This is a genomic window from Caulobacter sp. RHG1 (genome assembly GCF_013181195.1).
In the GTDB taxonomy this organism is placed as follows: Bacteria; Pseudomonadota; Alphaproteobacteria; order Caulobacterales; family Caulobacteraceae; genus Caulobacter.
This window is the reverse complement of the sequence record NZ_SMZP01000001.1, coordinates 1-54854: the sequence shown is the minus strand read 5'-3', so window position 1 is coordinate 54854 and position 54854 is coordinate 1. Positions and strand designations below refer to the sequence as shown.

Sequence of the window (54854 nt, the reverse complement as noted above, 5' to 3'; positions counted from 1 at the left end):
CTCGGCGTAGCTGTGGATGGCGGCCAGATAGGTGTCCTGGTCCATCGGCGGGAAGCCGATCCACAGGCCAAAGCGGTCGGAGACGCTCATCTCCTCCTCGGCGTTCTCGGCGGCGGCGATGGCGCCCTGGCTCTCGACATGATCGCGCGGCATCAGGTGACGGCGATTCGAGGTGGCCACGAACAGCACGTTCTCGGGCGGGCCCGAGACGCCGCCCTCCAGCGCCGATTTCAGGGCCTTGGCCGCGGCGGCGCCGTCCTCGAACGAGAGGTCGTCGCATAGCACCACGAAGCGTTCCGACCGCGTACGCAGCAGATCGAACAGCGGAGGGAGGGCGGCGACCTCGTCGCGATCGACCTCGACCAGCTTCAGGTCTGGATACTCATTGGCCAGGGTGACGAAGGCGGCCTTGGTCACCGAGCTTTTGCCAGTGCCGCGCACGCCCCACAGCAGCACGTGATTGCAGGGCAGGCTCACGGCGAAACGGCGCAGGTTCTCGACGAAACGGTCCTTCTGGCGATCGATGCCGACCAGCAGGTCCAGCGCCAGCGGATAGTCCGGCGCGGCCACGAAGGCGCCGCTGACCGGCTCGTGCCGGAACAGGCGCGCGCCCGAGAAATCGGGGGCTGCGGGCGGCGGCGGCGCCAGGCGCTCCAGGGCGTCGGCGATACGGGCGAGCAGGGGAGCGGTCGCGTCAGTCATGGCCCGCTCATACCGGGCGCGGTCGCATTGCAAAAGGGGAGGCGAACGCATAGCTTCCGCCGACTTGGCGCGACCCTATCTAACGGCGGCGCGCCGCACGGAATTTCTCGGAGTCCCTATGAACAACCTCAACGCCCAGATCATTCAGCTCGCCCCCATCCTGCTGATGGTCGTGCTGTTCTACTTCATGCTGATCCGTCCTCAGCAGAAGCGCGCCAAAGAGCACCAGAACATGCTGGGCAACCTGAAGCGTAACGACACCGTCGTGCTGTCCAGCGGCATCATCGGCAAGGTCGCCCGCGTCGAGGACAAGGAAGTCGGCGTCGAGATCGCCACCGGCGTCACCGTCAAGGTGGTGAAGGGCATGATCACCGAAGTTCGCGCCAAGGGCGACCCGGCCCCGGCCAACGACGCCAAGAACTAAGCGCTACAGCACAGCTCCCCTGCGAGGCGTCCGTAGCGGCGTCGCCTGAAAAGTCACCGATCCATGCTGACCCTCTCCCGCTGGAAGATCATCGCCGTCACCCTGTCGGTGATCTTCGGCATTCTGTTCTCCCTGCCCAACGTGCTTACTCAAAAGACGTTGGACGCTCTGCCAGGCTGGCTGCCGCACCAGAAGCTGAACCTCGGCCTCGACCTGCAAGGCGGCTCGTACCTGCTTTACGAGGTCGACACCGACGCGCTGCATCGCGAGCGTCTGTCGAACCTGCTGGAGGACACCCGCACCCAGCTGCGCACCGCCACCATCCCGTTCGGCGAACTGGCGCAGCAGGGCGAGGTCATCAGCGTCCGCATCGGTGACGCCTCGCGCTACGACGAGGCGCTGACCGTCCTGCGTCGGAACCTGGGCGCGCCCCTGGCCGGCGCCATCGGCGGCAAGGACGTCACGATCAACGGTCGCGGCGACCAGCGCATCGAGGTGAGCTTCGTTCCTGAAGCCGCCCGCGCCGACGCCGCCAAGGCCGTCGACCAGTCGATCGAGACCATTCGTCGCCGGATCGACAGCCTGGGCACCAAGGAGCCCTCGATCAACCGCCAAGGCACCAACCGGATCATGATCCAGGCGCCCGGCGAGAGCGATCCGCAGAAGCTGCGCGACATCATCGGCAAGACCGCCAAGCTGACCTTCCAGATGGTCGACGAGACGGTGACGGCCGAAGACATCCAGGCTGGCCGCATCCCGCCTGGCTCGGAACTGCTGCAGAGCGAGGACGGCTACGCCCCGGTCTATGTGGTCAAGTCGCGGGCTGTGGTCTCGGGCGAAGAGCTGACCAACGCCTCGCAGAGCTTCGACCAGAACGGCCGTCCGGCCGTCGCCTTCGCCTTCAACGGCTCTGGCGCGCGCAAGTTCGGCGACGTCACCCAGCGCAACCGCGACAAGCGCTTCGCTATCGTGCTGGACAAGAAGGTGATCTCGGCCCCGGTGATCAACGATCCGATCACGGGCGGCAACGGCATCATCACCGGCAACTTCACGGCCCAGAGCGCCAGCGAGCTGGCCCTGCTGCTGCGTTCGGGCGCTCTGCCCGCGCCTCTGAACGTCGAAGACCAGCGCACCGTGACCGCCGAACTCGGCGCCGACGCCGTGCGCGCCGGCTCGATCTCGCTGGCCATCGGCGCCTTGGCGATGTTCGTCTTCGTGATCCTGGCCTACGGCCTGTTCGGGGTGTTCTCGGCCGTCGCCCTGGTGGTCAACGTGCTGCTGATCATCGGCATCATGTCGTTCAGCCAGGCGACCCTGACCTTCCCCGGCATCGCCGGCCTGATCCTGACCCTGGCCGTGGCCGTCGACGCCAACGTTCTGATCTACGAGCGGATGCGCGACGAATCCCACGCCGGGCGAACGCCCATGGCGGCGGCCGACTACGGCTACAAGCTGGCCCTGACCTCGATCCTGGACGCCAACATCACCAGCCTGATCTCGGGCCTGATCATGTTCAGCTTCGGCTCGGGCCCGGTGAAGGGCTTCGCCTGGACCCTGGTGATCGGCGTGTTCACGTCGCTGTTCACCGCCATCTTCATCACCCAAGTGCTCATCGGTTGGTGGTTCAAGACCGCCAAGCCGAAGAAGCTGCCGATCGCATAGGAGATCCGACCATGCGTTGGCCCCTCATTCGCTACATCCCGCGCTCGACCCACTACCAGTTCGTGCGCTGGGCGCCCGTCGCGGCTGTCTTCTCGGCGATCCTGATCGTCGGGGCGATCGCCTCGCTGTTCTTCCACGGCCTGAACCTGGGCATCGACTTCAAGGGCGGCGTCTCGCTGGAAATCGCCATGTCGCGGCCGATCCCCGAGGCTCAGCTGCGCGCGGCGGTGGACAAGATCGGCGTCCATGACGCCCAGGTCCAAGGCTTCGCCAGCCAGCCCAATACGGCGATGGTCAAGTTCCTGCCTGCCGAGGGCGAGGCCGCCTCCGTGGCGTCCAAGCACGTCGAAACCGAACTGGTGAAGCAGTTCCCCGACCTCAAGGTGACCAGCCGTTCGGAAGTTGGCGCCAAGGTCTCGGGCGAGCTGCTGATGGGCGGCTTCAAGGCCCTGGGCATCGCCCTGGCCCTGACCTTGGGCTACATCTGGTTCCGCTTTGGCCTGTCCTACGGTTCGGGCGCGGTCGTGGCCGTGATCCACGACATCGTCCTGGTGCTGGGCGTGCTGTCGATCGCCGGCATCGAGTTCTCGATGACCGAGATCGCGGCCCTGCTGACGGTCATCGGCTATTCGATGAACGAAAAGGTCATCACCTTCGACCGCCTCAAGGAAAACCTGCGCAAGTACAAGACCACGCCGCTGCGCGACATCATCGACCTGTCGGAGAACGAGCGTCTGTCGCGGACGATCATCACCGGCACCACGGCCTTGCTGGCCCTGGGCGGTACGATGCTGTTCGGCGGTCCGGTGCTGTTCCCGCTGGTCTTCACCATGGTCATGGGCATCATCATCGGCACCTATTCGTCGATCTATATCGCCCTGCCGCTGATCCTGGTGTGGGGCGTCAAGCGCAACGACGACGACGCCGCGCCGATCAGCTTCGGTCAGGCCTCGCGTCCCTGATGCGGCAGCCGCCGTCCATCGACGCGTGGGGCGGCGGCGGCTTTCGGGTCGCCGGCGTCTGGCGGCCCGGCTCGCTGCTGGTCATCGACGACCAGCCGCAGGACTGGGCCGCGACGTCGCTCGCCGACCTGACGCCGGAGTCCTTCGCCGAGGTCTTCGCCGCGCGCGGGGCGGTCGAGTTCGTGCTGCTGGGCACGGGCTTGGTCAACGCCCTGCCGCCACGCCCCGTCCGCGACGCCATCAAGGCCGCGGGCCTGGGCCTGGAATTCATGAGCACCGAGGCCGCGGCGCGGACGTACAACGTGCTGGCCAGCGAAGGCCGCAGGCTGGCGGCGGCGCTGATCGCGGTTTAACGGTTCGGGCTGTTTTGCCCGACTCTCCCAACCGGCCTATGCTCCCCCTAAAGACCGTCGAGGGGGAAACCGATGTCCGGACTGCTGTCCAATTTCCGCAACACCATCATCGTCAGCTTCGTGCTGGCCCTGGTCATCGTGCTGGGCTACGGCCACGGCCCCCAGGGGCATGACGCCGTCTACTTCCAGGCCGTCTTCCGCTGGCTGCACGTCTGGTTCGGCATCCTGTGGATCGGGCTGCTGTACTATTTCAACTTCGTGCAGATCCGGGTGATGCCGCAGATCCCGGCCGAGCTGAAGCCGGCGGTCAGCAAGTACATCGCGCCTGAGGCGCTGTTCTGGTTCCGCTGGGCGGCCCTGGCCACCTGGATCATGGGCGTGATCCTGGCCTTCAGCCGTGGATATCTGGCCGAGGCGGCGACCCTGGGCCTGTGGGGCGGTTACACCCCTGGCGTCGACATGGGTTTCACCTTCATCGGCACCGGCATGTGGCTGGCCACCGTGATGTTCCTGAACGTCTGGGGTGTGATCTGGCCGAACCAGAAGCGCGCGCTGGGCATCATCGAGGTGGACGCGGACGCCAAGGCCAAGGCGGCCAGGACAGCCATGCTGTTCAGCCGCATCAACACCCTGCTCAGCATCCCGATGCTGGCGACCATGGCGATGCACCAGACCATCTTCGGCTAAACAGCGCCGCGAAATGCTGTAAGGGGAGGGCCCGTCCCGCTGGGGGCGGGCCTTTCTGTCTTTCGAAGCGCCATGGCCGATACCGAAACCCTCGACGACCTCGTCCGCCGCGTCGATCCGGACCGCTGGCTGGCCAGCCGGTTCATCGGCGACGCGGCTGCGCGGACCGACGTCATTGCGCTCTTCGGCCTGAACTACGAGCTCGCCCGCGTGGCGGGGGGCGTCTCCAACGCCCTGATGGGCGAAATTCGCCTGACCTGGTGGCGCGAGGCCATGGAAGAGATCGCCGCCGGCAAGCCGCCGCGCAAACATCCCAATGTCGAGGCCCTGGCCGCCTCCAAGTTTGACCCCAACGCCCTGGCGGCGCTGTCGGAAGCGCGCTTCACCGATCTGGACGAAGGGCCGCTGAAGGACGAAGCGGCGGTCATGGCCTATGTCGACGGAACGGCCGGCGCGCTGGCGGTGCTGGCCGCGCGGCGGCTGGATCCGAGCGCGGACCCGCACGCGGTCAAGGGCGCGGCGCGAGCCTGGGGACTGTCGGGTCTGTGGCGGCTGAAGCAGGCCGGTCGCTCGCTGCTGCCGACCGACTGGACGCAAGCTGACGTCCAACGTCGGGTCGAGGATCAGCTGAAACTGGCGCGCGCCGAGGTGAAAGGGCTGCCCGTGGTGGCTTTCCCGGCGGTGGCCCCGGCGGCGCTGGCGCGGGCCTATGTCGGTCAGCGCGTGATGGGCGAACTGGAGAAGAAGGCCCGGCTGACGTTGGCGGTGGCGACGGGAAAGCTGTAAGCGCCCCCTCTATCCGACTTCCCCGGCGAAAGCCGGGGCCCAGCTGCAAGAGCGCCCGCGATCCGGAGAGGTTCGCGGGCGTTTCTGCATGCGCTTCATAGCTTTATGATCTGGGCCCGGCTTTCGCCGGGGAGATCGGATTTTGAATGGCAGGGTTCACTTCCCCGGACGCTTGTTCCCCGTCCATTGGTCCAGCCAATCCAGCACTTCCTTGTGCCACTGGACCGAGTTCTGGGCCTTCAGCACCCAGTGGTTCTCGTTGGGGAAGTACAGCAGCTTGCTGGGCACGCCTTTGCGCTGGAGGGCGCTGAACGTCGCCAAGCCCTGTTCGACCGGGATGCGGTAGTCCAGCTGGCCCTGCACCACCAGCTGCGGCTTGACCCACTTGTCGACGTGGTTCGCCGGATTGAAGGTCTCGTAGGTGGTGTTCGGCTGCCACGGCGTGCCGCCATTCTCCCACTCGGTGAACCACAGCTCCTCGGTCGCATAGCCCATGGCGCGCGTGTCGAAGACGCCGTCGTGATTGACCAGGCACTTCCAGGGCTGGTTCCAGTTGCCGGCGATCCAGTTGACCATGTAGCCGCCGTAGGACGCGCCGAGCGCGCAAGCACGGTCGCCATCCAGGAACGCATACTTGGACAGAGCCGCGGCCCAGCCCTTCTGCAGGTCTTCCAGCGGACGGTCGCCCCAGTGCTGGCTGATCGCGTCGGTGAATGCCTGGCCGTAACCGGTCGAGCCGTGGAAATCGACCATCACCACGGCGTAGCCGGCGTTGGCGTAGACCTGCGGGTTCCAGCGATACGACCAGCTGTTGCTGAACGAGCCCTGCGGGCCGCCGTGAATCAGGAAGGCGACCGGATACTTCTTCGAGGCGTCGTAGTTGGCCGGCTTCAGCACGAAGCCGTGGACGGTCTCATCATTCCAGCCCTTGAAGTTGAACTGCTCCGGCTCGCCCCAGGCGACGTCCTTCAGGGCCTCGTTGCTGACGCTGGCGATCTTCACCGGCGGGCCCTTCTTGCCAAGCAGGAACAGCTCGGATGGGCTCTTCAGCGAGTCGGAGGCGTAGACCACGCCCGCGGGCGAGACATCGAAGGCGCTGACATGGCCGTCGCCCGTCAGGGCGGTGACCTTGCCGGTCTGGACGTCGATGGCGAACAGCTTGCCTTGGCCCACGTCCAGCGCCGTGGCGTAAATCGTCTTGCCGTCGGCGCTCCAGGCGATGGAATCGGCCGAACGATCCCAGGTCGGGGCCAGTTCGCGAGCCTTCTGGGCGACCTCGTCATAGATCATGATCCCGAAGCGATCGGCTTCGAAGCCGGGACGCTTCATGGCGCGGAAGGCCGAGAATTTTCCGTCCGGCGAATAGACCGCCGCCGTGTCCCAGGCCTTGTTCTTGCCCGTGTAGTTGGTCGGCTTGGCCGAGCCGTCCAGCGGGACGCCCCACATGTCGTAGTTGGTGGTCCAGGCCTCGTCCTTGCCGGCGACCTTGGCCGAGAAGGTCAGCATCTTGCTGTCCGGGCTGATGGTGAAGTCGTCATCGCCGCCATAGGGCTTGGTCGGCGTATCGCCGTCGAAGCCCTTCATCAGGTCGATCGGCTGGCCGGTCGCCACGCCGTCGGGGCCCAGCGTCCACGCGAACAGGTGGTTCTGGGTTCCGTCGGCCCACGTATCCCAGTGGCGCACGAACAGGCGGTCATAGACGACGCCGGTGGCCTTGGTCGCGGTCTTGGCCGCCAGGCGGGCCTCGGTGCAGGCGAGGTCGGCGCAGTCGGGGAAGACCGCCTGGCCGACCACGATCGTCTTGCCGTCCGGCGCGACGCGGAAGGCCTGCACGTCGAACGGGGCGTTGGTCACCTGGGTGGCGGTCTCGCCCATCACGTCGGTGCGGAACACCTGCTCGGTCCCGCTCGCGCGGCTGGATGAGAAGTAGATGCTCTTGCCGTCGGCGCTCCAGCGGCCGCTGGAGGCGCCGCCGTCGGAGATGGCCAGCCGTCGCGGCGCCATTCTGGCCTTCAGGTCGGCGATCCACAGCGACATGGTCGCCCGGTTGGCCGGATAATCCAGGGTGCGTACGGAATAGAGCACGTAGCGGCCGTCCGGCGACACGCGCGGATCGCTCAGGCGGTCCAGGCTGGCCATGTCCTTTGCGGTGAAGACATGAGCTTTCTCGGGCGGCTTCTGAGGCGCTTGGGCGGAGGCGGCGCTGGCTGCTGCGGCCAGGACGACGACAGAGGCGGCGAGGCGCAAACTCTTGATCATGAAACCGAATTTCCCGGAAACAGTTATCCCTTTGGCGGCGGAGCGTAGTCCTGCTTCCGCCCTCCCGCTAGGGGAGCCGGGCAAGAGATTCCCGACCGCGGATCGTCGAGCGGCGTTCCGTTTCCGCGCGTACGTTTGCGTGACAAAAGCGTAATGAAGTCAGCTTCTTAGCGCGTAACAATCCGAAACAGACTTTGCTTTGCCGCGTCGCAGCATCACGCCTAGTGCTAGGTCGGGGCGAAAGGGCGACCGTAGAGTCGTCCATCGAACGATAAGGGTTTCTTGTGTCGGCTTCGGGTTATTTTCAGCACACGGTCGCAGGGCCGGTGATCTTTGCGGGGATCGGCCTGCACACGGGTGCGCACGTGCGCGTCTCCGTGCGCCCGTCGGCGCCCGATGCAGGGATCGTCTTTGTGCGGACCGATGTGCATGACCGTGACAATCGTGTCCCCGTCACGCCTGAGTCGGTCTGCCAGACCCAACTGGGCACCGTGATCTGCAACGGCGACGACGTTCGCGTCTCGACCATCGAGCACTTGATGGCGGCCCTGGCGGCCCTGTCGATCGACAACTGCATCGTCGAACTAGACGGCCCCGAAGTGCCGATCATGGACGGCTCGTCCGAGCCCTTCGTCCAGATCCTGGACCGCGCCGGCCGCCGCAAGCAGGAAGCCGTCCGCCAGTACATCGAGATCCTGGCCCCGATCACGGTCGAGGAGGGCGACAAGCGCGCCAGCCTGCTGCCATCGGACCGGTTCGAAGTCGCCTTCGAAATCGCCTTCGGCTCCAAGGCCATCGGCCGTCAGATCGTGGATCTGGCGATCGACGAAGAATCGTTCCGCGCCGAGCTCTCGGATTGCCGCACCTTCGGCTTCGTCCGCGACGTCGAGGCTCTGCGCGCCATCGGTCTGGCCCGCGGCGGCTCGATGGAAAACGCCGTGGTCATCGACGGCGACCGCGTGCTGAACCCCGAAGGCCTGCGTCGTCCGGACGAGTTCGTGCGCCACAAGGCGCTGGACGCCATCGGCGACCTTTACGTGCTGGGCAAGCCCATCCTGGGCCGGTTTGAGGGCGTCCTGGCCGGTCACGGCCTCAATAACGCCGTGGTTCGGGCGCTTCTGGCGCAACCGCGCGCCTGGCGCCTTCGCGCCCTCGCGTCGGAACTAGCCGAAGCGGTTTGATCCTAAGCGTTCGAGAGTCGGGGCTCGGCGTTCGCATTTGCGCCTTTCACGGCGTGGTGTAGAAGCCTTCCACGGCGCAGGGGCGCGCGTTTGCTTCGAAGGTGAGACTCGGTGCTTCGTAAATTCTCGGGACGTTCGGCCGTCACCATCGCCGTCATGGTCGCCGCCGTGTCGGTGGCCGGCTGCGTCGGCAAGTCCAAGAAGCCGACCCTCGCCTATGAAGAGCGCCCCGTCGAACTGCTGTACTCCACCGGCGCCGATCGCCTGGACCGCGGCAACTGGAACGAGGCCGTCGACTATTTCCGCGAAGTCGAGCGCCAGCACCCCTATTCGGAATGGTCGCGCCGCTCGATTCTGATGACCGGCTACGCCCACTACCAGGGCAACCAGTACAATGAGGCCATCGGCGACGCCGATCGCTTCATCTCGCTGTACCCGGGCAATCCGTCGGCCCAGTACGCCTACTATCTGAAGGCCATCTGCTATTTCGAGCAGATCGTCGACGTGAACCGCGACCAGGCCGCGACCGAGCAGGCCCTGGCCTCGCTGCGTGACGTCGTCCAGCGCTATCCGAACACCGAATACGCCACGGACGCTCGTCTGAAGATCGACATGGTCAACGACCAGCTGGCCGGCAAGGAAATGGCCATCGGCCGCTGGTACCTGAAGAGTGGCAACACCCTGGCTGCGATCGGTCGCTTCAAGACCGTGCTGGACCGTCACCAGACCACCTCGCACACGCCTGAAGCCCTCTACCGTCTGGTCGAGGCCTACATGACCCTCGGCCTGCTGGACGAGGCCAAGCGCAACGGCGCGGTTCTGGGCTACAACTTCCCGGGTGATCGCTGGTACGTCGACGCCTACAAGCTGCTGAACGACGCGGGCCTGCGCCCGGCCGTCGAGCCGCTGAAGGCGGGCGCCAAGCGCAACGCGCTGGAACGCGTCCTGACCCGCGACAAGGACGCCACCCTGGCGCCTCCCGGCGAACGCAAGGCCAAGAAGGGCCTGATGGGCGTTCTAGGCATGTAGTTTTGGCGATGGAGCGAGTTTGTACTCGCTCCGTTCTCAAAGCCTCTTTGAAAAACTCTGATTCCCGGCGATCTTGCGAACCATGCTGATCGGCCTATCCATCCGTGACGTCGTGCTCATCGAGAGCCTGGACCTGGCCATCGGCGAGGGCCTGACCGCGCTCACCGGCGAAACCGGGGCGGGCAAGTCGATCATTCTCGACGCCCTGGGCCTGGCGACCGGTGCGCGCGCCGACGCGGGTCTCGTCCGTCGCGGCGCGGCGGGTCACGCCTCGGCCACGGCGATGTTCGCCCTGCCGGCCGACCACCCCGCCTTTGCCTATCTCGACGACAAGGGCCTGGCCTACGCTCGCGACGAGGATCTTGTCCTGCGCCGCCAGCTGTCGCCCGACGGCCGCTCCAGGGCCTTTGTCAACGACCAGGCCACCAGCGTCGGCGTGCTGAAGGATCTGGGCGCGCTGCTGCTGGAGGTCCATGGCCAGCACGAGACCGTCGGCTTGCTGGACCCCAAGACCCATCGCAATCTGCTGGACGCCTTCGGCGGCGTCAGCGTCGGGGCCGTCGCCTCTGCCTGGAGCGCCTGGCGCGCGGCGCGCGAGAAGGCGGAGGGCCTGCGCGACCTGGCCAGCCGCGCCGCCGCAGAGACCGAAGAGCTCACCTTGCGCCTGTCGGAGCTGGACCGCCTCGACCCCCGCGAGGGCGAGGAGGAGAGTCTGGCCGAAGAGCGGGCGCTGCTGAGCTCGGCCGAAAAGGTCATCACCGACGTCGCCTCGGCTCAGGACGCTCTGGGCGGAGAGTTCTCCGGCAAGCTTGCCCAGGCCTATCGCGCCTTGGAGCGGGCCCGCGATCGCGCCATCCAGGCCGGCGCGCCCAGTGACGGTGCGGCCATGGTCCGGCTGCAGGCCGCCTGCGACGCCGTCGACCGCGCCCTGGTCGAGGCCCAGGAAGCCAGCGCCGCCATCGACGCGGTGGCCGAGAGCTTCGAATTCGAACCCGATCGCCTCGAGAAGACCGAGGAGCGCCTGTTCGCCCTGCGCGGCATGGCCCGCAAGCTGAACGTGCTGGTCGAGGACCTGCCGGCCAAGCGTGCCGAGTTCGCGGCCAGCCTGCAGGCCATCGAGACTTCCGAGGAAGCCTTGAAGGCCGCCGACACCGAAGCCGCCGAAGCTCGCGAGACCTATCTCTACGCCGCCGAGGCTCTGTCGGCCGAACGCCGCGCGGCCGGCGACGCCCTGGCCGGCGCCGTCGAGGCCGAGCTGGCGCCTTTGAAGCTGGAGAAGGCCAAGTTCCGCGTCGCCGTGGAGCCGGTGGCCGAGGATCGCGCCGGCCCGACGGGGCTGGACCGCATCGCCTTCGAGATCGCCACCAATCCCGGCGCCCCGTTCGGCCCGATGGAGGCCATCGCCTCGGGCGGTGAGCTGGCGCGCTTCGCTCTGGCCCTGAAGGCTGCCCTGGCCGGACGCGGCGGCGGCCCGCAGCCGCTGATGATCTTCGACGAGGTCGATCAGGGCGTCGGCGGGGCTGTGGCTGACGCCGTGGGTCTGCGCCTGAAGCGGCTGGCCGCTAACGCCCAGGTTCTGGTCGTCACCCATTCGGCCCAGGTCGCCGCGCGCGGCGACGCGCACTGGCGCATCGCCAAGTCTGGCGACGACGCGGCGATCCGCACCCGTGTCGAGCCGCTCTCGCCGGCCGAGCGCGAGGAGGAGATCGCTCGCATGCTATCGGGGGCCGAGGTCACCGAGGCGGCTAGGGCCGCCGCTCGGGCGCTGATGGCCTAGAGCCCTTTCCGATCTGATCGAAACGATCAGTCGGACAAAAAGGGCTCTGAAATCAAAAACTTGGAGAATTTTGCTGATCCATTCGGATCGGAAAATGCTCTAGGCGCCGACCGGCGTCGCGCGGATCGCCACCGGATTGGCGGTCTGCCGGGCCTTGATCCACCGCTGCAGGGGCGCATCGACGAAGCGTTCGAAAAGCCAGGCGGCGACGATCGCCGCCGGAATGGCCATCGCCCACAGGATCCAGCTGGCGGCGGCGGGCAGGGCGATCTTCTGTTCCAGCAGGCGCGCCAGGCCGAACCAGACCGCGGCGGTCAGCGAATTGGTCAGGAACAGCGAGAACGATAGCTTTCCGGCGACGCCGGCCCAGCGCCAGGCCTTGGGCTTGGACGCTCCGGCCGCGTAGATCAGGAAGCCCAGCAACGCCAGACTGAAGTGGTCGAAGTTCCCCAGCGCCTGGATGCCGATCACGATGGCCAGGGTCGCCACGGCGAGCGGCGCCGCTTGGCGGCGGGCCAGCGTCGTGACGGGCAGGCGGGCGATCAGCAGGCCGATCATGAACAGCGGCACGCCGCGGATCAGGCCGTAGCGCAGCGGCAGCTGGTAGCTGTGCACGCCGAATACCTCCAGCGCGGCGAAGTCGATGGCGACCCAGGCGCAGACGCCCATGGCCAGCAGCTGCAGCGGGCGTTGGCTGGCGGCGACCTTGCGCCAAACCATCGGGAACAGGGCGTAGGCGACGATCAGCGCCGACAGGGTCCAGGTCGGCACGTTCCATCCAGATGTCCCCGGCACGAACCAGGCCTGGACCAGGAAAATCTGCGGCAGGAGCTGGTCCCAGGCGAACCACTGCGGGTTCTGCGGGGCCAGGCCGATGGCGCTGGTCGTGACGAAGAAGGCGACGAACAGCGCCAGCATGACCAGGTGCGCCGGCCAGATGCGCATTACCCGGCGTTTCAGGAAGGTGAGGGCGCCGACGTCTGCGCCTTGCATGCGCGGGCCATAGGCGCGCGCCAGGACGTAGCCCGACAGCATCAGGAAGAAATCGGTGGCCAGATAGCCGCGCCCGAAGGCCGGCGAGATCGTGAACAGCGACACCGGAGCGCGCTCAGCCACATGGTAGAGCACGATAAACAGCGCCGCCAGGAAGCGCAGCGCGTCCAGCGGCCCGTCGCGAGACAGGATGGGCAGGGCGGCGGGACCTGTGCTGGACTTGAACATGGCGGGCTCCTTCCTGCGTCATATCGCAAGGTGGGCGCCAGATTTGCTAACGTGCGGAGACTTCCCGTCTTCCCGGATTCGCCCTGTGTCCCAACTTCCCGTCGCCGACCTCACCGAATCCCAGGCCGTCGAGGAACTGGAGCTTCTGGCCGATACCCTGGCGGCGCACGACATCGCCTATCACCAGCAGGACGCGCCGACGATCGACGACGCCGAGTACGACGCCCTCAAGCGCCGTAACCTGGACATCGAGACCCGGTTTCCGCACCTGGTGCGCGACAACTCCCCGTCGCTGCGCGTGGGCGCGGCGCGGGCCGAGCAGTTCTCGCCGGTCGAGCACGGTGCGCCGATGCTCAGCCTGGACAACGCCTTTTCCAACGACGAGGCGACCGAGTTCGACGCCCGCATCCGGCGGTTTCTCCGGCTTTCGCCGTCAGACACCGTCGCCTATACGGCCGAGCCGAAGATCGACGGCCTGTCGGCTTCGTTGCGCTACGAGAAGGGCGTGCTGGTTCAGGGCGCGACGCGCGGCGACGGCCGAGTGGGCGAAGACGTCACTGCCAATCTGCGCACCATCAAGGACATCCCCCAGCGCCTGAAGGGGGCGGGTTGGCCGGACGTGATCGAGGTGCGTGGCGAGGTCTATGTCGAGCTGGAGGCCTTCGCCGCCTTCAACAAGGCCGCCGAGGAAGCCAGCCAGCGCACCTACGCAAACCCGCGCAACTTCGCCGCCGGCTCGCTGCGTCAGATCGACCCGAAGGTCAGCGCCCAGCGGCCGCTGCGGTTCTTCGGCTATGCCTGGGGGCTGGCGTCGGAGCCCTTTGCCGACAGCCAGTGGGGCGCGCTGGAAAAGCTGGCCGAATGGGGCTTCGTGACCACGGCCCCGCCGGCCCGCCGCGTCGAGAACGCGCAGGGGCTGTTGGATGTCTATGCGGCGTTCGAGACCCTGCGTCCGATGCTGGGCTTCGACATCGACGGCGTGGTCTACAAGGTCGACGATCTGGAACAGCAGCGTCGCCTGGGCTTCGTCTCGCGCTCGCCGCGTTGGGCCATCGCCCGCAAGTTCCCCGCCCAGCGGGCCCGCACCCTCCTGGAAGCCATCGATATCCAGGTCGGCCGGACTGGCGCCCACACGCCGGTCGCGCGGTTGAAGCCGGTCACCGTCGGCGGCGTCTCGGTGACCAACGCCACCCTGCACAACGGCGACGAGATCGCCCGCCTAGACGTCCGGATCGGCGACACTGTCGTCCTGCAGCGTGCCGGCGACGTGATCCCACAAATCGTCGAGGTCGATATCGCCGCGCGTCCCGACCCGGCGCCTGCGCCTTACGAATTCCCCCATGTCTGCGAATGCCCGCTGAAGACGGCCCTGGCGCGCGAGGTCAACGCCTCAGGCCAGGAGTCGGTCGTGCGCCGCTGCACCGGCGAGTTCGCCTGTCCGTTCCAGCGGGTCGAACACCTGCGCCACTTCGTGTCCCGTCGCGCCTTCGACATCGAGGGCCTGGGCGAGAAGCAGCTGCAGGCCTTCTTCGACGAGGGCTGGATTACCGAACCGGCCGATATCTTCAAGCTGGCCAAGGACGAGGAAAAGCTGGCGGCCCTGCGCGAGCGCGACGGCTATGGCGAAACCTCGATCGCCAACCTGGTCAAGGGCATCAACGACAAGCGCAGGATCGGCCTGGACCGCATGATCTACGGCCTGGGCGCACGCGACATCGGCGAGACGACCTCGACGGTGCTGGCCCGCAACTTCGACCGCTTCGAGGATCTGCAAGCCGCCGCCGAGGCCGCCGCCAAAGGCCTGCCGGGCGAGACCTATCTGGAGCTCTCCACCGCCCAGGGCGTGGGGCCCAAGGCCCTGGACCTCTTGGTCGAGGCGGGGAGGGGGGGGCTGATCGCCGATCCCTGGCCGGAAGCGCAGGACCTGGAGATCAAGATCGGCCACGCGGTCCCGAAGCTGACCAAGCCAGCCCGCGCAGCGCTAGCCCAACGCTATGGAACCTGGGACGCCTTCGCGGAGGGCTTGGCCGCCGCCGCCTCTGGCGCGCCGGGCGACGACTACCTGCACCTGGCCGCCGTTGATGGCGTGGGTCCTGTGGCCGCTCAGTCCCTGGCCCGGTTCTTCGCCGAAGAGCACAATCGCCAGAAGGTCGCCAACCTCGTCGCCGAGCTGGATATCCAACCGGTCGCCAAGCCCAAGACTGACACCGCCGTGGCCGGCAAGACCATCGTCTTCACCGGTTCGCTGGAGAAGATGACGCGCGACGAGGCCAAGGCGCAGGCCGAGGGCCTGGGCGCCAAGGTCGCCTCGTCGGTGTCCAAGAAGACCGACCTGGTCGTCGCCGGCCCCGGCGCGGGCTCCAAGCTGAAGACGGCCACCGAGCTGGGCATCCAGGTCATGACCGAGGACGAGTGGCTGGAGATGGTCGCCAAATGAAGGTCATCGCCCTCGATTTCGAGACCGCCAACGAGCAGCGGTCCAGCCCGTGCTCCATCGGTCTGGCCTGGATCGAGGACGGGGAGGTGGCGCGGATCGAGCACCACTGGATCCGCCCGCCCGGCAACCGCTTCGCGCGGTTCAACATCGGCTTCCACGGCATCACGCCCCAGCATGTCGAGGACGCCGACGAGTGGCCAGACGTGCTGGAGCGCCTGCGGCCCGAGCTGGAGGGGGCGCTGGTGCTGGCCCACAACGCCTCGTTCGACATCAGCGTCATCCGCCGGACCTGCGAACACTACGGCGTGGCGCCGCCCAGCTTCGACTATCTGTGCACGGTGCAGGTGGCGCGCGGCGTCTGGCCCGACCTGCCGTCGCACAAGCTGAACGTGGTCTGCGGCCATCTGGACGTTGACTTCAAGCACCACGACGCGGCCGGCGACGCCTATGCCTGCGGGCGCGTGGCGCTGGCGGCGACGTCGCTGAACAGCCTCTCGCATGTCCGGGACCTGCCCGGCAGTCTGGGCATGACGGTGGGGCGGCTCCAGCCTGACGGATACACGCCGCCGCGCCGGGCCCGCGTCTTCTGAATCTCGGCCTCGTTTTCGCCGTGGCCCTTGTCCCAGATGGCGGGATGACGCAACGAATGGGCTTAAACGCGCATTCGAATGCGTGAGACCGACTAGGGAGTTACCGAATGATCCGCACCGCCATGATCGCCGCCGCCTTGAGCGTGCTGGCCGTTCCCGCCTTCGCTGCCGACGTCACCGGCCTGTGGGCCACGCCCAGCAACGGCGGCCAGGTCGAGATCGCCCGCTGCGGCAACAGCCTGTGCGGCAAGCTGGTGACCTCCACCCCGATCAAGGCCGACCCGGCCCGCAAGGACGTCAAGAACAAGGACGAGGCCCAGCGGGGCCGTCCGCTGAAGAACCTGCAGATGCTGTACGACTTCACCGGCGGCCCGACCAAGTGGACCGGCGGCAAGGTCTACAACCCCGAGGACGGCGGCACCTATTCGGGCACGATCGAGCTGGTCAGCGATAATGAGCTGAAGCTCAAGGGCTGCATCGTCGCGCCGCTGTGCAAGACGCAGAAGTGGACGCGTTTGAAGTAGTTCGGACCACTTGCCCCCTCCGCGCTTCGCGCTCCTCCCCCGAAGGGGGAAGACGGATCTGTCTGCCCCCATCGGGGGCGGAAGACCGCGAAGCGGTCAGGTGGGGGCAAGTAACGCCTAAAGCGCCGCGCAAACCTCTTCCAGCCACGCCCGGACGTCAGCCTCGACCCGCGGCCCGATCTCCTGCAGCACCCGGGCGTGATAGGCGTCGAACTGCGCGACCTCCTCGGCCGTCAGCAGCGCCTTGTCCACCAGCCGCCGATCGATCGGCGCCAGGGTCAGCGCCTCGAACCGGTGCATCGGCCGGTCGCCGCCGGCCACCGGCTCGGCCGGCATGACGACCTCCAGGTTCTCGATGCGGATGCCGTACTCGCCGTCCTTGTAGTAGCCGGGCTCGTTCGAGACGATCATGCCGGGCTGCAGGGCGATGACGTTCGGGGCCTTGGAGATCCGCTGCGGGCCCTCGTGAACGCCCAGATAGACGCCGACGCCATGGCCAGTGCCGTGATCGTAGTCCAGGCCGTGCGCCCACAGCGCCATCCGCGCCAGGGCGTCGATGGCCGAGCCGGTGGTGCCGGCCGGGAAGCGCAGGCGGGCGATGGCCAGGTGGCCCTTCAGCACCAGGGTGTTGCGGTTGACCATCTCGGGCGAAGGCTCGCCGATCGCCACCGTGCGGGTGACGTCGGTAGTGCCGTCCAGATACTGACCGCCGCTGTCGACCAGCAGCAGCGAGCCTAGAGCGGCGCGCTCGTTGGAACGCTCGGTCGGGCGATAGTGGGGCAGGGCGCCATGGCCATTGGCTGCGCCGATGGTGTCGAAGCTGAGATCCTTCAGCACGCCGGTCGCCTCGCGGAAGCTCTCCAGCTTGGCGACGGCTTCCTTCTCGTCGGGCGGATTGACCTGGCCCTCGGTGGCCAGCCAGTGCAGGAACCGGGTCAGGGCCGCGCCGTCGCGCTTATGGGCCTCGCGCGTGCCGTCCAGCTCGATGTCGTTCTTGCAGGCGCGCGGCAGGGTGCAGGGATCCATGGCCCGCACGACCTTGGCGCCGGCCGCGGCCAACATGTCGAAATACCAGGCCGAGGACTGGGTCGGATCGACCAACACCGCCTTGCCCGACAGCTCGCCCAGCGCCTCGGCCAGCTTGTCCGGCGTTTCCAGCGAGACCTGGTTGCCCAGCCAGGCGGGCAGGGCTTCCGAGACCTTGGCTGGCTCGACGAACAGACGGGCCGTGCCGTCGGCGTTGAGGATGGCCTGGGCCAGCGGCAGGGGCGAGCGGATGACGTCGCCGCCGCGCACGTTGAACAGCCAGGCGATCGACGACGGGGCGGTGATCACCGTGGCGTCGGCCCCCAGGGCCGAGACCACGTCACCGACGCGGGCGCGCTTTGAGCTGGACTCCTCGCCGGCATATTCGACGAAGTGCGGCACGACCGGGGCCATGGGCTGGGCGGGACGGGCTTCGCCCCAGGCCTCGTCCACGGGATTGGCGGCGACGGGCTTGAGCACCGCGCCCGCGCGGGCGGCGGCGGCCTTCAGGCCCTCCAGAGCGGCGGGGCTGTGCAGGCGGGCGTCGTAGCCGATGACGGCGCCGCGCTCGGCGGTCTCGAGGTAGGCCGGCACGCCGCCTTCGACGAGGTCGCGGATCTCGAACACGCCCTGGTCGACCTGCTCGCGGACCTGCAGGGTGTAGCGGCCGTCGACGAATACGGCGGCGCGGTCCTTCAGGATCACGCCCGCGCCGGCCGAGCCGGTGAAGCCGCTGGCCCAGGCCAGGCGGTCGTTGGCGGCGGGCAGATATTCGTTCTGGTGCTCGTCCTCGTGCGGTACGAGGAAGCCGTCCAGCCCCTGCGCGGCCATGGCGGCGCGGATCAGCGGAACGTGCTTGGGCCCGAAGGACGGGTCGGTGGATTCGTCGAAGGTCTGGCGCATGGCTACCGATTTAGGCCGCCATGCGCCGACTGAAAAGTCCTACGGCCGTTGCAGGACCAGCGTCGCCCACGCGTCGCGGTGGATGCGGGTTACGACCTTGAAGCCGCGCGACAGGTAGGCGGCCTTGACCATGCGTTCCTGGGTGCGCAGCAGGCCCGACAGGATGACCGTGCCGCCCGGGACCAGGGCGCGCTTGATGTCCTGGGCCAGGCTGATCAGCGGGCGGGCCAGGATGTTGGCGAACACCAGGTCGTAGGGCGCGTTCTCGGCGACCAGCTTGTTGGACAGGCCCGAGGCGTGGACGAAGCGGGCGTTGGCCTTGTTGACCTGAGCGTTCTCCTTGGAGATCCGCACGCTGGGCTTGTCGATGTCGGTGCCGACGGCCAGCTTCGAACCGGTGCGAGCGGCGGCGATGGCCAGAAGGCCGGTGCCGGCGCCGACGTCCAGAACCTTGTTGAACTTGCGGGCCTTGATCAGGCGGTCATAGGCCTGCAGGCAGCCGACGGTGGTGCCGTGGTGGCCGGTCCCGAAGGCCGCGCCGGCTTCGATGCGCAGGTTGACGGTGCTGGCCGGCAGGCGGCCGCGGTCATGCATGCCGTAGACGAAGAAACGGCCGGCGCGCACGGGCGGCAGGCCCGACAGCGCCATGGCTAGCCAGTCGGCGTCGGCGAGGGTGTCGCGATTGACCTTCAGGTCGTACTCGCCCAGCAGCGCCATCAGGCTGGCGTCTTCCTCGTCGGTCGTCGGGAAGGCGTCGATGCGCCAGATGCCCTTGTCCTCGTCCTCTTCCAGGATCGAGTAGGTCGCGCCTTCGAGGCCGGGATGGTTGTCGATGGCGTCGGCGGCGGTCTCGGCCTCGACGCGCGAGCCGCGGGCGACGATCTGTTGGGGCGTATAGTCGGTCATGCCGCTCCGTTAGCGGCAAAGTCGCAGAAAAGCGAGCCTTCAGCGCGTGGTCATGCCGGTGGCGGCGGCGTCGGCCATCTCCATCGTGGCGGGCTGCGGGGAGCGATCCTCGGGCAGGGAAACATCCAGGATGTCGCCACGTTGTGAGGCCCAACGCGGGGCGGCGTCAACCTGAGGGGGCGGCGTGGCCGGGCCGTGGGCAGCGGGGACGTAGGGCGGGATCTCAGGCTCAGGCGGCAGCGGATATTCGGCGAACTCCACCGGCGGAGGAGGCTGCTGGCTCTTCACGAAGTCCTGGCCGATGACGTAGTCGGGGATCTTGCCGGTCGGCCAGGAGGTCGGCTCGGCAGTGTTCTCGTAGGACGCCATCACCGGCGCCATGTCGGGCGTCGGGCCAGTGGTCTGGGGGCCGGTCTGCATGGCCAGCCCCGCCAGCGCACCGACGAAGGCGCAGGCCGGGGCGCCGTAGGCCACGGGACGGGTGAGGGCGAAAGCCTTCAGGCTGGCGAGGATGTTTTCGATCCGCTGGTCCATATCGGCATAGCGCACGAAGGGGCGGTTTGGTTCTGCGCTCAGGTTGCGAGGCGGTGCGTCCTTCGAGGCCCACTGCGCGGGCGCCTCAGGATGAGGAGCTTTGTACTGAATTCCTCATCCTGAGGTGCGAGCCGTAGGCGAGCCTCGAAGGACGCACAGCCTCAAGCCTTCTCCACGAAGCTATCGATGACCTTCTTCTCGCCCGCCTTGTCGAAAGCCACGGTCAGCTTGTTGCCTTCGATACTGGCGACCTGGCCGTAACCGAACTTGACGTGGAAGACGCGATCGCCGCGTGAATAGGCGCTGTTGGTCGGGGCTGAGACCGCCACCAAGCGACCTTCGCCCTCGATCGGCGCCGAGCGGGCCGCCGAGCCGCTGCGTACGCCGCGCCAGGCGCTGCCCTTGTCGGCGACGCCGGCCGTGCGTTCCTGCGCTCGCTTCCAGCCTGGGCTGTCGTAGCTGCCGCCCTGGAAGGTCGAGCCGCCGGTGTCGTCCCAGCGCGAGGCCGCCGTCGACTGCATGCCGGGACCACCGCCGTAGTAGCCGGTCTCCGAGCCCGCATCGACGTGGGCCAAGGGGAGTTCGTCGACGAAGCGGCTGGGCAACTGGCTGGTCCAGCGACCATAGACCTGACGGTTGGCCACGAAGCTGATCCGGGCTTCTTCGCGGGCGCGGGTAATGCCGACATAGGCCAGCCGGCGCTCTTCCTCGAGGCCCTTCTCGCCCTTGTCGTCCATGCTGCGCTGGCTGGGGAACACGCCTTCTTCCCAGCCTGGCAGGAAGACCAGCGGGAACTCCAGGCCCTTGGCCGAGTGCAGGGTCATGATCCAGACGGCGTCGCCGGTGGCCTCGCGGTCCAGGTCCATGACCAGCGAGACGTGCTCCAGGTAGGCCTCCAGCGTCTCGAAGGCGGCCATCGACTGGACCAGTTCCTTCAGGTTCTCCAGGCGGGTCTGGCTGGTCGGACCCTTGTCCAGGCGCAGGGCGTCGGTATAGCCGCTCTCCTCCAGCACCGTCTCGAGGAGACGCTGGTGGTGGATGTTGCCAATCATCGAGCGCCAGCGGTCCAGGTCGCGAATGAAGTTCGACAGCGCCGTGCGGGTGCGGGCCGGCAGTTCGTCGCTGGCGATGATCTGGCGGGCGGCCTCGACGGTCGAGATCCCGCCCAGCCGCGCGATCTGCAGCAGCTTCTGCACCGAGGTGTCGCCGATGCCGCGCTTGGGGGTGTTGACGATGCGCTCGAACGCCAGGTCGTCGTCCGGCGACTGGATCAGGCGCAGATAGGCGTGGGCGTCGCGGATCTCGGCCCGTTCGAAGAAGCGCGGGCCGCCGACCACCTTGTAGGGGATCTGCAGCAGCACGAACCGCTCTTCGAAGGCCCGCATCTGGAACGAGGCGCGCACCAGAATGGCCATCTGGTTGTAGCGACGGCCGTCTTTCTTGGCGCGCTCGATCTCGTCGGCGATCATGCGGCTCTCGGCCTCGCCGTCCCAGACGCCGCTGACCTTGACCTTCTCGCCGCCCTTGGCCGGGGTCCACAGTGTCTTGCCCAGGCGTCCCTTGTTGGCGGTGATCAGACCAGACGCCGCCGCCAGGATATGTTCGGTCGAGCGGTAGTTGCACTCCAGCCGCACGACCTTGGCGCCGGCGAAGTCGCGCTCGAACCGCAGGATGTTGTCGACCTCGGCCCCGCGCCAGCCATAGATCGACTGGTCGTCGTCGCCGACGCAGCAGACGTTCTGCCGGCCCTGGGCCAGCAGGCGCAGCCACAGATACTGGGCGACGTTGGTGTCCTGGTACTCGTCGACCATCACGTATTTGAAGCGGCGCTGGAAATCCTCCAGCACGTCGGGATTGCCCGTGAAGATGGTGATGTTGTGCAGCAGCAGGTCGCCGAAGTCGCAGGCGTTCAGGATGCGCAGGCGCTCCTGGTACTGGCGATACAGGCTGATGCCCTTGCCGTTGGCGAACTCGCCGGCCTCGCTGGTCGGCACGCGGTCGGGCGTCCAGCCGCGGTTCTTCCAGGTGTCGATCAGGCCCGAGAGAATGCGCGGCGTCCAGCGCTTGGCGTCGATGTTCTCGGCCTCGATCAGCTGCTTCAGCAGCCGCTCGTTATCGTCGGTGTCGATGATCGTGTAGTTCGACTTCAGCCCCACCAGCTCGGCATGGCGGCGCAGGATCTGGGCGGCCACCGAGTGGAAGGTGCCCAGCCAACGCAGGCCTTCGGCCTCCGGGCCGATGATGTGGGTGATCCGCTCGCGCATCTCGCGGGCGGCCTTGTTGGTGAAGGTGACGGCCAGCATCTCCCACGGGCGCGCCTTACCGGTCGCCAGGATGTGGGCCAGGCGAGTGGTCAGCACCCGAGTCTTGCCAGTGCCGGCGCCGGCCAGGACCAGCAGCGGGCCTTCGGTGGTCACCACGGCTTCGCGCTGTTCGGGGTTCAGCCCGTCCAGATAGTTCGGCGCGGCGTGCTCGCGGGCCGGCGGCTGCGGCCGGGCCAGGTCGGAGATGCGCGGGGAGGGGAGGTCGCCTGGGAATCCAGCCGAGTCATCATCGGGATACATGGAACATATGTAGCACAAACTGTGCGGGGCTTAAGCCCCAGAGCGCGCGGAAAAGGAACTTCCCCGCTCGCGTACCGTTGATCCGCCATTGGAAACATAGCCGCAAGGCGGGAGACCTCTCATGGCTGAAGGAACCAGCAGCAACAGCGGCGGCGGCAACAGCGGCCTGGCGTTCATCGTCGGCGGCCTGGTAGTGATCGTGGCGGTGCTCGCCTTCTTCATGTTCTCGGGCGGCCTGACGCAGAAGAAGAGCGTCGACGTGAACATCTCGGCCTCGGCGCCGAAACTCCCGGACGCGCCGAAACTGCCCGAGGCGCCCAAGGCCCCGGAAGGCTAGGGCGATGAAGACGCTCGCGCACGATCACCGGCATTCGGGCCATAGCGGCGGCGGGTTTCTCGCAGCTCTGCTGGTGGTGGCCCTGCTGGCCGGCGCCGTCTGGGGCGCGTGGCGGCTGGGCGTGATGGCCGGCGACAAGGTCGAGTGGCGTCAGCGCTTGCCAGAAACGCTGAGCCTGCGCCGTGGCCCGAACCCGCAGCCGGCGCCGCTGCCGATCCAGCGTCGACCGGGCGTAGCGCCGGAGATGCGGAACTAGTTCATTTCGCGGGGATGGGCGAGAGTCGCTCTTTCCAAGGCAAATACCCGACAGGCCGACGCCAGCGGTCGCTCGCCACGATCGGTGTCGATGCGCTGCACCAGGGCGGCCAGACTCAGGCCGTCTGTCGCCGCCGCTCGGTCCAGCACCGCCCAGAACTCAGGCTCCAGCGCCAGCGAGGTGGCGTGGCCGGCCAGGTTCACCGAGCGTTTCTTCAAGCCCGCCATCAGTCTTCGCGCTTGGCTCCGTCGAGGTCGCGCTTCAACTTGTCCGCACGCGCGGCGTCCAAGGTCTTCTCGCCCTTGGTGCGGCCGAACTTGGCGCGGTTCTCGGCGGCGCGGGTTTTGTCGTCGGCTTTCGCCTTGGCCTTGCGGGCCTGGTTCAGATTGACGATATCGGCCATCGGTTAGCCCTTCGGCTTCGGCGGTGTGGCCGGACGGATGATCAGCGTCTCCTGCAGCTTCAGGGTTTCGCCCTTCTTCAGGATGAACGGCGCGCGGCCCGGGAAGACGCAGTTCTGCATCGACAGCTCCTTGCGCAGGATCCACTGGGTGATCGGCTGACCGTTCGCCTTGCACGCCAGACCGAGGCTCCAGGCCGGACCTGTACCGGCCGGCCAGGCGAAGCCCATCGACGAGCCGGCCGTGACGGCGGTGTTGGTCGCCGTCACCGTCTTGCCGGCCGAGGCGAAGGTCAGGTTCTGCGGCTGGACGAAGCGCGCCGAGAACCCGCCATAGCCCTTGACGTCGTCGCTGCCGCCCAGGCCCAGGGCGTCGACCTTGGACGTGATCGTGGTCTCGAAGTCGATGCGCCGGCCGCCCGCCTTCAGCGGGTGGACCGTGACCTTGGTCGTCTCGCCGGCGACATAGGTCACCTCGCCGTTGATCTTGACCAGCCAGTCGGCGTCGATGGTCAGGGTCCCGCCGCCCTGGGCGTCACCCTTGAAGCGCTTCTCGCGCACCGACGGGGCGATGTCCTTCATGAACCACTGATCGGCGACCGACTTGCCGTTCACGGTGATCTGGTGCCAGGCCCAGAACAGGCCGCGCTGGTGCAGGTGGTCGGCCGGACGGTCCTCGGTCAGCACCGCGCCGTCCGGCGCGTACAGCGGATGGATGTAGTTCAGGCGGCCCGGCTCGGCCGGATCGGCCGCCTTGGTGCGGTAGACCAGCACGGTCTTGCCCGCCTCGGTGATCGTCACCGTGTCGTCGGCCATGACGGCGTCGACCCGCTTGCCGATCGCGGGATCGGCGAAGGCAGGGGCGGCCGTCGCCAGGCATAGCGCAGCGGCGAGGATCGGAAGGCGGGCGCGGAAGGTCATGCGTCGTCCTTGGCGAGGGCCCGCGCCAAGGCGGGTCGAGTGGAGGCGCGCGCCAGCCAGTCGTCATAGACCGCGTGCGGCGGCAGCATCTGGCGGGCGAACTGCAGGAGACTGATAAACAGGATGTCGGCGGCCGAGAAGTGGTCTCCCAGCAGCCAAGGCGAGCTTTCCAGCGTGACCCGCAGGCGGTCGTCCAGCGTCTGATAGGTCTTCTTGTCCTCGTCGTCCTGGCGCTGCTTCCAAAGATTGACGACTGACGGCTCCAGAACGCCAGCGTAATAGGCCAGCCAGGACAGGTACGGACCGCGCAGCGGGTCGCCGACCGTGGGACCCAGACCCGCGCCGGGGAACTTGTCGGTCAGATAGAGCGCGATGGCCGCCGACTCGGTGATCAGTACGCCATCGTCCAGCAGAGCCGGCACCTGGCCGTGCGGGTGCGGATTGGCCGGGTCGCGCGCGCCGGTGTTTCCGAAGCTGCGATAGATATCGACCGTCCTGACCTCATAGGGCGCCCCCAGCTCCTCCAGCAGCCACAGGAAGCGGGTCGAGCGCGAGCGCGGCGCGTGGAACAGGGTCAGCATGGCGGCCTCTTTGGCAGGAACTTAACGAGAACAAATCTTATAGAGCGTCGCAAGCCGAAACTTGGCAGCAGGCGTGACCGTTGAGGGGACGGAAAAGGGGACCAGCCGGTCCCGCGATTGGGAGACGACGACATGATCGACCTCACGCAAATCAAGGAACACCAGGAAGTCGTCGGCTCGGACGGCGGCCATGTCGGCCGCGTAGACCACGTCATGGGCGGCGAGATCGAACTGGCCAAGCTGGACCTGGGCGGCGGCTTCAAGCACCACATGATCCCGCTGTCGTGGGTGGAATATGTCGATGACGACAAGGTCCATCTGAGCCTGACCAAGGACGACGCCAAGTCCAAGTGGCGCGAAAAGCACTGAGCCTGATCGCTCGGTGATCGCCAAGGGCCTCCGTCCGAAAGGGCGGGGGCCTTTTGCTTGACCGCTTCCCAGAAGCAGCCGCCTATCCGCGCCGATCAGCGGGAGGGGCTTTGATGTACGCGCTCTATGGATCGCCTAGCACGGCGGGCACGGCCATTCACTGGATGCTGCTTGAACTGGGCGTCCCGTTCGAGCTGACGTTGCTCGACTTCGACAAGGCCGAGCACAAGACGCCAAAGTACTTGGCGCTCAATCCCGACGGCTTCGTGCCGACCCTGATCGTGGATGGCGCGCCGGTCACCCAGATGGCCGCGATCGCGGCGCTGCTGGCCGAGCGCCATCCTGAAGCCGGTTTCGCCCCGCCGCCGGGCTCGGCCGCGCGCGCCGACTATCTGAGCTGGAGCTATTGGCTGGCCAACAGCTGGCAGCCGCACTTCCGGGGCTGGTTCTATCCGTACGAGCCGGCGGGCGAAGCGGCGCAGGACGCCGCCCAGGATGTCGCCCGCGGGCGGATCGAGGCGGGGCTGGCGAGACTGGACGCCCGCCTGGCCGATCGTGACTACCTGGTCGGCGAAGGCTTCACGACGGTAGACCTGCTGACCGCCATCCTGTGCCGCTGGACCCGCAATATGCCCAGGCCCGCGACCGAGTGGCCGAACCTGAAGCGATATCTGGATGCGATCCGCCAGCGGCCGGCCCTGCGTGAGGTCCATGTCCGCGAGGGTCTCACCGACTGGATCGACGGCTAGCCGATCCGCGTGGACATGCCGCCGTCGACCGGCAGGACGACGCCCGTGACGAAACGGGCCTCGTCGCTGGCCAGGTATAGGGCGGCGTAGGCGGTGTCCCAGGCCGTGCCCATGGTCCCGCCCAAGGGGACGCGGGCGCTACGGCTGGCGCGGACGGCTTCGACGCTCTGGCCGGTCATCTCGGCGATGCCCGCCACAGCCATGGGCGTGTCCATCAGGCCCGGCGCGACGGCGTTGCAACGCACGCCCTTGCCGGCGTTGGCCTGGGCGACGCTGGCGGTCAGGCGGTTCACCCCGGCCTTGGAAACCTCGTAGGCCAGCTGATTGCCGCCGGCGATCCCGGCCAGGGACGAGATGTTGACGATCGCGCCGGAGCCCTGCTCGCGCAGGACGGGGAGGGCGGCGCGGGTCACCCGCCATAGGCCCTTCAGATTGACGTCGAGGATGCGGTCGAACGCCTCCTCAGTCAGCCGGTGGGCTGGTCCGTCGCCCCCACCGCCGACGCCGACATTGTTGATCAGGATGTCCAGGCCGCCCAGCATGGCCTGCGCCGCCGCCACGATGGCGTCTGCGGCCTCTGCCGAACGGATGTCCGCGGCCAGGGCGTGGGCGGTCCCGCCCTCGGCCGTGATCAGGGCGGCGGTTTCGTCGGCGCGGTCCTGATGGCGGTCGACGCAGAGGACGCTGGCCCCTTCGCGAGCGAACAGCAGGGCGATGGCGCGGCCATTGCCAATCGTCTCGCCCGGGGTCTGGCCGGCTCCGACGACGATGGCGCGCTTGCCTTCCAGGCGGCCGGCCACGCTCAGAACGCCTTCAGGTCGGGATCGAGGCTCTGGCCTGCGTCCAGCTGCACGCCGAAGGTGTTCAGCAGCATCGAGACCTGGGTGTACTGGCCGGCCGTGAACACCAGGTCCATGGCCTGCTTCTCGCTGAAGTGAGCCAGCAACGCTTTCCAGGTTGGCGTCGAGATGAACTGGTCGTGGTGCAACTCGTCGGTCGCCTGGATCAGGGCGGCGTCGGCCGGGCTCCAGCCGGCGGACGCCCCCGCCTTCAGGCGCTGGATCTCGTCGTCGGCGAGCCCGCAGCGACGGCCGATCTCGGCGTGCTGGGTCCACTCGTAGCCGCTGCGGCACAGGAAGCCGGTGCGCAGGATGACGATCTCGCGCTCGCGGGGCGGCAGATCGTTCTTCTTGGAGAGGACGTAGTTGCCCCAGGTCAGGAACGCCTTCAGCGCCTTGGGGGCGTGGGCCATGGTCCGGAAGATGTTCAGCACCGGCCCGGCCGGGATCACCCCGCCGCCGCCCAGGGGCGCCAGCACCTCGGCCTGTTCGGGCGTCCAGTCTTCGGGCGCGAGCGGACGGATCCTGGGCTGTGACAGGCGCATATGAAAAATCCTCCCGGCTCGGCGGACTTGAGGCCGCTTTGCCGAGAGGATCGCTCGATTAGTCGTCGGGCGTCAAACGTCCGTTTGAAGCGTTGTTACTTCACGCTGGCGCAGAAGCGCTGGATGCGTTGGCAGGCGTCTTCCAGCACGTCGTTGGCGGTGGCGTAGCTGATGCGGAAGAACGGCGACAGGCCGAAGGCCGCGCCGTGCACGACCGCCACGCCCTCGGCTTCCAGCAGCTCGCCGGCGAAGTCTTCGTCGCTCGTGATGACCTTGCCCGAGGGGGCGGTCTTGCCGATCAGGCCGGCGCACGACGGATAGACGTAGAACGCGCCTTCCGGGGTCGGGCAGTCGATGCCCTGGGCCTGGTTCAGCATCGACACGACCAGGTCGCGGCGCTCCTGGAACAGCTTGGCGTTCGGCTTGATGAAGTCCTGCGTGCCGTTCAGCGCCTCGAGCGCCGCCCACTGCGAGATCGAGCAGGGGTTGGAGGTCGTCTGGCTGATCATCTTGCCCATGGCCTTGATCAGCGCTTCGGGACCCGCGGCGTAGCCGATGCGCCAGCCGGTCATCGAATAGCCCTTGGAAACGCCGTTCATCGTCAGGGTGCGGTCGTAGAGCTTGGGCTCGACCTGGGCGATGGTGGTGAACTCGAAGTCGTCGAACACCAGGTGCTCGTACATGTCGTCGGTCAGCACCCAGACTTGCGGGTGGCGCAGCAGCACGTCCGCCAGAGCCTGCAGCTCGGCGCGGGTATAGGCGCCGCCCGACGGGTTGGACGGGCTGTTGATGATCAGCCACTTGGTCTTGGGCGTGATCGCCGCTTCCAGGGCTTCCGGGGTGATCTTGAAGCCGCTTTCGGCCGTGGTTTCGACCGACACCGGCGTGCCGCCGGCCAGCAGGGTCATGTCGGGGTACGACACCCAGTACGGCGCGGGGATGACGACCTCGTCGCCCGGGTTCAGGGTCGCGACGAAGGCGTTGTAGATCACCGGCTTGCCGCCCGGGGCGACGTGGACCTGGCTGGGCTTGTACTCCAGGCCGTTCTCGCGCTTGAACTTGGCGCAGATGGCGGCCTTCAGCTCGGGCATGCCGTCGGGGTCGGTGTACTTGGTCTTGCCGCCCTTGATCGCCGCGATGGCGGCGTCCTTGATATTGTCCGGGGTGTCGAAGTCCGGTTCGCCCGCGGAAAGGGCGATCACGTCACGTCCGGCGGCTTTCAACGCGCGCGCCTTGGCGCTGATGGCGATGGTGGCCGACGGTGCGATGCGCCGCAGTGCGGCGGACTCAAGCGACATGGTTCAGGACTCCCCTGGAAAGGAATTGGCCTTGAAAGGCCGGTTTCAGGATTGCGGCGGTCTTTACGCCTGCGCTTGGCGCGGCGCAACGCGGGGAGCGGCGTTTCGTGAAGGTTTTGGGTCAGGCGTGGGTCAGGCGTTCTGGGAACGCAGAACCGCAGCGAAGGCCGCCAGGTGACGGGCGAGACCCTGGCGGGTGCGCTCATCGGTCAGGACGCCGTTCTCGAACTTGCCCGGCGCCTGGCCGACCAGCACGTCTGACAGCGGGGCCAGGTCGCACCCGGCGCGCTTGAGGTTCAGGCGCAGGGCGTCCTGGGCGCGGACCGTGCCGGTGATCCCGGGGCTGGCGCCGATCGCGCAGGCCAGCTTGCCGTCCAGCGGCGCGGGCTTGCCGCGCGAGGCCCAGTCGAGGGCGTTCTTCAGCACCGCGGTCAGGCCGCCATTGTATTCGGGGCAGGCGATCAGCAGGCCATCGGCGTCGCGCACGGCGGTCTTCCAGGCCGCGACCGGGGCCGGCTCGCCCTGGTCCTCGAGGTCCTGGTTGAAGAATGGCAGATCGCCCAGGCCGTCAAAGATCTCGATCGACAGCTCTTCCGGCGCCAGCTCGCGAGCGGCGTGCAGCAGGGCGGTGTTGTACGAGGCGGCGCGGAGGCTGCCGGAAAGCGCGAGAATCTTCATCCCGCGATTTTAGACGGCCTGGGCCCGGATGTCCTCGTTGCCCAGCAGCATCGGACCGACCTGGGCCCACAGGCGGGTGATCTCCTCGGCGGCGGCAGAGCCCGGCTCCCACTCGCAGACCGAGCGGCCGTGGGCGATCGACTGCTGGAAGGCCGTGCGGGCCCGCAGGCCGATCGGCGAGACGGGCATGCCGACGAAGCGCAAGGCCTCTGCGGCCTTCAGCACGGCCGGCGGCTCGAAGCCGTTGCGCTTGGACGGGGCTTGGCTCAGCACGATCACGCCCTTCTTGCCCAGGCGGCGGACGGCTTCGGCCGAGCGCACCACCGAGGCGATGTCCAGGAAGGTCGGGCGGCAGACCAGCACGCAAAGATCTGCGCACTGGATGGCCTGCAGAACGTCGGCCTCGGGCGCGGCGGGGGTGTCGATGATCAGCACGTCCTGGCCGTGGTTGCTGGCGTGGACCTGGGTCGAGAACAGCTTGCCGGCGTTGATCTCGGCCAGCACGGGGCCGTCGCCGGTGCGGGCGCGCAGCACGTCGGAGGCCGAGCGCTGGGGATCGATGTCGGCCAGCATGGTCTTGAGGCCGGCCAGGTGAGCGGTGATCGCCAGGTTGATCGAAAGCGTCGTCTTGCCGGCGCCGCCCTTGCGCGAGATGACAGCCAGGGTCTTCACGAAGCAACTCCCCATCAGGCCAAGGTTTTCGAACCTTGCAGCCTGTGGATAAGTAACGCCGTCGTATGAACTTCACGCAACCGAAATGTCGTGGCAGGCGAGCGTTAACGTCCCCGGATCGCGGTTTGCGGGCGCCTGTTGCGCGGACGACATGCGGCGTGGCGCCGCTTGACCCCGGACAGCGCCTGCGCGAGGAGGGGCGGTGATCCGCCGTATCATCGACTTCGTGACCAATATGGACGCCCGCGCCTGGCGCACGGTGGCGGTTTCGTTCGTGCTGTTCGGCGGCGTGGGCGCGGTCTTCCTGTTCGGCGCGCAGCTCTTGGGCGTCAACGGCGAGGCGGCGGTCGAGCACTGGCTGGGCGCGGCTAGCGGGCCCTGGGCCCTGCCGATGGCCGTGGCTGCCTTCGCGGTCATGGCCTTCCTGGGCGTGCCGCAGTTCGTGCTGATCGCCGCGGCGGTGGTGGCCTTCGGGCCGTGGACCGGTTTCGCCTACAGCTGGATCGGCACGCTCGTTTCGTCGTTGGTCGGCTTCTGGCTGGGCCGGGCCTATGGCGCGAAGATCCTGCGCGACTTCGCTGGCGAAGGCGTCAGCAAGTTCATGCGGATGATCGGCCGCAACGGCTTCATGGCCAGCCTGATCGTGCGCCTGGTGCCGTCCGCGCCGTTCATCGTCGTCAACATGGCCGCCGGCGTCACGCCGATGAAGCTGCGCGATTTCACCGCCGGCACAGCCATCGGCATCATCCCGAAGATCGCCCTGACCGCCTTCGCCGGCAATTCGATCGTCCAGGCCATGCGCGGCGGCGGCAAGCAGCACATCGTCATGATCGTGCTGGCCGTCGTCATCTGGCTGGGTATGGGCCTGGTCAGCCGCGCCTGGCTCAAGAAGCGCGAGGCGGCGGAAGAGTAGCGGGCTCCAAGTCCAAGGCTCGATAGGTCGCTTCCCGCCAAGCTTTGACGATCTCGCCGAACCAGCGGGTGCGGGTCTCGTCATTCATGCCGTCCGAACCTTCCAGGCCGGCGGCCCAGGCCTCGATCACGAACGGCATGAAGGTGCGCGCCGCGTGCCGGCAGGTGGCGCGGACGGCCTCTGAGGCGTTCGGCGGCGGGGCCACGAACGGCTCGATCAGCTGGGTCAGCAGGGCTTCCAGCGCCTCGCGCCAGGCGGCGGCCTCGGGCGCGCCCCGGGCGTCACGCAGCAGAAGCAGGCCAAGCTTGGGATGGGCGCGCGACATCTCGATCAGCCGAGCGATACTGGAGCCGTAGCCGCCCCAGGGCTGATCGCCGCTGGCTTCCAGCTGGGCCAGCACCTGGCCGAACAGCGCGTCGATCAGGCTCTGGCGCGAAGGGTACAGCCGATAGATCAGGATCTTGGCCACGCCCAGTCGGTTGGCGACGTCCTGCATCGTGGCGACCTGCAGACCCTTCTCCGCGAACACCTCGACTGCCGCATCCAGAACGGCCTGGCCCCGCGCAGCCTTGTCCACCCGGGGCTTGGGCTGGCCGGGGCGACCTCGGGGCGTGGGGACTTTCGCGGCGGAGTTCATCGGTGCTATGTAGAATGAAACTATAAAGTTTCAAAATGGCGGGAGGGATCGATGCGCAAGGTGATGCTGGGCGCTGCTCTGTTGGCGATGGCAGCGAGCGCGGCCCAGGCGGCCGATCCGGCCAGCGCGGTCACGGTCGAGACGCAGAAGGCCTTCGCCGCCAGCCTGCCCGCTGACGACCGCCAGGACTTCGAGTTCGCCGACCGGGGCTTCGTGGCGACTCGCGCCGATCCGCTGATCAAGCGTGAGGACGGCCAGGTCGCGTGGAACCTGGCGGCCTACGACTTTCTGAAAGGTCCCGCGCCGGCGACCGTGAACCCCAGCCTGTGGCGGCAGGCCCTGCTGTTGTCCAGGCACGGGCTATACAAGGTCAGCGACCGGGTCTGGCAGGTGCGGGGCTTCGACATCTCCAACGTCACCTTCGTGCAAGGCGATACGGGCTGGATCGTCATCGACCCGCTGACCATGAAGGAGACGGCCCAGGCGGCGCTGGCGCTGGTCAACGAGACCCTGGGCAAGCGGCCGGTCAAGGCGGTGATCTACACCCATAGCCACAGCGACCACTTCGGCGGCGTGCGCGGCGTGGTCGACGAGGCCGACGTCAAGGCGGGCAGGGTGGCGATCGTCGCCCCTAAGGGCTTCATGGAAGAGGTCGCCGCCGAGAACATCCTGGCCGGCAACGCCATGAGCCGCCGGGCCCAGTACCAGTTCGGCATCATGCTGCCGCCGGGGGCGGAGGGGCAGATCACCTCCGGCATCGGCCAGACCATCGCGCGTGGCTCGATCACCCTGATTCCGCCGACCGTCACCGTCGACCGCACCGGCCAGGAGCTGATCCTGGATGGCGTGAAGATGCGCTTCCAGTACACGCCCTCGACCGAGGCTCCGGCCGAGATGAACCTCTACTTCCCGGATTTGCGCATCCTGGACATGGCCGAGAACGCCAATGTCACGATGCACAATGTCCTGACCCCGCGCGGCGCGCTGGTTCGCGACAGCAAGGCCTGGGCGGACGGCTTGACCGAGTCCCTGCGGCTGTACGGGGATGTCTCCGACATCATGATCACCAGCCATGGCTGGCCGCGCTTCGGCGGGGCGTTGGTCAGGAGTTTCCTGGCCGATCACCGCGACGCCTACAAATATCTGCACGACCAGACGGTGCGGTTGATGAACCAGGGGCTGACCGGCGACGAGATCGCCGCCCGCATCCAGTTGCCGCCGTCGCTGTCGAAGCATTGGTTCAACCGCGGCTATTACGGTTCGATGAGCTTCAACAGTCGGGCGGTCTATCAGCGCTACATGGGCTGGTACGACGCCAACCCGGTCCACTTGGTCCCTGCGCCGCCGGCCGATGCGGGCAAGCGCTATGTCGCGGCCATGGGCGGGGCGACCAAAGTCAAGGCGATGGCCAGGGACGCGGCGGGGCAGGGCGACTACGCGTGGGCCGCCAGCCTCCTGAACCACGCGGTCATGGCGGACGACGGCGACGCCGAAGCCAAGACCCAGCTGGCCGCCGCCTACCAGCAGATGGGCTACCAGACCGAGAACAGTCTAGCGCGCAACATGTACCTGACCGGCGCGGACGAGCTGCGGAGCGGGGTGCGCAAGCTGCCGCCGTCGATGGCGCCGCTGGACATGATCACGGCCCTGGAGAGCCAGATGATCTTCGACGTACTGGCCATCCGTCTGAACGCCGACAAGGCCGGCGAAGCGCGGCTGAAGATCATCTTCGCCTTCCCTGACCGGGGCGAGCGCTTCCTGGTCGAGGTCCGCAATGGCGTACTGGTGGCGCAGCCGGCGCGCGAAGGCGACAAGGCCGACGCAACCCTGACGGTGGCCCGGCCGGTGTTCCTGGACTCGCTGTTCCGGGGAGTGTCCCTGGTTCCCAAGGTCCTGAGCGGGGAGGTCAAGCTGGAGGGCGATCGCGCGGCGATGGGCCGTCTGACGGGATGGTTCGACGCCTTCCCGACCGATTTCCCGATCGTTACGCGCCCGAATTAATCGTCAGTGGGAAAATATTTGCGCCGGCTGCGGCCGATCGCGCCGCTGGCGCAAATTGCTTGCTCGATTCTGGGGCGATGTGTAGAAAGTCGGCCATGACTGTCGCGCGCGACCTGCTTTCGCTTCGGCTTACCACCCCCTGGGCGCTCTAGGGGCCGCGCATCGTCGTGGCCGGGCGCACAGGGGACATTGACCCGCAGCCCGCACGCCACCACCCCATTCGACGAGTACCTCCATGACCACCCCCGCCAACGCCGCTTCGGACAAGCGCGACAACGTCGTCATTTTCGACACCACCATGCGCGACGGCGAGCAGTCGCCCGGCGCGTCGATGTCGCTGGAAGAGAAGCTGGAGCTGGGCAAGATCCTCGAGGAGATGGGGGTCGACATCATCGAGGCCGGCTTCCCGATCGCCTCGAACGGCGACTTCGAGGCCGTCCGCGAAGTGGCCAAGATCGTCAAGAACTCGACCATCGCCGGCCTGTGCCGCGCCCACCAGGTCGATATCGACCGCTGCGCGGAGGCCCTGAAGCCCACGCAGCGCGGCCGCATCCACGTGGTCATCGCCACGTCCGACCTGCACATGAAGCACAAGCTGCAGATGGAGCCGGACGCCGTCATCGACGTCATCGCCCGCTCGGTGGCTCATGCCCGTAACCTGCGCGACGACGTCGAGTGGTCGGCTGAGGACGCCACCCGCAGCGACCGCGAGTTCCTGCGCCGTGCGACCGAGACCGCCATCAAGGCCGGCGCCACGACCATCAACCTGCCCGACACGGTGGGCTACACCTATCCGTCGGAATATGCCGACCTGTTCCACTGGATGGTCAACAACGTCGAGGGCGCTGATCGCGTCGTGTTCTCGACCCACTGCCACAACGACCTGGGCCTGGCCGTGGCCAACAGCCTGGCCGGCGTGCAAGGCGGCGCTCGCCAAGTCGAGTGCGCCGTGAACGGTCTGGGCGAGCGCGCCGGCAACGCCGCGCTGGAAGAGATCGTCATGGCCCTGAAGGTGCGCGGCGACCGTCTGCCCTTCCAGACCGGCATCGACACCACCCACATCACCCGCGCCAGCCGCTATGTCTCGGCCATCACCGGCTTCCCGGTGCAGTACAACAAGGCCATCGTCGGCAAGAACGCCTTCGCGCACGAGAGCGGCATCCACCAGGACGGCATGCTCAAGAACCGCGAGACCTACGAGATCATGACGCCGGAGTCGGTGGGCCAGGCGCCCTCCAGCCTGGTCATGGGCAAGCACTCGGGCAGCCACGCCTTCCGCGCCAAGCTGAAGGACCTGGGCTACGAGCTGGGCGAGAACGCGCTGAAGGAAGCCTTCGGCCGCTTCAAGGACCTGGCCGACCGCAAGAAGCACGTCTACGACGACGACATCATCGCCCTGGTCGACGACGCCCTGGCGCGCGGCTCGGAGAAGATCCGCGTCTCGCACCTGCGCGTGGTGGCCGGCACCGACGGCCAGTCGGCCGAGCTGACCCTGGACGTCGACGGCGTGTCCAAGACCGCCGAGGCGACGGGCGACGGTCCGGTCGACGCGGTGTTCAACGCCATCCACAAGATCGTGCCGCACGACGCCGCCCTGCGCCTGTTCCAGGTCCACGCGGTGACGGAAGGCACGGACGCCCAGGCCCAGGTCTCGGTGCGTCTGGAAGAGGACGGCCGCATCGCCACCGGCGCGGCCGCTGACACCGACACCCTGACCGCTTCGGCCAAGGCGTATGTCAACGCGCTCAACAACCTCTTCGCCCGCAAGGAAAAGAGCGCGCCGGCGGCGATCGCCAGCGGGTTCTAAGGCGCGGTAGCCGAAAGTGGCCGCCGGCTTCGGCGGCCATCGCGCCTCAACTAAGCCGCCTTTCGGCTGCTGAACGGGCGCGTCGCCAGGATCTCGGCCCCCAGGTGCGCCTGGGGCTGAACGTCCAGTCCAAGCTCTCGCAAGCTGTCGGCGAGCGCCCTGCGGGGCTGCTCGTCCAGCAGCGCGCCCGCGTCCACGACCAGCGTCCCGCCGGGACGCAGCATGGCATAGGTCGCGGCGACGACCGCGCGCGCGTCGTGCAGGGTCTGGCAGTCCAGCACCAGCAGCACGTCGCTGCGCTCGTCGGCCGCCCCGCAGGTGGCGCGGCGCGCGGCCTCTACGCGCTGGTAGCCTCGCCGCCATAGCTGGCACATGGCTTCCCCCGCACCCGGACCCGCCACGGCCACGAAGGCCAGTGGAGTGGCTTGGGCTAGCTCCAGCATCCGGTCGAGGGCCGGATCGAAACCATCAGTCGGCACGCCCAGAAGGAACTGGGCTGCTTGACGGAGGGGGGAGGGCGACATGGCGGGAAACCTTCTGCTGACCAAGCCCGCCGGAGCGGGCCGACCTGCGTGTTTTGCGTCCCGCGCCCGCAAGGGCTCCATTCGGAAACAGGCCCTTCCGCGTAAGGGCCGCGTAAGGAACGACGTGATGTTCGGCGACAACGCTTCCGCCGCGCCGGCCGCCTGGGCTGAGATCCAGGCGCGTACCGCCGCGCTTGGCTTCGACATGCCTTCCGAGGCCAATACCGGCGCGCTCCTGCGTCTCCTGGCCGCGTCCAAGCCGGGCGGGCGGATGCTGGAGCTGGGCACCGGCACGGGGCTGGCGACGGCCTGGCTGCTGGCGGGGCTGGACGCTTCGGCGAGCTTGGTCAGCGTCGATGTCGATCCGGTGGTGCAGGACGTTGCGCGCGCACACCTGAAGGACGAACGCCTGCGCTTCGTGCTAGCCGACGGCCTGGACTTCATTCGGGAGCGGTCGCCGGCTTCGTTCGACCTGATCTTCGCCGACGCCTGGCCCGGCAAGTACGAAGCGCTGGACGAGACCCTGGCGCTGCTGAAGCGGGGCGGGCTGTACGTTATCGACGACATGCTGCCGCAACCGAACTGGCCAGAGGGGCATCCGGCGCGGGTTGACGATCTGGTCGCGCGGCTGGAAAGCCGCCCGGATCTGGTCGTGGCGCGTCTGACCTGGGCGTCGGGCCTGATCGTGGCGGCGAGGCGCTAGGCGATGATCTGGATTCCCATCACGGTGGCGGCGGCCGCCCTGCAGGTGGCGCGAAACGCCGCCCAGCGCTCGATCATGGGTGGGGCGGGGCCGTGGGGGGCGACCCTGGTGCGGTTCCTGTTCGGTCTGCCGTTCGCCACGGTGTTCGCGGTGGTCGCCTGGCTGGTGACGCCGGACGTGGTCGCCCACGCGACGCCACTGTTCTGGCTGGCCTGCGCGGCGGGAGCGGCACTGCAGATGGGGGCCACGGCCGCTCAGCTGACCGCCATGCACCGCTCGACCTTCGCCCTGGGCACGGCCATGCAGCAGAGCGGGCTGATCTTCGCCCTGGCCTGGGGCGCGCTGTTCTTCGACGACAAGGTCGGGCCGGTCACCTGGCTGGGCGCGCTTGTCGCCACCGCAGGCCTGGCCGCCCTGACCTGGCCGCGTGGCGAAGTGGTCATGCGCCGCGGCGCATTGGCGGCCGGCCTGGGCGCGGGGGCGATGTTCGCGATGAGCGCCAACTGCTTCCGCCAGGCCAGCCTGGCCTTCGACCCCGCCCATGCGGCCGTCTCGGCCCTGGTGACCGTCATGGTCGTCCAGGCCATTCAGACCGTGGTCCTGACCGGCTATCTGGCCTGGAGAAATCCGGCCTCTCTGAAGGCGGTGGTCGCCGCCTGGCGTCAGTCTCTGGGGGCGGGGTTCTGCGGCGCGGCGGCCTCGGGCCTGTGGTTCACGGCGATGGCCCTGTCGCCGGTGGGGCCTGTCCGGGCGGTCGGCGTGGTCGAAATGCCCATCGCCGCCATCGCCGGGCGTCGTCTGTTCAAGGAGCGTCTGTCGTGGACGCAGATGGTCGCCGGCGCCGTGACGGCGGTCGGTGTGGTGATGGCCGCCTTGGGCTAGATTTCGCCATGATCGGGTGCTTGGCCAGCTTGGCCGCAAAAGCCTTCAGAAAGCCCGCGAATAGACCTTGAATTCAACGCTTTCGCAGGGCAAACGGGCGGCGTCGGCGCGTTTTTGGCCGCTGGGACGACGGCGCGGCCAGGAGGCGGCGCTCCCGCCTGGCGATAGGGTGCGCGGACAGGGGCGAAATCCCCTAAATGCGGGAATCATGTTGTCCTCGCATTGATTTGAAGTAGGAGCCGTTTCTTCTCCGCCGACGCCGTCCCCGGGATGGAAAAAGGCCTGCTTCTTCGATCTGACGTCTTTCATCTGCCCGTAACGCCCCTCCTACCCCTCAGTCAGGGCCTTCAATGTTCTCTTCCCTCTTCGGCGTGATCTCGAACGACATCGCCATCGACCTCGGAACGGCCAATACCCTCATCTATCAGAAGGGTAAGGGCATCGTGTTGAACGAGCCGTCGGTCGTGGCGCTGCGCAATGTCGGCGGCCGCAAGGTCGTCCACGCCGTCGGCATCGAGGCCAAGCAGATGCTGGGCCGCACCCCGGGCCACATGGAAGCCATCCGCCCGATGCGTGACGGCGTCATCGCCGACTTCGAAGTCGCCGAAGAGATGATCAAGTACTTCATCCGCAAGGTTCACAACCGCAAGGGCTTCGTGAATCCCAAGGTGATCGTGTGCGTGCCGTCGGGCGCCACCGCCGTGGAACGCCGCGCCATCAACGACAGCTGCCTGAACGCCGGCGCGCGCCGCGTCGGCCTGATCGACGAGCCGATGGCCGCCGCGATCGGCGCCGGCCTGCCCATCCACGAGCCGACCGGCTCGATGGTCGTCGACATCGGCGGCGGCACCACCGAGGTGGCCGTGCTGTCGCTGTCGGGCATCGTCTATTCGCGTTCGGTCCGCGTCGGCGGCGACAAGATGGACGAAGCGATCATCAGCTACATGCGTCGCCACCATAACCTGCTGATCGGCGAGACGACCGCCGAGCGCATCAAGAAGGAAATCGGCACCGCCCGCGCGCCGGCCGACGGCGAAGGCCTGTCGATCGACGTCAAGGGCCGCGACCTGATGCAGGGCGTGCCGCGCGAAGTCCGCATCAGCGAAAAGCAGGCCGCCGACGCCCTGGCGGAACCGGTCGGGCAGATCGTCGAGGCCGTGAAGGTGGCCCTGGAAGCCACCCCGCCGGAACTGGCGTCGGACATCGCCGACAAGGGCATCATGCTGACCGGCGGCGGCGCGCTGCTGCGCGGCCTGGACGCCGAGATCCGCGACCACACCGGCCTGCCGGTGACGGTGGCCGACGATCCGCTCTCGTGCGTGGCCCTGGGCTGCGGCAAGGTGCTGGAGCACCCGAAGTGGATGAAGGGCGTCCTGGAATCCACCCTGGCCTAATAACATTGCTCTAGAGACGCCTCGGGGGGCGTCGGGAGACAGAAGTTCGTGCCCTTTCGTGAAGGTCCCCTCGGCGACCTGAAAGTGCCGCTTACCTGGACGGCGGCGGTGGCCCTGATCGTGGCGGCCGTCATCGCCGTAGCCTTCCTGCTGGCTGATCGTCGAGAGACGCTCCAGGAGCAGGCCTACGGCGTGACTCGCCAGACGGTGGACGTCGTGGCCAAGCCGGTCAGCGGCGCCATCGCCGCGCCCGGCCGCTGGACGGGTCTCGGCTTCGACTATGTGCGCAGCTACTTCTTCACCGCGTCGGAAAACCGTCGCCTGAAGGCCGAGCTGGCCGAGATGCGTCAGTGGCGTGACCGGGCCCTGGACCTGCAGGACCAGAACCAGCGCTTCAAGTCGCTGATGGGCCTGCGCACCGATCCGCCGATCCCGATGGCCGCCGCCCGCGTGGTGGCCGACAGCCGCGGCCCCTTCGCCAACACCCGTCTGGCCGACGCCGGTTCGGAGCGCGGCATCGTGGTGGGCAACCCGGTGCTGAACGAGCGCGGTCTGATCGGTCGCGTCGTCGGCGTCTCGCGCGGCGCCAGCCGTGTGCTGCTGCTGACCGACATCGCCTCGCGCACGCCGGTGATGATCGACCGCACCAACGCCCGCGCCATCCTGACCGGCGACGGCGGGCCCAATCCGAAACTCGAGTATCTGCGCGGCGTCGATCCGATCCAGCAGGGCGACCGCGTCGTCACCTCCGGCGATGGCGGCGTCGTGCCGCGCGGCCTGCCTGTGGGCGCGGCCGTGAAGGGCCTGGACGGCCGCTGGCGCGTGGTGCTGTTCGCCGACCAGTCGTCGATCGACTATATCCGCGTCCTGCTGTTCAAGGACTTCGCCCAGCTGGCCGACGAAAAGGCGCTGCAGACCCGCAGCCTTCCGCCGGTCACGACCGAGGATCCGCAGACCTCGATCCTGTCGGCGCCGAAGCCGCCGATCCCGGCCGCGACCCTGCCGGCAGCGACGACGACCGCGCCTGCGCCGGCTCAGCCCCGTCCGGCCGCGCCGCGTCCAGCGGCCCCTGCGGCGGCCACGACGCCCGCGCCGGCGGGAGCGCCCCGATGAGCATGAGCGGCGCGCGGCCTCTCAACCCCGGCCGCTGGCTGGGCGTGCCGATGCTGCTGTGCATTGTCGCGACGGTGGTGTTCTCCGCGCCGATCCGCATCTGGGGCCTGCAACTGCCCGAGCCGGTGTTCGCCATGGTTCCGGCGTTCGCCTGGGCGCTGATCCGGCCCTCGATCCTGGCCCCGTTCGCGATCCTGCTGCTGGGCCTGTTCCTGGACATCTTCTGGGGCGGCCCGACCGGCCTGTGGGGCCTGGCCTTGCTGGTCGCCTACGCCTTGGTGCTGATCCTGCGCAACATGATGACCGGTCAGAGCCGACCGATGCTGTGGATCTGGTTCGCCGGCGCCACCGCCGTGGCCATGACCGCGGGCTTCCTGTTCACGATGCTCGACAGCCTGGCCATGCCCAGCCTGCTGGCCGTGTTCTGGCAGTTCCTGGTCACGGCTCTGCTGTTCCCGTTCGCTCACCGCTTGCTCGATCGCTTCGAGGACGCCGACGTGCGGTTCCGGTGAGGCGATGAGCGAGCCCTCAATCTTCTTCTTCGAGGTCAACGAGCGCCAGGGGGTCTTCCACCGACGCGCGTTCCTGTTGGGCGGTCTCACGGGTGTGGGCCTGTTGGCCCTGGGCGGTCGCCTGGCCCAGCTGCAACTGGTCGAGGCCCAGCGCTACCAGAAGCTTTCGGCCGGCAACCAGTTCAATTACCGCCTGGTGCCGCCGCCGCGCGGCCTGATCCTTGACCGCAACGGCGTGTCGCTGGCGTCCAACCGGCCCAACTTCCGTCTGATGATCAACAAGGACAAGGGCCTGGACGCCGAGGCCGTCCTGGACGACCTGACCAAGCTGGTCCCGATCGACGGCACCCGCCGCGCCCGCGTGCTGCGCGATCTGGAGCGCGCGCCGCGCAAGGCTCCAGTCGTGGTGATGGAAGACCTGTCCTGGGAAGAGTTCTCGCGGGTCAATATCCGCGCGCCCGAACTGCCCAACGTCACCGCCGACATGGGCGAGGTGCGGGTCTATCCGTTCGGGGGGGCCTTCGCCCACGTGATCGGCTATGTCGCCAAGGTCAGCGACCGCGACCTGGAGGCGGCCAAGAAGGATCCGACCCAGGACCAGGAACTGCTGCATCATCCGGGCTTCCGTATCGGCAAGCAGGGCGTCGAGAAGGCCTTCGACATCGAGCTGCGCGGCCGCACCGGCGCCACCAAGACCGAGGTGGATGCGCAGGGCCGCGTCGTGCGCCTGGACCCGGCCGGCGACATCCCGCCCACCGCGGGCAAGGCTGTTCGCCTGACCCTGGACGCCGACATCCAGAACCGCGCCCTCGAGGTGATGGGCGACGAGAGCGGCGCCATCGTGGTCATGGACTGCCGCACGGGCGACTTGCTGTGCATGGTCTCCGCGCCCAGCTTCGACGCCAACCGCTTCGTGCGCGGCCTCAGCGGGCCGGAATACAAGGCCCTGGCCGAGTATGAGCGCAAGCCGTTGCTCGACAAGGCGATGACCGGCGTCTTCCCGCCGGGCTCGACCTTCAAGCCGACGGTGTCGCTGGCCGCTCTCGCTGCGGGCATCAATCCCGAGGTGCGGATCTTCTGCGGCGGTAGCTGGTACTACGGCGGCCGCACCTGGCGCTGTTACAAGCCGGGCGGCCACGGCTCTCAGAACATGCACGACGCCATCAAGAACTCGTGCGACATCTATTTCTACCAGACGTCGCTGAAGGTGGGGCCGACCGCGATCGCCAATGCGGCGCGGGCCATGGGGTTTGGCCAGATCTTCGACATCGGCATTCCCGGCCAGAAAAAGGGCCTAGTCCCCGATCCGGAATGGAAGAAGCGGGCGTTCAAAAAGAATCCCGCCAACCAGATCTGGTTTCCGGGTGAGACGCCCAGCTACGGCATCGGGCAGGGCGCCCTGACCGTCAACGCCCTGCAACTGGCGGTGATGACCGCGCGCCTCGCCAACGCCAAGAAGGCCCTCAACCCGCGCCTGGTCAAATCGGTCGGCGACGTCGAGCAGCCGAGCGGCGCCGACGTGCCCGACCTGCCGTTCTCGCCCGAGCACCTGGCCTATGTGCGCGGCGGCATGGCCGCCGTGGCCAACGACGTCACCGGCACCGCCTATCGCAACAGCCAGCTGGGCTTGGGCGACATCCAGATGGCCGGCAAGACCGGTACGGCCCAGGTCCGCAGCTACGACAAGGGCGTGTCGCGCAAGAGCGACGACGTGCGCTGGCGGCTCAAGGACCACAATCTCTTCGTGGCCTTCGCGCCCTATGACGACCCGCGCTATGCGGTGTCGGTCATCATCGAGCACGGCGGCATGGGCGGCGCCACCGCGGGTGCGCCGCGTGCGCGCGAGGTCATGCGCGTGGCCCTGCTGAAGGATCCGGAGATCCGCGCCCGCATCGAGCGCCCCGCGCCGCTGCCGGAAGCGCCGGTCGAGGACATCATGGAAGGCGCCGCGCCGGAGGATCCGGTCGAGGAAGCGCCGCCGCCCGAGCCCGGTCCGCCGCCGCCCGGCACGCCGACAGGAGGCCTGTAATGACTTTGAGCGGCGGCCTCAGCCGGCCCGGCGAACGCGACCGGCCGACCATCAAGTTCATGGAGATCGACTGGACGTTCTGTCTGGTCCTGTGCCTGATCGCCGGATCGGGCGCGCTGATGCTGTTCTCCATCGCCGGCGCCTCGTGGGAGCCCTGGGCGGCGCGTCACCTGCTGCGCTTCGGGGTCTATTTCATCATCATGGTCGCCCTGGCCATGTGCGACCTGCGCTGGTGGTTCATGGCCGCCTATCCGGTTTACGGCATAGGCCTGCTGCTGCTGATCGCGGTGGAGGTGGTCGGCGATGTGTCGCTGGGCGCCCAGCGCTGGCTGTCGATCGGCGGCTTCCGCTTTCAGCCTTCCGAGGTGATGAAGATCGGCCTCGTGCTGGCCTTGGCGCGCTACTATCACGGCCTGTCGTCGGACAGCGCCCGGATGTCCTGGCGGTTGCTGATCCCGGCGACGATGATCGCCTTGCCCGTGCTGCTGGTGGCCCACCAGCCCGACCTGGGCACCGCGGTGCTGATCACGGCCACAGGCCTGTCGATCGTGGTGCTGGCGGGCCTGTCCTGGCGGATCATCATCGCTGGCGTCGTGGCGGTCATGGTCGCCATCCCGCCGTTCGTGATGTTCGTGCTGCACGACTATCAGCGTAATCGCGTGCTGACCTTCATGAACCCCGAGAGCGATCCGTCGGGCAATGGCTACCACATCCTGCAGTCCAAGATCGCCCTGGGCTCGGGCGGCCTGCTGGGCAAGGGCTTTGGCCTGGGCTCACAGAGCCAGCTGAACTTCCTGCCCGAGAAGCAGACCGACTTCATCTTCGCCACGCTGGCGGAGGAGTTCGGCTTCGTCGGCTGTTTCACCGTGCTGTTTCTGTACGGCGCGGTGATCTTCATGGCCCTGCGCATCGCCTCGATCAGCCACAGCCATTTCGGCCGTCTGGCCGCCGGCGGCACGATCTCGACCTTCGCCCTCTACGTTCTGATCAACGGCGGCATGGTGATGGGCATGGCGCCGGTCGTCGGCGTGCCGATGCCGATGCTGTCGTACGGCGGCACCGTCATGCTGACGGTGATGATCGGCTTTGGCCTGATCCAGGCCGTCCGCGTGCACCGCTACACCGAGGTGACCAGCGGCAAGGGCTCGTGGATGTAGGGCTACAGTGCGTCCTTCGCGGCCCGCTGCGCGGGCGCCTCAGGATGAGGACGTCCGTACTGAATTCCTCACCCTGAGAGCGAACCGAAGGCGAGCCTCGAAGGACGCGCTGTGCCTACGACACCAGCGCCGCGTCCGTCGCCCGGATCAGGCCGTCGATGACGCCCGGCTCGGTCGAGGCGTGGCCGGCGTCCCAGATGATGTCGAAGCGGGCCTCGGGCCAGGCCTTGTGCAGGCGCCAGGCGCTGTCCAGCGGCGTCACCACGTCGAAGCGGCCCTGCACGATCCAGCCCGGGATGTGGCGGATGCGGTCGATATTGGCCAGGATCCAGCCGTCGTGGTCGAAGAAGCCCTTGTTGGTGAAGAAGTGGCACTCGATCCGCGCGAAGGCGATCGCGAAGTCTTCTTCATTGAATTTAGGGGGACGGGCCTCCGGCCCTCGCAGCGAGATGGTGTCGCCTTCCCACTGGCTCCAGGCGGCGGCGGCTTCCAGCTGCACGCGGCGATCGGGCGCCACCAGGCGGCGGTGATAGGCCGTCATCAGGTCGCCGCGCTCTTCCTCCGGGATCGGGGCCAGGAAGCGCTCCCAGGCGTCCGGGAACAGCATCGACGCGCCTTCCTGGTAGAACCAGCGCAGCTCGCGATCGGTCAGCAGGAAGATGCCGCGCAAAACCAGGCCGTCGACCCGGTCGGGGTGCTTGATGGCGTAGGCCAGGGCCAGGGTCGAGCCCCACGAGCCGCCGAACACCGTCCACTTCTCGACGCCCAGATGCTCGCGCAGCCGCTCGATATCCTCGATCAGGCTCCAGGTCGTATTGTCGTCCAGGCTGGCGTTCGGGCGCGAGCGCCCGCAGCCGCGCTGGTCGAACAGGGTCATGCGCCATTTGGCCGGATCGAAGAACCGCCGCATCGTCGGATTGACCGCGCCGCCGGGACCGCCGTGCAGGATCACGCACGGCTTGCCGCGCGGATTGCCGCATTCCTCGTAGTAGATCTCGTGCTGGCTCCCGGTCGGCATCCAGCCGAACGAGAACGGCTCGACCTCGCGATAGAGGCTGCGACGGCCGACGGAACTCATGGCGGCGGCGGAAACGTTACGATCCATGACGCGACCCTAGCGTGTTTCCAGCCGGGCTGTGAACGGCCGATGCGCACGGGCTCGCGCCTTTCGTAACCTTATGTATGTTGCGGCCCATGACTCAGATCGCCCCTGAAGACTATTCCGACGACGAACTGCTCGCGATGCTCAATCCCGTCCAGCTGGCCGAGTTGGATCGCCAGATCGGCGACATGTTCGGGGCCGAGGGCGTCGACCGCGTCGAAGCCTTGTACGCCATGGCCAATGTCTACAGCCTGCGCGCCGCCGAGCGTGACGAGGTCTCGGCCTTGGCCATGCTGCAGCTGGCGGCCGCCATGCGCCGCCGGGCCGAGGCGATGATGGCGTCGCGGAACTAGCCCGCTACTGGGGGAATTTGCGATCCAGCCAGTCCAGCAGGGCGGCATTCACTTCGTCCGGCTTCTCCTGCTGGGTCCAGTGGCCGCTGCCCTCGATCAGCACCTTCTCGAGATCCTCGATCTGCTCGCCCATGCGGTCGGCCATGGACGGCGGCAGCACCACGTCCAGCTCGGCCATGATCATCAGGCAGGGGATGGCGTCGATGCGGCGGGGCAGGGCTTCGGCCCGCTCCCAGTTGCGGGTGAAGTTGCGGTACCAGTTGATGCCGCCGGTGAATCCGGTGCGCTGGAAGGCCTCGACGAACACGGCCAGTTCGTCGGGCGTCAGGAACTGGTTCTGGTCGGTCGCGGGATCGTAGTGCGCCAGCGCGTCCTGCAGGGCCAGGCTGCGCTTCTCGGCCGGACGCGACAGGAAGTCCTCCTGCGTGCCCTTGGGCAGACGCATGAAAAAGCGGATCGTCTTTTCCGGATCCGCGCCCAGCTGGGCGTCGGCCACCCCGGGCTTCTGGAAGTGGACGATGTACATGTCGTCCCCGAAAGCGTTGCGGTACATGACGATCGGATCCAGCGGCAGGCGCGGGGTGAAGGGGGTGTTCAACCCCACGACGCCGGCGATGCGGTCCGGGTGCAGCAGCGGCGCCTGCCAGACAATGATGCCGCCCCAGTCGTGGCCGACCAGGATCGCCTTCTCCACGCCCAGGTGATCGAGCAGCCCTACGAGATCGCCGGTCAGACAGTCGATGTCATAGGCCTCGACCGCTTCGGGCCCCGGCGTCAGGCCATAGCCGCGCTGGTCGGGCGCGATTACCCAGCGACCGGCGGCGGCCAGGGCGGCGATCTGGTAGCGCCAGGAGAAGGCCAGTTCCGGAAAGCCGTGACAGAAGACGATGGGGACGCCCTGGCGCGGACCGGCCTCGTAATAGGCCAAGCGGATGCCGTTGACGTCGGCGAACTGCGGCTCTGGCAGGGGCGGGGCCTGCGGGTGGGCTGCCGTCATGAGCGCTGTTCTCCCAATATTGTTATGTAATTGCCGATCACCCTGAAGCCCGCATCGGGGGCGGGCAAGCAGCATTTGAGCTTTCCGCAGCGGCAAAGGGGCGTAAAAGGCGCGCATGACTGACATTACCGCGCCGCCGCCTTCCGCCGTTCCCTGGCGGCTCGTTCTGCTGCTGGGCGCGATGACGGCCTTCGCGCCGATGTCGATCGACATGTACCTTTCCAGCCTGCCGTCGATCGGTCGAACCCTGAACGCAGGGCCCGACCAGACCCAGGCGACCCTGGCGGCCTTCTTCGCCGGCATGGCCATCGGCCAGTTCGTCTATGGCCCGGCCTCGGACCGGTTCGGCCGCCGCCTGCCGCTGCTGGTCGGCATCGGGGTCTATTTCATCGCCTCGGTGATCTGCGCCCTGGCCCCGAACATCGAGACCCTGATCACCGCGCGCTTCGTCCAGGCCTTGGGCGGTTGCGCCGGCGCGGTAATCGCTCGCGCCGTGGTCCGTGACCGCTTCGGCCACGCCGACACCGCCCGCATCCTGTCGCTGATGACCCTGATCATGGGCCTGGCGCCGGTGCTGGCCCCGCAACTGGGCGGCGTCGTGCAGTTCCTGGGCGGTTGGCGCGCTGTGTTCTGGACCTTGGTGGGCTTCGGAGCCCTGATCGGCCTGTGGGTGTTCTTCGGCCTGTCGGAGTCGCGCTCGGCCGAGACCGAGGCCCAGGCCCGTTCTGAGAACCCGCTGCGCGCCTATGTGGCGCTGTTCGGCATGCGGCGGCTGATGGGTTACGCCCTGGCCGGGGCGCTGAACGGGGCTGTGCTGTTCACCTACATCTCGGGCGCGCCGGACCTGGTGATGGGGACCTACGGCCACACGCCGCTGGTCTTCAACCTGATCTTCGCCTTCAACGCCGTGGGTATCATCGGGGCCAGCCAGGTCAATCGCTGGCTGCTGCGCCGCGCCACCCCCGACCAGGTGCTGAAGAAGGCCAGCATCGCCTCGATCGCAGCGGCTTTCCTGCTGACCCTGGCGGCCTGGACCGGCTGGGGCGGCCAGTGGACCGTGCTGCCGCTGCTGTTCGGCGCGCTGTCGATCTACGGCCTGATGGGCGGCAACACCATGGCCGGCGCGCTCAGCGTCGACCCGCGCCGCGCCGGCTCGATCTCGGCCCTGATGGGCTCGGCCTCGTTCGGGGCGGGGGCGCTAGCCTCATGGGCGGGCGGCCTGCTGCACGACGGAACGCCGCGCCCGGTGGCCGGGGTGATGTTCGCTTGCCTGGTCGGCTCGGCGCTGGCGATCTTCTTCCTGGCCCTGCCGGGCGCGAAGAAGTGTCAGGCCTGATCCTTCCAACTGAAGCCGCGCCAGGCCAATAGAGCCCAGCCGGCCATCAGCAGCACGCCGCCGATCGGCGTGACCGCGCCAAGAATGCGCGGCGCGCCCAGCGCCATGGCGTAGAGCGTGCCGGTGAAGATCAGCGTCCCGGCCAGGAACAGGCCCGCCGTCAGGCCCATTCCCTTGACGCCAAGGCGGTGCAGGGCGGCCGCGCCGATCACTGCCAGGGCGTGGAACATCTGATACTGCGAGCCGGTCTTCAGCCACTCGACCGGCTTGGGCTCGGTGACGCCATGCGCGGCGAAGGCGCCGAAGCCGACGGCCAGCAGGCCGCTGATCGCCGCCAGGCCCGTCCAGGTGCGAGGAGTCCAGGCCTTCATCCGCTTTACGTTCCGTCACCGTTGCAATCGTCAACCGCGACCTTAACGTCGATCATCTGGACGTAAAGCGACGCCGCTTCCTTACGGAAACAAGAGCGCCGCGCGAACAGGGGAGGACGGCATGGCGCTCACCTGGGGCGACGATTACCCGATCCATCAGACGCCTGAACCCGTGGCCTACGCCGGGACGGATCGAAACTTCTATGACCGCTATTTCTTCAACGGCTACGCAGCCTCCGGCGATGGCGGAGACCTGTTCTTCGCCGCCGCCTTCGGGGTCTATCCGCATCTGAACATCGCCGACGCGGCCTTCTGCGTGATGAAGGACGGCAAGCAGGTCAATCTGCACGCCAGCCGTTGGCTACGCTCGGAGCGGATGGACCTGACCGTCGGCCCGATCTCTATCGATGTCGTCGAGCCGCTGCAGCGCCTGAAGCTGACCGTGGCGGCGCCCGAACAGGGCATCGCCGCCGAGATCGTCTTCACCGGCCGAGCCTTCCCGATCGAGGAGCCGCGCTTCGTGCGCCGCAACGGCCCGCGCACCCTGCTGGACTATACTCGCCTGACCCAGAATGGCCGCTATGCCGGCTGGATCGAGGTCGATGGCGTACGGACGTCGGTGGATGGCTTCGTCGGCACTCGGGACCGCTCGTGGGGCGTACGACCGGTCGGCGCAAAGGACGCCCAGGACCTGGCCCCGCCGGCCTTGCCGCAATTCTTCTGGCTGTGGGCGCCGTGCAATTTCGAGGACGGCAGCCTGTTCTTCCACACCAATGACGACGAACTGGGCCGGCTGTGGAACCGCCGCGCGGTCTGGCTGAAAGATGACAGCCACGAGGAAGCGTTCGGCGGCTTCGCGGAGTCGTCCTGCGCCATCCAGTGGAAGAGCGGCACGCGCCACGCCGCCGCCGCGACCCTGGACCTCGGGGCCGACGGGAAGATGACCATCGCGCCCAAGACCGAGTTCTTCATGCTGGGCCTGGGCTATGGCCATCCGGTCTGGGGCCATGGCCTGAACCATGGCGAGCTGAAGGTCGAGCGTGAGGACTTCACCCTGGCCGATCTGGATCGGGCCTTGCCGTTCCACCTGCACGTTCAGGCGCTCAGCGATGTGACCTATGTCGACGGCGCCGGACGAGAGCGGAAGGGCAGGGGAGTCTTCGAGCAACTGGCCATCGGTCCGCATGCGCCGTCGGACTTCGCCTCGATCCTGGACATGGCGCCTTGAGCGGCCTGCAGGAGCGCCTGGAGGCGTATCTGAGCCGCACCTGGCGGCAGCCGGTGACGGTGGCCGATCTCTCTCGCATCCCCGGCGGGGCCAGCCGCGAGACCTATCGCTTCGTCGCCAGGACAGGGGAGGGGTCCCGACCGCTGATCCTGCGCCGCGATCCGCCGGGCAGCCTGATCGAGACCGACCGCAGCCTGGAATATCTGGCGCTGGAGAGCTTCCACGATCGTGTGCCCGCGCCGCGTCCGGTGGCGATGGAAGCCGAAGGGGCCGAGCTGGAGCGGCCGTTCTTCATCATGGAGCGGATCGAGGGTGGGACCGTGGCCTCGCCGTTCACGGTCATGCCCTACGGCGCCCATGCCCGCACGGTGGGGGAGGCGTTCTTCGGCATCCTGGGCAAGATCGCCGGAGCCGAACCCGCCGACCTGCCCTTGGCCCGCGATGGCGTTCCGGCGCCGGAGACCTGCTGGAGCATGGCCGTCGACCATTGGGCCGGGGTCATCGAGGCCGACGAGCAGCACCCCCAGCCGATCGTCCGCGCCGCCATCCGGGCTCTGCGCCGCAAACCGCCGCCGCCGCCCAAGGCCGTGCGGGTGGTGCATGGCGACTATCGCGGCGGCAACTTCCTGCACGATCCCAACGGCCGCATCCTGGCGGTGCTGGACTGGGAGATGGTGCATCTGGGCGATCCGCTGGAGGACCTGGCCTGGGCCATCGATCCGTTGTGGAATCCGTTCGACGCGACGACGGTGGCGGCGATGATTCCGCGCGACGAGGCGCTGGCGATCTGGTCGCAGGCCAGTGGCCTGACAGTCGATGAAAGAGCGCTTTCCTGGTGGTCGCTGTTCGCCGCGGTGAAGGGGCAGGCGATCTGGACCTCGGCGGCCAAGGAGTATCGCGACGGCGGCTTCAAGGAGCCGATCCTGGCGGTGTCGGGCTGGTACACCGCCCGCAGGCACGACGAGATCCTGGCCGCTGCCCTGTTACGCCTGGAGGACCTGCAATGACCCCGAGCCTCCCCGACATCCTGGTCGGCAACTTCATGTGCATGGCTGATCCCGGACCGCCCGAACAGCAGGGCGAGTTCATGGCCGGCAAGGTCGGGCTGGTGGCCTTGCTGTCGCTGCTCGCGGCCCAGGAGGCCGAACGCGGCGTGGCGGCGCGGGTCGAGGAGAACGTCCTGATCCGGGCGACGCTAGACGAAGCGGCGGCCGACTATGGGCTGAATGCCGACTGGCCGGCGACGGACGCGCTGACCCTCGGCGCGTTGGACAGCGTCAACGCCACTCTGCGCAAGGCGCTGATCGGCCTGCACGAAGCGGTCGAGGCGCGCGAGGACTGGCCACGTCACCACGCGATCCTGCGGCTCTATGCCAAGATGGCCGACCTGCGCCGGTTGGACCTGCCGCCGCTGCCAGCGCGGTGATCCTCGCCCTTCGACAAGCTCAGGGTGAGGATCCATGTCGATGCAGCAGAAAACCTCATCCTGAGCTTGTCGAAGGACGAGGTTTTCGGCCCCGCTACTTGTGCTTCTCGTGCTTGGCCACCTCGTCCGGCGAAATGTCCAGCGGGGCGGGCGCGGCGGCGTTGTAGGCGGGGGTCTGGTGCAGGTCCATGACCACGCTGCGGTGGCCCTGCCAGATCATGTGCAGGGCGACGTACAGCACGATGGCCAGGCCGACGAAGCCGATCCAGCGGTGCTTGTGCAGCAGGTTGGCGATGGCGCTGGCAGCCACGCCCATCAGGATGATCGACAGGATCAGGCCGAACACCAGGATCCCGGGATGTTCGCGGGCGGCGCCGGCGACAGCCAGCACGTTGTCCAGCGACATCGAGACGTCGGCGATCAGCACCTGGATGAAGGCCTGCTTGAAGGTCTTGGCCTGGCGGGTCTTGGGCTCGGTGGTCGGATCGCCGTCGATGGCGGCCATGGCGTCGTCGTGCGCGGCTTGCTCGCGCATCTCGCGCCACATCTTCCAGCAGACCCACAGCAGCAGGAAGCCGCCGGCCAGCAGCAGGCCGATGACGCCCAGCAGCCAGGTGGTGATCAGGGCGAAGGTGATGCGCAGCACCACGGCCGCGCCTAGGCCGTACAGGATGACCTTCTTGCGCTGCTGGGGCGGCAGACCGCCAGCGGCGAGACCCACGGCCACAGCGTTGTCGCCAGCCAGGACCAGGTCGATCATCAGCACTTGCAGCAGGGCCATCAGGGGCGCCTGCATCCCGCTCAGCTGGGCCGTCAGGGTTTCAAACATGCGTCCTCAATGCGGCGGTGTGGGCGGCGATGCAAGGCGCAAAAGAGCCGGCCCGCGCATAAAGTAAAAGCGCCCCGGATCATCGATCCGGGGCGCTGATTTCAGGCGAGCGCGAACCGCTTAGTGGGCAGGCTCGGGCTTCTTGGCGTGGTGGCCGTGATCATCGTGAGCGGCCGGAGCCTGCAGCGGATGATCATGATCACCGTGGTCGTCGTGATCGTGCGCGGCTGGAGCCGGCGCGGCCGCGGCGGCGACCATCGGGTTCACGTACGAGACATGCTCGGCCGGCGCGTGCGGCTCGGGATGAGCCTGGGCGTGGTGAGCGTGGTCGTCATGAGCCGTGTGGCCGTGGTCGGCGCCATGGCCGGCATCATGGTTCGCGAACGGCTGATGGCCGTGTGCGTCGTGACCTTGGCTGTCGCGGCCGTGGTTGTTGTCATGGTTCGAGAAGGCCGAGGCCGCGACCGCGCCCACCGCCGCGCCGCCGGCGGCGGCCACGAAGGGGTTGACGTAGGAGACGTTGGCCGAGGCCGGCTTGGGGTCCTCGAACTCCATCTCGTTGCGGCCGTAGTCGGTCAGGGTGCGGTACTTGCGCTGGCGCTCGGCGCGGCGGCGCGAGGCCGCGGCGTTGCGCGAGACGCCGACCAGGATGATCAGGGCCAGCAGCACCAGGGCCACGCCCAGCACGGTCTTGAGCGACACATCACCGACGCCGGGCAGCGAGACCTTGCCGTTCAGGCCCTTGAGGGCGCCGAACGAGGACTTGGCCTTTTCCGGCAGGGTGAAGACGCGCTTGCTGATCTCGCCCAGGGCGAAGCCTTGCGGCTGCTTGGTTCCGTTCAGCTCGACGCCGAACTGCGAGCGGATCTGGCCCTTGGCTTCCGGACCCGGCTTGACCTGCCAGGCGAAGGTGGTGGGCTCGCCCGGCTTGACCACGGCGGTCTGACGACCGTTCGGGGTGATCTCGTAGCCCTGGCCTTCCAGATTGGCGTAGGCGCTGGTCTTGCGAGCCGCCTTGCCCAGGCCGAGCTTGGCGGCTTCTTCCTTGATGCGGTCGCCCAGGGTGACCGGCAGCGAGAGGGTCACCTGGCCCGGCTGGTTCTTCGACAGGCTCTCGCCTGCGGCCAGAACGGCGCCGGCGGTGGCTTCCGGCGCCACGGCGGCTTGAAGCTGTTCCAGCTTGCTCGCGGGCTTGGCCGGGACCACCGGAACGGCGGCCACGACCGGCGGCTTGGCCAGCGGCGTCGCGGGCTGGACAGGCTTGGCGGCCTGGATCGGCGCGGGCGCCGGGGCCACGGTCTTGGGCGTGATCGGCTTGGCGTTGGCGATCACCGGCGGCTTGGCCACCGGCTTTTGGGCGACCGGCGCGGGCTTGTAGGCCGGTTGGGGCGCGGGCTTGGCCGGGATGCTCGCATAGACGCGATGCGGCTGGGCCTGGGGCTTCTGCGCATAGTGACGACGCGGCTGTTCGGTGCGCGACGCGCCCTTCGGATTGGCGATCGGGCGCATGGCCGTGACCAGCGTGCCGTCAGGGCGACGCCAGGTCTTCAGGTGCGCGTTCTGCTGGCCGGGCGGGGGCAGGGGGCGCTCGGCGACGCGGCCGGGTTGATAGCCGGGGCCGCCCAGCAGGCCGTCCTGGGCCTGGCTGGCGTCCGGCGCGGGCGCGGCGCCCATCAGGTCCGGCGCGTCGGCGCGAGAATGATCGACCTCAGCGTGATAGTCGCTGGCGGGCGGCGGCGTATCCACCGGCTCGCCGCCGCTGCAGCCCGCGAGGAGCAGAGCAGCGGTGGCCGCGGTCGTCAGTGCGGCCAGGCGCATATTACGTTCAAACATCGGGTCCCCCGATCCCATGCCAGAATTCGCCGCAAAGCAGGCGCTCGCGGACCGTTGTTCGCGAGAGAAGCACGAGCTTGCGACGAAATCAAAACGGTTAAGAGAGATTCACGAACCGGTTTCTTCCTTCGCGCGAACTTTCGACGCCTCGTAAAGGGCGACGGCCGCTGCGGCGGAGACATTCAGGCTCTCGAAACCGCCCGGCATCGGGATCTTTCCCAAAGCATCACAATGCTCTGCGACCAGGCGACGAACACCTTCACCTTCCGAACCCAGAACAAGTACGGTCGGCTGGCTGTCCAGCACCGCATCCAGGTTCTGCTCGGCCTCGCCGGCCAGGGCGACCGCTCGCCAGCCCAGTTCGGACAGTTCCTCAAGCGCTCGGGATAGATTGACCACGCGCGCGTGGGCGACCTTGTCGACCGCGCCGACGGCGGTCTTGGCCAGGACGCCCGACAGCACCGGTGCGTGGCGATCCTGCAGAATGACGCCCTTGGCGCCGAATGCGGCGGCCGAGCGGAAGATGGCGCCTATGTTCTGCGGGTCGGTGATCTGGTCCAGCATCACCAGCAGTCCTTCGGCCGGGGCGCCCATCTCGGAGATCGACAGCGACTCAGGCTCGTCGATCTTCAGGGCCAGCCCTTGGTGCACGGCGCCCTGCGGCAGCTGCTTGGCGATCTCCTGGCCTTCCATCACCTGCAGGCAGGCCAGCTTCTGGAGATTCGGAGCGAGTCGCTTGGCGCGGTCAGGAGTCGCCAGAAGGCGCTTCGGAGCCGGTCGAAGAGGGTTCGAAAGCGCCGCTTCTACGGCGTGAGTCCCCCAAATCCAGTCCTTGGCGTCACCTTGGCCGCGAGAAAAGCTGTTTTCTTTCCGCGGCTTGGAACGAAAATCGCGTCCTTGTGCAGAAGGACGTTTCCGGTCGTTGCGTTCGGAATGAGAGGACACTATAAGACGCGCTCCGATTTGGGGCCCCAAGGGTTTCTGGGCCGGCCGGCGCTGCTCTTAGCATCGTCCGTCACCGGCAAAAGAAGCTTTTGTTCCGTTTCGTAGTTCAATGGCTTGCTGTTGTACGTCGAACCGGATAAAGGCCGCCGGCTTCGGAACTCCGTCGCGTGCTTGGGGGAATGTCCCGAGTGGCAAAGGGGGGGGACTGTAAATCCCCTGGCGTTAGCCTTCGTAGGTTCGAGTCCTACTTCCCCCACCATGCACGCGACGAGTTCTGAAAGCGGGCCGGTCCTTAGGACAGGGCGTCCCAAGCCAGAACCGGGAGCCGACGCGACCCCGCAAACCCATTGGGTATAGGCGGGTATAGCACAATGGTAGTGCAGCAGCCTTCCAAGCTGAGGATGCGGGTTCGATTCCCGCTACCCGCTCCAGCTCCCCGAGTTACCCCCAACAACAGCCGCCGGCGCGAAGGTAGAGACGATGGCCAAGGAAAAGTTCGAACGCACTAAGCCGCACTGCAACATCGGCACCATTGGTCACGTTGACCATGGCAAGACGACGCTGACGGCCGCGATCACGATCACGCTGGC

General features: G+C 67.8%; 57 protein-coding genes, 2 tRNA genes and 2 pseudogenes (1 of these 61 running past the window's edge). 36 read left to right on the top strand and 25 right to left on the bottom strand.

Annotated elements, in window-relative coordinates; translation table 11 throughout:
• Positions 1-702, bottom strand: the 5' portion of a protein-coding gene (locus E1H18_RS00295; protein ID WP_172262586.1) for an ATP-binding protein. Its footprint begins 138 nt before the window's first position; 702 of the gene's 840 nt are visible here — the first part of the coding sequence; its start codon is at positions 700-702; the stop codon falls past the left edge of the window.
• A 118-nt stretch (positions 703-820) separates the two neighbouring features.
• Between E1H18_RS00295 and yajC the strand changes: the two genes are divergently transcribed.
• From yajC to E1H18_RS00265, 6 genes are all read left to right on the top strand, one after another.
• Positions 821-1126, top strand: coding sequence for a preprotein translocase subunit YajC (yajC, locus tag E1H18_RS00290; protein ID WP_172262584.1), 306 nt, complete (start codon positions 821-823; stop codon positions 1124-1126).
• 63 nt (positions 1127-1189) lie between these two features.
• Positions 1190-2788 carry a protein translocase subunit SecD gene (secD, locus tag E1H18_RS00285; protein ID WP_172262582.1) on the top strand — a complete coding sequence of 533 codons (1599 nt, stop codon included), beginning with the start codon at positions 1190-1192 and terminating at the stop codon, positions 2786-2788.
• Positions 2789-2799: 11 nt separating this feature from the next.
• A complete protein-coding gene (secF, locus tag E1H18_RS00280; RefSeq protein WP_172262580.1) occupies positions 2800-3750 on the top strand; it encodes a protein translocase subunit SecF in 951 nt (316 codons plus the stop codon).
• Positions 3750-4103, top strand: coding sequence for an Mth938-like domain-containing protein (locus tag E1H18_RS00275; protein ID WP_172262578.1), 354 nt, complete (start codon positions 3750-3752; stop codon positions 4101-4103). Before secF ends, E1H18_RS00275 begins: the two co-directional genes overlap by 1 nt.
• 72 nt (positions 4104-4175) lie before the next feature.
• Positions 4176-4790 (top strand): urate hydroxylase PuuD, encoded by a 615-nt coding sequence (locus tag E1H18_RS00270; protein WP_172262576.1) that lies wholly within the window; start codon positions 4176-4178, stop codon positions 4788-4790.
• 72 nt (positions 4791-4862) lie between these two features.
• On the top strand, positions 4863-5576 hold the full coding sequence (locus E1H18_RS00265; RefSeq protein WP_172262574.1) for a squalene/phytoene synthase family protein: 714 nt from the start codon (positions 4863-4865) through the stop codon (positions 5574-5576).
• Positions 5577-5732: 156 nt separating this feature from the next.
• Here the strand turns inward: E1H18_RS00265 and E1H18_RS00260 are convergent, their stop codons facing one another.
• The gene (locus tag E1H18_RS00260) at positions 5733-7835 is read right to left on the bottom strand and encodes a S9 family peptidase (RefSeq protein ID WP_172262572.1); all 2103 of its coding nucleotides are present in this window, start codon (positions 7833-7835) and stop codon (positions 5733-5735) included.
• A 284-nt stretch (positions 7836-8119) separates the two neighbouring features.
• Here E1H18_RS00260 and lpxC point away from each other — a divergent pair, with 284 nt between their 5' ends.
• The 3 genes from lpxC (at position 8120) to recN (ending at position 11822) form a co-directional block, all read left to right on the top strand.
• A complete protein-coding gene (lpxC, locus tag E1H18_RS00255; protein WP_172262570.1) occupies positions 8120-9016 on the top strand; it encodes a UDP-3-O-acyl-N-acetylglucosamine deacetylase in 897 nt (298 codons plus the stop codon).
• Between the two features lie 156 nt (positions 9017-9172).
• Complete coding sequence (locus E1H18_RS00250; RefSeq protein ID WP_172263836.1) at positions 9173-10045, top strand: outer membrane protein assembly factor BamD; 873 nt, start codon at positions 9173-9175, stop codon at positions 10043-10045.
• 82 nt (positions 10046-10127) lie between these two features.
• Positions 10128-11822 (top strand): DNA repair protein RecN, encoded by a 1695-nt coding sequence (gene recN / locus E1H18_RS00245; RefSeq protein WP_172262568.1) that lies wholly within the window; start codon positions 10128-10130, stop codon positions 11820-11822.
• 99 nt (positions 11823-11921) lie between these two features.
• On the opposite strand, the gene E1H18_RS00240 is transcribed toward recN, so the two are convergent.
• Positions 11922-13043, bottom strand: a complete 1122-nt coding sequence (locus E1H18_RS00240; RefSeq protein ID WP_172262566.1) for an acyltransferase — start codon at positions 13041-13043, stop codon at positions 11922-11924.
• A gap of 85 nt (positions 13044-13128) precedes the next feature.
• Here E1H18_RS00240 and ligA point away from each other — a divergent pair, with 85 nt between their 5' ends.
• The 3 genes from ligA (at position 13129) to E1H18_RS00225 (ending at position 16594) form a co-directional block, all read left to right on the top strand.
• Positions 13129-15480 carry an NAD-dependent DNA ligase LigA gene (gene ligA, locus E1H18_RS00235; RefSeq protein ID WP_172262564.1) on the top strand — a complete coding sequence of 784 codons (2352 nt, stop codon included), beginning with the start codon at positions 13129-13131 and terminating at the stop codon, positions 15478-15480.
• A complete protein-coding gene (locus E1H18_RS00230) occupies positions 15456-16070 on the top strand; it encodes an exonuclease domain-containing protein (RefSeq protein ID WP_172262562.1) in 615 nt (204 codons plus the stop codon). Before ligA ends, E1H18_RS00230 begins: the two co-directional genes overlap by 25 nt.
• Positions 16071-16177: 107 nt before the next feature.
• On the top strand, positions 16178-16594 hold the full coding sequence (locus E1H18_RS00225; protein ID WP_172262560.1) for a DUF2147 domain-containing protein: 417 nt from the start codon (positions 16178-16180) through the stop codon (positions 16592-16594).
• 117 nt (positions 16595-16711) lie between these two features.
• On the opposite strand, the gene E1H18_RS00220 is transcribed toward E1H18_RS00225, so the two are convergent.
• The 5 genes and pseudogenes from E1H18_RS00220 to E1H18_RS00205 form a co-directional block, all read right to left on the bottom strand.
• Positions 16712-18523, bottom strand: a complete 1812-nt coding sequence (locus tag E1H18_RS00220; protein ID WP_172262558.1) for an aminopeptidase P family protein — start codon at positions 18521-18523, stop codon at positions 16712-16714.
• 39 nt (positions 18524-18562) lie between these two features.
• Positions 18563-19429 carry a 50S ribosomal protein L11 methyltransferase gene (locus E1H18_RS00215; protein ID WP_172262556.1) on the bottom strand — a complete coding sequence of 289 codons (867 nt, stop codon included), beginning with the start codon at positions 19427-19429 and terminating at the stop codon, positions 18563-18565.
• 39 nt (positions 19430-19468) lie between these two features.
• Entirely contained in the window at positions 19469-19978 is a 510-nt protein-coding gene (locus tag E1H18_RS00210) for a hypothetical protein (RefSeq protein ID WP_370526379.1), read from the bottom strand.
• A gap of 39 nt (positions 19979-20017) precedes the next feature.
• A pseudogene (locus tag E1H18_RS27200) lies at positions 20018-20118 on the bottom strand (hypothetical protein); the annotation flags it as partial.
• A gap of 6 nt (positions 20119-20124) precedes the next feature.
• On the bottom strand, positions 20125-22527 hold the full coding sequence (locus tag E1H18_RS00205; RefSeq protein ID WP_172262554.1) for a DUF3553 domain-containing protein: 2403 nt from the start codon (positions 22525-22527) through the stop codon (positions 20125-20127).
• A gap of 121 nt (positions 22528-22648) precedes the next feature.
• On the opposite strand from E1H18_RS00205, the gene E1H18_RS00200 reads away from it, so the two are divergent.
• Both E1H18_RS00200 and E1H18_RS00195 read left to right on the top strand, forming a co-directional pair.
• On the top strand, positions 22649-22864 hold the full coding sequence (locus E1H18_RS00200) for a hypothetical protein (protein ID WP_172262552.1): 216 nt from the start codon (positions 22649-22651) through the stop codon (positions 22862-22864).
• A gap of 4 nt (positions 22865-22868) precedes the next feature.
• The gene (locus tag E1H18_RS00195) at positions 22869-23120 is read left to right on the top strand and encodes a hypothetical protein (protein ID WP_172262550.1); all 252 of its coding nucleotides are present in this window, start codon (positions 22869-22871) and stop codon (positions 23118-23120) included.
• Here the strand turns inward: E1H18_RS00195 and E1H18_RS00190 are convergent.
• The 4 genes from E1H18_RS00190 to E1H18_RS00175 are packed head-to-tail and all read right to left on the bottom strand — an operon-like array spanning position 23117 to position 25022.
• The gene (locus E1H18_RS00190) at positions 23117-23347 is read right to left on the bottom strand and encodes a ribbon-helix-helix domain-containing protein (protein WP_172262548.1); all 231 of its coding nucleotides are present in this window, start codon (positions 23345-23347) and stop codon (positions 23117-23119) included. The genes E1H18_RS00195 and E1H18_RS00190 overlap by 4 nt on opposite strands.
• On the bottom strand, positions 23347-23523 hold the full coding sequence (locus tag E1H18_RS00185; protein WP_172262546.1) for a DUF4169 family protein: 177 nt from the start codon (positions 23521-23523) through the stop codon (positions 23347-23349). Before E1H18_RS00185 ends, E1H18_RS00190 begins: the two co-directional genes overlap by 1 nt.
• 3 nt (positions 23524-23526) lie before the next feature.
• Entirely contained in the window at positions 23527-24441 is a 915-nt protein-coding gene (locus E1H18_RS00180) for a DUF6807 family protein (protein WP_172262544.1), read from the bottom strand.
• Entirely contained in the window at positions 24438-25022 is a 585-nt protein-coding gene (locus E1H18_RS00175; protein ID WP_172262542.1) for a glutathione S-transferase family protein, read from the bottom strand. The genes E1H18_RS00180 and E1H18_RS00175 overlap by 4 nt, the downstream gene beginning before the upstream one ends.
• A 132-nt stretch (positions 25023-25154) precedes the next feature.
• Here E1H18_RS00175 and E1H18_RS00170 point away from each other — a divergent pair, with 132 nt between their 5' ends.
• Together E1H18_RS00170 and E1H18_RS00165 are read left to right on the top strand one after the other, a co-directional pair.
• Entirely contained in the window at positions 25155-25391 is a 237-nt protein-coding gene (locus E1H18_RS00170) for a DUF2171 domain-containing protein (RefSeq protein WP_172262540.1), read from the top strand.
• Positions 25392-25501: 110 nt separating this feature from the next.
• On the top strand, positions 25502-26140 hold the full coding sequence (locus E1H18_RS00165; RefSeq protein WP_172262538.1) for a glutathione S-transferase family protein: 639 nt from the start codon (positions 25502-25504) through the stop codon (positions 26138-26140).
• On the opposite strand, the gene E1H18_RS00160 is transcribed toward E1H18_RS00165, so the two are convergent.
• From E1H18_RS00160 to E1H18_RS00140, 5 genes are all read right to left on the bottom strand, one after another.
• Positions 26137-26940 (bottom strand): SDR family NAD(P)-dependent oxidoreductase, encoded by an 804-nt coding sequence (locus tag E1H18_RS00160; protein ID WP_172262536.1) that lies wholly within the window; start codon positions 26938-26940, stop codon positions 26137-26139. The genes E1H18_RS00165 and E1H18_RS00160 overlap by 4 nt on opposite strands.
• Positions 26941-26942: 2 nt before the next feature.
• The gene (locus E1H18_RS00155) at positions 26943-27524 is read right to left on the bottom strand and encodes a carboxymuconolactone decarboxylase family protein (protein ID WP_172262534.1); all 582 of its coding nucleotides are present in this window, start codon (positions 27522-27524) and stop codon (positions 26943-26945) included.
• A gap of 95 nt (positions 27525-27619) precedes the next feature.
• The gene (locus E1H18_RS00150) at positions 27620-28822 is read right to left on the bottom strand and encodes a pyridoxal phosphate-dependent aminotransferase (RefSeq protein WP_172262532.1); all 1203 of its coding nucleotides are present in this window, start codon (positions 28820-28822) and stop codon (positions 27620-27622) included.
• Positions 28823-28954: 132 nt separating this feature from the next.
• The gene (locus E1H18_RS00145) at positions 28955-29500 is read right to left on the bottom strand and encodes an NADPH-dependent FMN reductase (RefSeq protein WP_172262530.1); all 546 of its coding nucleotides are present in this window, start codon (positions 29498-29500) and stop codon (positions 28955-28957) included.
• Positions 29501-29509: 9 nt separating this feature from the next.
• Positions 29510-30172: an AAA family ATPase gene (locus E1H18_RS00140; protein ID WP_172262528.1), complete on the bottom strand. Its 663-nt coding sequence runs from the start codon at positions 30170-30172 to the stop codon at positions 29510-29512.
• Between the two features lie 202 nt (positions 30173-30374).
• Here E1H18_RS00140 and E1H18_RS00135 point away from each other — a divergent pair, with 202 nt between their 5' ends.
• Positions 30375-31085, top strand: coding sequence for a VTT domain-containing protein (locus tag E1H18_RS00135; protein WP_172262526.1), 711 nt, complete (start codon positions 30375-30377; stop codon positions 31083-31085).
• On the opposite strand, the gene E1H18_RS00130 is transcribed toward E1H18_RS00135, so the two are convergent.
• Positions 31057-31722 carry a TetR/AcrR family transcriptional regulator gene (locus tag E1H18_RS00130; protein ID WP_172262524.1) on the bottom strand — a complete coding sequence of 222 codons (666 nt, stop codon included), beginning with the start codon at positions 31720-31722 and terminating at the stop codon, positions 31057-31059. The two genes, E1H18_RS00135 and E1H18_RS00130, sit on opposite strands and share 29 nt — an antisense overlap.
• 51 nt (positions 31723-31773) lie before the next feature.
• Between E1H18_RS00130 and E1H18_RS00125 the strand changes: the two genes are divergently transcribed.
• The 3 genes from E1H18_RS00125 to E1H18_RS00115 all read left to right on the top strand — a co-directional run bounded on the left by E1H18_RS00125 (position 31774) and on the right by E1H18_RS00115 (position 35530).
• Positions 31774-33723: an alkyl/aryl-sulfatase gene (locus E1H18_RS00125; protein ID WP_172262522.1), complete on the top strand. Its 1950-nt coding sequence runs from the start codon at positions 31774-31776 to the stop codon at positions 33721-33723.
• A gap of 95 nt (positions 33724-33818) precedes the next feature.
• Complete coding sequence (locus tag E1H18_RS00120; RefSeq protein ID WP_172263832.1) at positions 33819-33875, top strand: hypothetical protein; 57 nt, start codon at positions 33819-33821, stop codon at positions 33873-33875.
• An 83-nt stretch (positions 33876-33958) separates the two neighbouring features.
• On the top strand, positions 33959-35530 hold the full coding sequence (locus E1H18_RS00115; RefSeq protein ID WP_172262520.1) for a 2-isopropylmalate synthase: 1572 nt from the start codon (positions 33959-33961) through the stop codon (positions 35528-35530).
• A gap of 50 nt (positions 35531-35580) precedes the next feature.
• Here E1H18_RS00115 and E1H18_RS00110 read toward each other — a convergent pair whose 3' ends face one another.
• A complete protein-coding gene (locus E1H18_RS00110) occupies positions 35581-36054 on the bottom strand; it encodes a hypothetical protein (RefSeq protein WP_172262518.1) in 474 nt (157 codons plus the stop codon).
• 127 nt (positions 36055-36181) lie between these two features.
• Between E1H18_RS00110 and E1H18_RS00105 the strand changes: the two genes are divergently transcribed.
• The 7 genes from E1H18_RS00105 to rodA all read left to right on the top strand — a co-directional run bounded on the left by E1H18_RS00105 (position 36182) and on the right by rodA (position 43844).
• On the top strand, positions 36182-36757 hold the full coding sequence (locus E1H18_RS00105) for an O-methyltransferase (protein WP_172262516.1): 576 nt from the start codon (positions 36182-36184) through the stop codon (positions 36755-36757).
• Between the two features lie 3 nt (positions 36758-36760).
• On the top strand, positions 36761-37639 hold the full coding sequence (locus E1H18_RS00100) for a DMT family transporter (protein ID WP_172262514.1): 879 nt from the start codon (positions 36761-36763) through the stop codon (positions 37637-37639).
• Between the two features lie 350 nt (positions 37640-37989).
• Positions 37990-39033 (top strand): rod shape-determining protein, encoded by a 1044-nt coding sequence (locus E1H18_RS00095; protein ID WP_010919417.1) that lies wholly within the window; start codon positions 37990-37992, stop codon positions 39031-39033.
• Between the two features lie 48 nt (positions 39034-39081).
• Entirely contained in the window at positions 39082-40146 is a 1065-nt protein-coding gene (gene mreC / locus E1H18_RS00090) for a rod shape-determining protein MreC (protein WP_172262512.1), read from the top strand.
• Complete coding sequence (locus E1H18_RS00085) at positions 40143-40658, top strand: hypothetical protein (RefSeq protein ID WP_172262510.1); 516 nt, start codon at positions 40143-40145, stop codon at positions 40656-40658. Before mreC ends, E1H18_RS00085 begins: the two co-directional genes overlap by 4 nt.
• Positions 40659-40662: 4 nt before the next feature.
• Positions 40663-42687 carry a penicillin-binding protein 2 gene (gene mrdA / locus E1H18_RS00080; protein WP_172262508.1) on the top strand — a complete coding sequence of 675 codons (2025 nt, stop codon included), beginning with the start codon at positions 40663-40665 and terminating at the stop codon, positions 42685-42687.
• A complete protein-coding gene (gene rodA, locus E1H18_RS00075; RefSeq protein WP_172262506.1) occupies positions 42687-43844 on the top strand; it encodes a rod shape-determining protein RodA in 1158 nt (385 codons plus the stop codon). Before mrdA ends, rodA begins: the two co-directional genes overlap by 1 nt.
• Before the next feature lie 115 nt (positions 43845-43959).
• Here the strand turns inward: rodA and pip are convergent, their stop codons facing one another.
• On the bottom strand, positions 43960-44949 hold the full coding sequence (pip, locus tag E1H18_RS00070; RefSeq protein WP_172262504.1) for a prolyl aminopeptidase: 990 nt from the start codon (positions 44947-44949) through the stop codon (positions 43960-43962).
• A gap of 89 nt (positions 44950-45038) precedes the next feature.
• On the opposite strand from pip, the gene E1H18_RS00065 reads away from it, so the two are divergent.
• Positions 45039-45299, top strand: coding sequence for a low temperature requirement protein A (locus E1H18_RS00065; RefSeq protein WP_172262502.1), 261 nt, complete (start codon positions 45039-45041; stop codon positions 45297-45299).
• 4 nt (positions 45300-45303) lie between these two features.
• On the opposite strand, the gene E1H18_RS00060 is transcribed toward E1H18_RS00065, so the two are convergent.
• On the bottom strand, positions 45304-46296 hold the full coding sequence (locus E1H18_RS00060; protein ID WP_172262500.1) for an alpha/beta fold hydrolase: 993 nt from the start codon (positions 46294-46296) through the stop codon (positions 45304-45306).
• Positions 46297-46411: 115 nt separating this feature from the next.
• Between E1H18_RS00060 and E1H18_RS00055 the strand changes: the two genes are divergently transcribed.
• Positions 46412-47632, top strand: coding sequence for a multidrug effflux MFS transporter (locus tag E1H18_RS00055; RefSeq protein WP_172262498.1), 1221 nt, complete (start codon positions 46412-46414; stop codon positions 47630-47632).
• On the opposite strand, the gene E1H18_RS00050 is transcribed toward E1H18_RS00055, so the two are convergent.
• Entirely contained in the window at positions 47623-48003 is a 381-nt protein-coding gene (locus E1H18_RS00050; protein ID WP_172262496.1) for a DUF423 domain-containing protein, read from the bottom strand. The two genes, E1H18_RS00055 and E1H18_RS00050, sit on opposite strands and share 10 nt — an antisense overlap.
• A 121-nt stretch (positions 48004-48124) precedes the next feature.
• On the opposite strand from E1H18_RS00050, the gene E1H18_RS00045 reads away from it, so the two are divergent.
• From E1H18_RS00045 to E1H18_RS26565, 4 genes and pseudogenes are all read left to right on the top strand, one after another.
• Positions 48125-49231, top strand: a complete 1107-nt coding sequence (locus E1H18_RS00045) for a hypothetical protein (RefSeq protein ID WP_172262494.1) — start codon at positions 48125-48127, stop codon at positions 49229-49231.
• Positions 49232-49236: 5 nt separating this feature from the next.
• Entirely contained in the window at positions 49237-50238 is a 1002-nt protein-coding gene (locus E1H18_RS00040; protein ID WP_172263830.1) for a phosphotransferase family protein, read from the top strand.
• Positions 50235-50657, top strand: coding sequence for a hypothetical protein (locus E1H18_RS00035; RefSeq protein WP_172262492.1), 423 nt, complete (start codon positions 50235-50237; stop codon positions 50655-50657). The genes E1H18_RS00040 and E1H18_RS00035 overlap by 4 nt, the downstream gene beginning before the upstream one ends.
• Positions 50654-50743 (top strand): annotated as a pseudogene (locus tag E1H18_RS26565) (hypothetical protein); the annotation flags it as partial. The gene E1H18_RS00035 and the pseudogene E1H18_RS26565, both read left to right, overlap by 4 nt.
• A gap of 8 nt (positions 50744-50751) precedes the next feature.
• Here the strand turns inward: E1H18_RS26565 and E1H18_RS00030 are convergent.
• From E1H18_RS00030 to rlmB, 3 genes are all read right to left on the bottom strand, one after another.
• A complete protein-coding gene (locus E1H18_RS00030; RefSeq protein WP_172262491.1) occupies positions 50752-51486 on the bottom strand; it encodes a TerC family protein in 735 nt (244 codons plus the stop codon).
• A 120-nt stretch (positions 51487-51606) separates the two neighbouring features.
• Complete coding sequence (locus tag E1H18_RS00025; protein ID WP_304515709.1) at positions 51607-53319, bottom strand: stalk-specific protein X; 1713 nt, start codon at positions 53317-53319, stop codon at positions 51607-51609.
• Between the two features lie 108 nt (positions 53320-53427).
• Complete coding sequence (gene rlmB, locus E1H18_RS00020; protein ID WP_172262487.1) at positions 53428-54264, bottom strand: 23S rRNA (guanosine(2251)-2'-O)-methyltransferase RlmB; 837 nt, start codon at positions 54262-54264, stop codon at positions 53428-53430.
• A 173-nt stretch (positions 54265-54437) separates the two neighbouring features.
• On the opposite strand from rlmB, the gene E1H18_RS00015 reads away from it, so the two are divergent.
• The 3 genes from E1H18_RS00015 to E1H18_RS00005 all read left to right on the top strand — a co-directional run.
• A tRNA-Tyr gene (locus E1H18_RS00015) sits at positions 54438-54523 on the top strand.
• 98 nt (positions 54524-54621) lie between these two features.
• Positions 54622-54695: transfer RNA gene (locus E1H18_RS00010), tRNA-Gly, on the top strand.
• Positions 54696-54744: 49 nt separating this feature from the next.
• Positions 54745-54854 (top strand): GTP-binding protein (locus E1H18_RS00005; protein ID WP_172262485.1); only part of this gene is annotated, 110 nt, incomplete at its 3' end.

Bases quoted from the DNA above. Each gene is read 5' to 3' on its own strand.
- E1H18_RS00105 (WP_172262516.1), top strand. From the start codon at position 36,182: ATGTTCGGCGACAACGCTTCCGCCGCGCCGGCCGCCTGGGCTGAGATC.
- E1H18_RS00095 (WP_010919417.1), top strand. From the start codon at position 37,990: ATGTTCTCTTCCCTCTTCGGCGTGATCTCGAACGACATCGCCATCGAC.
- recN (WP_172262568.1), top strand. From the start codon at position 10,128: ATGCTGATCGGCCTATCCATCCGTGACGTCGTGCTCATCGAGAGCCTG.
- E1H18_RS00110 (WP_172262518.1), bottom strand. From the start codon at position 36,054: ATGTCGCCCTCCCCCCTCCGTCAAGCAGCCCAGTTCCTTCTGGGCGTG.
- E1H18_RS00190 (WP_172262548.1), bottom strand. From the start codon at position 23,347: ATGGCGGGCTTGAAGAAACGCTCGGTGAACCTGGCCGGCCACGCCACC.
- E1H18_RS00065 (WP_172262502.1), top strand. From the start codon at position 45,039: ATGACTCAGATCGCCCCTGAAGACTATTCCGACGACGAACTGCTCGCG.
- E1H18_RS00205 (WP_172262554.1), bottom strand. From the start codon at position 22,527: ATGTATCCCGATGATGACTCGGCTGGATTCCCAGGCGACCTCCCCTCC.
- E1H18_RS00125 (WP_172262522.1), top strand. From the start codon at position 31,774: ATGCGCAAGGTGATGCTGGGCGCTGCTCTGTTGGCGATGGCAGCGAGC.
- E1H18_RS00215 (WP_172262556.1), bottom strand. From the start codon at position 19,429: ATGACCGACTATACGCCCCAACAGATCGTCGCCCGCGGCTCGCGCGTC.
- E1H18_RS00050 (WP_172262496.1), bottom strand. From the start codon at position 48,003: ATGAAGGCCTGGACTCCTCGCACCTGGACGGGCCTGGCGGCGATCAGC.
- E1H18_RS00195 (WP_172262550.1), top strand. From the start codon at position 22,869: ATGAAGACGCTCGCGCACGATCACCGGCATTCGGGCCATAGCGGCGGC.
- E1H18_RS00130 (WP_172262524.1), bottom strand. From the start codon at position 31,722: ATGAACTCCGCCGCGAAAGTCCCCACGCCCCGAGGTCGCCCCGGCCAG.
- E1H18_RS00060 (WP_172262500.1), bottom strand. From the start codon at position 46,296: ATGACGGCAGCCCACCCGCAGGCCCCGCCCCTGCCAGAGCCGCAGTTC.
- E1H18_RS00045 (WP_172262494.1), top strand. From the start codon at position 48,125: ATGGCGCTCACCTGGGGCGACGATTACCCGATCCATCAGACGCCTGAA.
- E1H18_RS00155 (WP_172262534.1), bottom strand. From the start codon at position 27,524: ATGCGCCTGTCACAGCCCAGGATCCGTCCGCTCGCGCCCGAAGACTGG.
- E1H18_RS00185 (WP_172262546.1), bottom strand. From the start codon at position 23,523: ATGGCCGATATCGTCAATCTGAACCAGGCCCGCAAGGCCAAGGCGAAA.
- secF (WP_172262580.1), top strand. From the start codon at position 2,800: ATGCGTTGGCCCCTCATTCGCTACATCCCGCGCTCGACCCACTACCAG.
- E1H18_RS00225 (WP_172262560.1), top strand. From the start codon at position 16,178: ATGATCCGCACCGCCATGATCGCCGCCGCCTTGAGCGTGCTGGCCGTT.
- E1H18_RS00240 (WP_172262566.1), bottom strand. From the start codon at position 13,043: ATGTTCAAGTCCAGCACAGGTCCCGCCGCCCTGCCCATCCTGTCTCGC.
- E1H18_RS00035 (WP_172262492.1), top strand. From the start codon at position 50,235: ATGACCCCGAGCCTCCCCGACATCCTGGTCGGCAACTTCATGTGCATG.
- E1H18_RS00200 (WP_172262552.1), top strand. From the start codon at position 22,649: ATGGCTGAAGGAACCAGCAGCAACAGCGGCGGCGGCAACAGCGGCCTG.
- E1H18_RS00170 (WP_172262540.1), top strand. From the start codon at position 25,155: ATGATCGACCTCACGCAAATCAAGGAACACCAGGAAGTCGTCGGCTCG.
- E1H18_RS00180 (WP_172262544.1), bottom strand. From the start codon at position 24,441: ATGACCTTCCGCGCCCGCCTTCCGATCCTCGCCGCTGCGCTATGCCTG.
- E1H18_RS00030 (WP_172262491.1), bottom strand. From the start codon at position 51,486: ATGTTTGAAACCCTGACGGCCCAGCTGAGCGGGATGCAGGCGCCCCTG.
- E1H18_RS00175 (WP_172262542.1), bottom strand. From the start codon at position 25,022: ATGCTGACCCTGTTCCACGCGCCGCGCTCGCGCTCGACCCGCTTCCTG.
- E1H18_RS00265 (WP_172262574.1), top strand. From the start codon at position 4,863: ATGGCCGATACCGAAACCCTCGACGACCTCGTCCGCCGCGTCGATCCG.
- rodA (WP_172262506.1), top strand. From the start codon at position 42,687: ATGACTTTGAGCGGCGGCCTCAGCCGGCCCGGCGAACGCGACCGGCCG.
- E1H18_RS00275 (WP_172262578.1), top strand. From the start codon at position 3,750: ATGCGGCAGCCGCCGTCCATCGACGCGTGGGGCGGCGGCGGCTTTCGG.
- E1H18_RS00100 (WP_172262514.1), top strand. From the start codon at position 36,761: ATGATCTGGATTCCCATCACGGTGGCGGCGGCCGCCCTGCAGGTGGCG.
- E1H18_RS00145 (WP_172262530.1), bottom strand. From the start codon at position 29,500: ATGAAGATTCTCGCGCTTTCCGGCAGCCTCCGCGCCGCCTCGTACAAC.
- E1H18_RS00220 (WP_172262558.1), bottom strand. From the start codon at position 18,523: ATGCGCCAGACCTTCGACGAATCCACCGACCCGTCCTTCGGGCCCAAG.
- E1H18_RS00250 (WP_172263836.1), top strand. From the start codon at position 9,173: ATGGTCGCCGCCGTGTCGGTGGCCGGCTGCGTCGGCAAGTCCAAGAAG.
- E1H18_RS00055 (WP_172262498.1), top strand. From the start codon at position 46,412: ATGACTGACATTACCGCGCCGCCGCCTTCCGCCGTTCCCTGGCGGCTC.
- E1H18_RS00150 (WP_172262532.1), bottom strand. From the start codon at position 28,822: ATGTCGCTTGAGTCCGCCGCACTGCGGCGCATCGCACCGTCGGCCACC.
- E1H18_RS00025 (WP_304515709.1), bottom strand. From the start codon at position 53,319: ATGTTTGAACGTAATATGCGCCTGGCCGCACTGACGACCGCGGCCACC.
- secD (WP_172262582.1), top strand. From the start codon at position 1,190: ATGCTGACCCTCTCCCGCTGGAAGATCATCGCCGTCACCCTGTCGGTG.
- E1H18_RS00115 (WP_172262520.1), top strand. From the start codon at position 33,959: ATGACCACCCCCGCCAACGCCGCTTCGGACAAGCGCGACAACGTCGTC.
- E1H18_RS00085 (WP_172262510.1), top strand. From the start codon at position 40,143: ATGAGCATGAGCGGCGCGCGGCCTCTCAACCCCGGCCGCTGGCTGGGC.
- mrdA (WP_172262508.1), top strand. From the start codon at position 40,663: ATGAGCGAGCCCTCAATCTTCTTCTTCGAGGTCAACGAGCGCCAGGGG.
- pip (WP_172262504.1), bottom strand. From the start codon at position 44,949: ATGGATCGTAACGTTTCCGCCGCCGCCATGAGTTCCGTCGGCCGTCGC.
- E1H18_RS00270 (WP_172262576.1), top strand. From the start codon at position 4,176: ATGTCCGGACTGCTGTCCAATTTCCGCAACACCATCATCGTCAGCTTC.
- yajC (WP_172262584.1), top strand. From the start codon at position 821: ATGAACAACCTCAACGCCCAGATCATTCAGCTCGCCCCCATCCTGCTG.
- E1H18_RS00260 (WP_172262572.1), bottom strand. From the start codon at position 7,835: ATGATCAAGAGTTTGCGCCTCGCCGCCTCTGTCGTCGTCCTGGCCGCA.